The organism is Granulicatella seriolae, from assembly GCF_024543085.1.
GTDB lineage: Bacteria > Bacillota > Bacilli > Lactobacillales > Aerococcaceae > Granulicatella > Granulicatella seriolae.
On record NZ_JANHNZ010000001.1, the window covers coordinates 173,014 to 230,684 of the forward strand.

At 37.6% G+C, this 57,671-nt stretch carries 50 protein-coding genes, 2 pseudogenes and 1 riboswitch; of the genes and pseudogenes, 12 read left to right on the forward strand and 40 right to left on the reverse strand.

The window, feature by feature from the left end; genetic code table 11:
* Positions 1-146: 146 nt before the first annotated feature.
* Positions 147-290, forward strand: coding sequence for a DUF4044 domain-containing protein (locus NPA36_RS00740; protein ID WP_256944205.1), 144 nt, complete (start codon positions 147-149; stop codon positions 288-290).
* Positions 291-364: 74 nt separating this feature from the next.
* Here NPA36_RS00740 and NPA36_RS00745 read toward each other — a convergent pair whose 3' ends face one another.
* From NPA36_RS00745 to rpmG, 5 genes are all read right to left on the reverse strand, one after another.
* Positions 365-763, reverse strand: a complete 399-nt coding sequence (locus NPA36_RS00745; RefSeq protein WP_256944206.1) for a rhodanese-like domain-containing protein — start codon at positions 761-763, stop codon at positions 365-367.
* Between the two features lie 46 nt (positions 764-809).
* Positions 810-1,769 (reverse strand): ROK family glucokinase, encoded by a 960-nt coding sequence (locus NPA36_RS00750; RefSeq protein WP_256944207.1) that lies wholly within the window; start codon positions 1,767-1,769, stop codon positions 810-812.
* A gap of 45 nt (positions 1,770-1,814) precedes the next feature.
* A complete protein-coding gene (locus NPA36_RS00755) occupies positions 1,815-2,507 on the reverse strand; it encodes a rhomboid family intramembrane serine protease (protein ID WP_256944208.1) in 693 nt (230 codons plus the stop codon).
* Positions 2,504-3,106: a 5-formyltetrahydrofolate cyclo-ligase gene (locus NPA36_RS00760; protein ID WP_256944469.1), complete on the reverse strand. Its 603-nt coding sequence runs from the start codon at positions 3,104-3,106 to the stop codon at positions 2,504-2,506. Before NPA36_RS00760 ends, NPA36_RS00755 begins: the two co-directional genes overlap by 4 nt.
* 108 nt (positions 3,107-3,214) lie before the next feature.
* Positions 3,215-3,364: a 50S ribosomal protein L33 gene (gene rpmG / locus NPA36_RS00765; protein ID WP_256944209.1), complete on the reverse strand. Its 150-nt coding sequence runs from the start codon at positions 3,362-3,364 to the stop codon at positions 3,215-3,217.
* Positions 3,365-3,606: 242 nt separating this feature from the next.
* On the opposite strand from rpmG, the gene NPA36_RS00770 reads away from it, so the two are divergent.
* Both NPA36_RS00770 and NPA36_RS00775 read left to right on the forward strand, forming a co-directional pair.
* A complete protein-coding gene (locus NPA36_RS00770) occupies positions 3,607-4,080 on the forward strand; it encodes a helix-turn-helix domain-containing protein (protein ID WP_256944210.1) in 474 nt (157 codons plus the stop codon).
* Positions 4,081-4,109: 29 nt separating this feature from the next.
* On the forward strand, positions 4,110-4,616 hold the full coding sequence (locus tag NPA36_RS00775) for a hypothetical protein (RefSeq protein ID WP_256944211.1): 507 nt from the start codon (positions 4,110-4,112) through the stop codon (positions 4,614-4,616).
* 657 nt (positions 4,617-5,273) lie between these two features.
* Here the strand turns inward: NPA36_RS00775 and NPA36_RS00780 are convergent.
* On the reverse strand, positions 5,274-7,307 hold the full coding sequence (locus NPA36_RS00780; protein ID WP_256944212.1) for a peptidoglycan D,D-transpeptidase FtsI family protein: 2,034 nt from the start codon (positions 7,305-7,307) through the stop codon (positions 5,274-5,276).
* A 273-nt stretch (positions 7,308-7,580) separates the two neighbouring features.
* Here NPA36_RS00780 and NPA36_RS00785 point away from each other — a divergent pair, with 273 nt between their 5' ends.
* Positions 7,581-10,247 carry a YfhO family protein gene (locus NPA36_RS00785; RefSeq protein WP_256944213.1) on the forward strand — a complete coding sequence of 889 codons (2,667 nt, stop codon included), beginning with the start codon at positions 7,581-7,583 and terminating at the stop codon, positions 10,245-10,247.
* A gap of 422 nt (positions 10,248-10,669) precedes the next feature.
* On the opposite strand, the gene NPA36_RS00790 is transcribed toward NPA36_RS00785, so the two are convergent.
* Positions 10,670-11,278, reverse strand: coding sequence for a superoxide dismutase (locus NPA36_RS00790; RefSeq protein WP_256944214.1), 609 nt, complete (start codon positions 11,276-11,278; stop codon positions 10,670-10,672).
* A gap of 60 nt (positions 11,279-11,338) precedes the next feature.
* Between NPA36_RS00790 and NPA36_RS00795 the strand changes: the two genes are divergently transcribed.
* Positions 11,339-11,494, forward strand: coding sequence for a hypothetical protein (locus tag NPA36_RS00795; protein ID WP_256944215.1), 156 nt, complete (start codon positions 11,339-11,341; stop codon positions 11,492-11,494).
* Entirely contained in the window at positions 11,484-12,794 is a 1,311-nt protein-coding gene (locus tag NPA36_RS00800) for a DEAD/DEAH box helicase (protein ID WP_256944216.1), read from the forward strand. Before NPA36_RS00795 ends, NPA36_RS00800 begins: the two co-directional genes overlap by 11 nt.
* Before the next feature lie 102 nt (positions 12,795-12,896).
* Here NPA36_RS00800 and NPA36_RS00805 read toward each other — a convergent pair whose 3' ends face one another.
* The 7 genes and pseudogenes from NPA36_RS00805 to NPA36_RS00835 form a co-directional block, all read right to left on the reverse strand.
* Positions 12,897-13,877 (reverse strand): aldo/keto reductase, encoded by a 981-nt coding sequence (locus tag NPA36_RS00805; protein ID WP_256944217.1) that lies wholly within the window; start codon positions 13,875-13,877, stop codon positions 12,897-12,899.
* A gap of 30 nt (positions 13,878-13,907) precedes the next feature.
* Positions 13,908-14,321: pseudogene (locus NPA36_RS00810) on the reverse strand (cupin domain-containing protein).
* Positions 14,322-14,392: 71 nt separating this feature from the next.
* A complete protein-coding gene (locus NPA36_RS00815; RefSeq protein WP_256944218.1) occupies positions 14,393-14,827 on the reverse strand; it encodes a hypothetical protein in 435 nt (144 codons plus the stop codon).
* Positions 14,828-14,998: 171 nt separating this feature from the next.
* Entirely contained in the window at positions 14,999-15,601 is a 603-nt protein-coding gene (locus NPA36_RS00820; RefSeq protein WP_256944219.1) for an alpha/beta hydrolase, read from the reverse strand.
* Positions 15,601-16,566, reverse strand: coding sequence for a VOC family protein (locus NPA36_RS00825; RefSeq protein WP_256944220.1), 966 nt, complete (start codon positions 16,564-16,566; stop codon positions 15,601-15,603). Before NPA36_RS00825 ends, NPA36_RS00820 begins: the two co-directional genes overlap by 1 nt.
* Before the next feature lie 277 nt (positions 16,567-16,843).
* Positions 16,844-18,241, reverse strand: coding sequence for a YjiH family protein (locus NPA36_RS00830; RefSeq protein WP_256944221.1), 1,398 nt, complete (start codon positions 18,239-18,241; stop codon positions 16,844-16,846).
* A 97-nt stretch (positions 18,242-18,338) separates the two neighbouring features.
* Entirely contained in the window at positions 18,339-19,325 is a 987-nt protein-coding gene (locus tag NPA36_RS00835; RefSeq protein WP_256944222.1) for an NAD(P)-dependent oxidoreductase, read from the reverse strand.
* A 402-nt stretch (positions 19,326-19,727) separates the two neighbouring features.
* On the opposite strand from NPA36_RS00835, the gene NPA36_RS00840 reads away from it, so the two are divergent.
* Both NPA36_RS00840 and NPA36_RS00845 read left to right on the forward strand, forming a co-directional pair.
* Entirely contained in the window at positions 19,728-19,883 is a 156-nt protein-coding gene (locus NPA36_RS00840; protein WP_256944223.1) for a hypothetical protein, read from the forward strand.
* 403 nt (positions 19,884-20,286) lie between these two features.
* Positions 20,287-21,219: a site-specific integrase gene (locus NPA36_RS00845; protein ID WP_256944224.1), complete on the forward strand. Its 933-nt coding sequence runs from the start codon at positions 20,287-20,289 to the stop codon at positions 21,217-21,219.
* Here NPA36_RS00845 and NPA36_RS00850 read toward each other — a convergent pair.
* The 6 genes and pseudogenes from NPA36_RS00850 to NPA36_RS00875 form a co-directional block, all read right to left on the reverse strand.
* A pseudogene (locus NPA36_RS00850) lies at positions 21,191-21,688 on the reverse strand (restriction endonuclease subunit S); the annotation flags it as partial. The gene NPA36_RS00845 and the pseudogene NPA36_RS00850 sit on opposite strands and share 29 nt — an antisense overlap.
* A gap of 697 nt (positions 21,689-22,385) precedes the next feature.
* A complete protein-coding gene (locus NPA36_RS00855; RefSeq protein ID WP_256944225.1) occupies positions 22,386-23,246 on the reverse strand; it encodes a MerR family transcriptional regulator in 861 nt (286 codons plus the stop codon).
* 411 nt (positions 23,247-23,657) lie between these two features.
* A complete protein-coding gene (locus tag NPA36_RS00860) occupies positions 23,658-23,918 on the reverse strand; it encodes a metal-sensitive transcriptional regulator (protein ID WP_256944226.1) in 261 nt (86 codons plus the stop codon).
* Between the two features lie 4 nt (positions 23,919-23,922).
* Positions 23,923-24,219: a rhodanese-like domain-containing protein gene (locus NPA36_RS00865; protein WP_256944227.1), complete on the reverse strand. Its 297-nt coding sequence runs from the start codon at positions 24,217-24,219 to the stop codon at positions 23,923-23,925.
* Positions 24,212-25,867, reverse strand: a complete 1,656-nt coding sequence (locus NPA36_RS00870; RefSeq protein WP_256944228.1) for an FAD-dependent oxidoreductase — start codon at positions 25,865-25,867, stop codon at positions 24,212-24,214. The genes NPA36_RS00865 and NPA36_RS00870 overlap by 8 nt, the downstream gene beginning before the upstream one ends.
* A 2-nt stretch (positions 25,868-25,869) precedes the next feature.
* Positions 25,870-26,184, reverse strand: coding sequence for a rhodanese-like domain-containing protein (locus NPA36_RS00875; protein ID WP_256944229.1), 315 nt, complete (start codon positions 26,182-26,184; stop codon positions 25,870-25,872).
* A 209-nt stretch (positions 26,185-26,393) separates the two neighbouring features.
* Here NPA36_RS00875 and NPA36_RS00880 point away from each other — a divergent pair, with 209 nt between their 5' ends.
* Positions 26,394-28,847, forward strand: a complete 2,454-nt coding sequence (locus tag NPA36_RS00880) for a CoA-disulfide reductase (RefSeq protein ID WP_256944230.1) — start codon at positions 26,394-26,396, stop codon at positions 28,845-28,847.
* Positions 28,848-29,055: 208 nt separating this feature from the next.
* Here NPA36_RS00880 and NPA36_RS00885 read toward each other — a convergent pair whose 3' ends face one another.
* The 7 genes from NPA36_RS00885 to sufC all read right to left on the reverse strand — a co-directional run bounded on the left by NPA36_RS00885 (position 29,056) and on the right by sufC (position 36,593).
* The gene (locus NPA36_RS00885; protein WP_256944231.1) at positions 29,056-30,105 is read right to left on the reverse strand and encodes a baeRF8 domain-containing protein; all 1,050 of its coding nucleotides are present in this window, start codon (positions 30,103-30,105) and stop codon (positions 29,056-29,058) included.
* Between the two features lie 359 nt (positions 30,106-30,464).
* Positions 30,465-30,833, reverse strand: coding sequence for a hypothetical protein (locus NPA36_RS00890; protein WP_256944232.1), 369 nt, complete (start codon positions 30,831-30,833; stop codon positions 30,465-30,467).
* Between the two features lie 630 nt (positions 30,834-31,463).
* Entirely contained in the window at positions 31,464-32,858 is a 1,395-nt protein-coding gene (sufB, locus tag NPA36_RS00895; protein ID WP_256944233.1) for a Fe-S cluster assembly protein SufB, read from the reverse strand.
* Positions 32,859-33,305, reverse strand: a complete 447-nt coding sequence (gene sufU, locus NPA36_RS00900; protein ID WP_256944234.1) for a Fe-S cluster assembly sulfur transfer protein SufU — start codon at positions 33,303-33,305, stop codon at positions 32,859-32,861.
* Positions 33,292-34,524 carry an aminotransferase class V-fold PLP-dependent enzyme gene (locus NPA36_RS00905; RefSeq protein WP_256944235.1) on the reverse strand — a complete coding sequence of 411 codons (1,233 nt, stop codon included), beginning with the start codon at positions 34,522-34,524 and terminating at the stop codon, positions 33,292-33,294. The genes sufU and NPA36_RS00905 overlap by 14 nt, the downstream gene beginning before the upstream one ends.
* Entirely contained in the window at positions 34,521-35,810 is a 1,290-nt protein-coding gene (gene sufD / locus NPA36_RS00910) for a Fe-S cluster assembly protein SufD (protein ID WP_256944236.1), read from the reverse strand. The genes NPA36_RS00905 and sufD overlap by 4 nt, the downstream gene beginning before the upstream one ends.
* 12 nt (positions 35,811-35,822) lie before the next feature.
* Entirely contained in the window at positions 35,823-36,593 is a 771-nt protein-coding gene (gene sufC, locus NPA36_RS00915) for a Fe-S cluster assembly ATPase SufC (RefSeq protein ID WP_256944237.1), read from the reverse strand.
* Positions 36,594-36,877: 284 nt separating this feature from the next.
* Between sufC and NPA36_RS00920 the strand changes: the two genes are divergently transcribed.
* Positions 36,878-37,615, forward strand: a complete 738-nt coding sequence (locus tag NPA36_RS00920) for a gamma-glutamyl-gamma-aminobutyrate hydrolase family protein (RefSeq protein WP_256944238.1) — start codon at positions 36,878-36,880, stop codon at positions 37,613-37,615.
* A 958-nt stretch (positions 37,616-38,573) separates the two neighbouring features.
* Here the strand turns inward: NPA36_RS00920 and NPA36_RS00925 are convergent.
* The 10 genes from NPA36_RS00925 to NPA36_RS00970 all read right to left on the reverse strand — a co-directional run bounded on the left by NPA36_RS00925 (position 38,574) and on the right by NPA36_RS00970 (position 49,037).
* Positions 38,574-38,927: a glycine cleavage system protein H gene (locus NPA36_RS00925; RefSeq protein ID WP_256944239.1), complete on the reverse strand. Its 354-nt coding sequence runs from the start codon at positions 38,925-38,927 to the stop codon at positions 38,574-38,576.
* Between the two features lie 4 nt (positions 38,928-38,931).
* Positions 38,932-39,285, reverse strand: coding sequence for a Spx/MgsR family RNA polymerase-binding regulatory protein (locus NPA36_RS00930; protein WP_256944240.1), 354 nt, complete (start codon positions 39,283-39,285; stop codon positions 38,932-38,934).
* Between the two features lie 21 nt (positions 39,286-39,306).
* The gene (locus tag NPA36_RS00935; RefSeq protein ID WP_256944241.1) at positions 39,307-40,503 is read right to left on the reverse strand and encodes an FtsW/RodA/SpoVE family cell cycle protein; all 1,197 of its coding nucleotides are present in this window, start codon (positions 40,501-40,503) and stop codon (positions 39,307-39,309) included.
* A 10-nt stretch (positions 40,504-40,513) separates the two neighbouring features.
* Positions 40,514-41,521 carry a YihY/virulence factor BrkB family protein gene (locus NPA36_RS00940; protein WP_256944242.1) on the reverse strand — a complete coding sequence of 336 codons (1,008 nt, stop codon included), beginning with the start codon at positions 41,519-41,521 and terminating at the stop codon, positions 40,514-40,516.
* Positions 41,522-41,627: 106 nt separating this feature from the next.
* On the reverse strand, positions 41,628-42,986 hold the full coding sequence (locus NPA36_RS00945) for an FAD-dependent oxidoreductase (RefSeq protein ID WP_256944243.1): 1,359 nt from the start codon (positions 42,984-42,986) through the stop codon (positions 41,628-41,630).
* Positions 42,987-43,477: 491 nt separating this feature from the next.
* Positions 43,478-44,515 carry a M42 family metallopeptidase gene (locus NPA36_RS00950; RefSeq protein WP_256944244.1) on the reverse strand — a complete coding sequence of 346 codons (1,038 nt, stop codon included), beginning with the start codon at positions 44,513-44,515 and terminating at the stop codon, positions 43,478-43,480.
* Between the two features lie 18 nt (positions 44,516-44,533).
* A complete protein-coding gene (gene mgtE / locus NPA36_RS00955; protein ID WP_256944245.1) occupies positions 44,534-45,898 on the reverse strand; it encodes a magnesium transporter in 1,365 nt (454 codons plus the stop codon).
* A 51-nt stretch (positions 45,899-45,949) separates the two neighbouring features.
* The gene (locus tag NPA36_RS00960; protein WP_256944246.1) at positions 45,950-46,864 is read right to left on the reverse strand and encodes an RluA family pseudouridine synthase; all 915 of its coding nucleotides are present in this window, start codon (positions 46,862-46,864) and stop codon (positions 45,950-45,952) included.
* Positions 46,865-46,895: 31 nt separating this feature from the next.
* Entirely contained in the window at positions 46,896-47,711 is an 816-nt protein-coding gene (locus NPA36_RS00965; RefSeq protein WP_256944247.1) for an NAD kinase, read from the reverse strand.
* A 693-nt stretch (positions 47,712-48,404) separates the two neighbouring features.
* The gene (locus NPA36_RS00970; protein ID WP_256944470.1) at positions 48,405-49,037 is read right to left on the reverse strand and encodes a GTP pyrophosphokinase; all 633 of its coding nucleotides are present in this window, start codon (positions 49,035-49,037) and stop codon (positions 48,405-48,407) included.
* A 160-nt stretch (positions 49,038-49,197) separates the two neighbouring features.
* Between NPA36_RS00970 and NPA36_RS00975 the strand changes: the two genes are divergently transcribed.
* The gene (locus NPA36_RS00975; RefSeq protein WP_256944248.1) at positions 49,198-49,782 is read left to right on the forward strand and encodes a CYTH domain-containing protein; all 585 of its coding nucleotides are present in this window, start codon (positions 49,198-49,200) and stop codon (positions 49,780-49,782) included.
* Positions 49,783-49,882: 100 nt separating this feature from the next.
* Positions 49,883-50,569, forward strand: coding sequence for a DsbA family protein (locus NPA36_RS00980; RefSeq protein ID WP_256944249.1), 687 nt, complete (start codon positions 49,883-49,885; stop codon positions 50,567-50,569).
* Between the two features lie 561 nt (positions 50,570-51,130).
* Here NPA36_RS00980 and mgtA read toward each other — a convergent pair.
* From mgtA to NPA36_RS00995, 3 genes are all read right to left on the reverse strand, one after another.
* Positions 51,131-53,749: a magnesium-translocating P-type ATPase gene (gene mgtA, locus NPA36_RS00985; protein ID WP_256944471.1), complete on the reverse strand. Its 2,619-nt coding sequence runs from the start codon at positions 53,747-53,749 to the stop codon at positions 51,131-51,133.
* Positions 53,750-54,041: 292 nt separating this feature from the next.
* Positions 54,042-54,209: riboswitch (M-box (ykoK) riboswitch) on the reverse strand.
* A 440-nt stretch (positions 54,210-54,649) separates the two neighbouring features.
* Positions 54,650-56,452: an oligoendopeptidase F gene (gene pepF, locus NPA36_RS00990; protein ID WP_256944250.1), complete on the reverse strand. Its 1,803-nt coding sequence runs from the start codon at positions 56,450-56,452 to the stop codon at positions 54,650-54,652.
* A 74-nt stretch (positions 56,453-56,526) separates the two neighbouring features.
* Positions 56,527-57,615: a competence protein CoiA gene (locus NPA36_RS00995; RefSeq protein WP_256944251.1), complete on the reverse strand. Its 1,089-nt coding sequence runs from the start codon at positions 57,613-57,615 to the stop codon at positions 56,527-56,529.
* Positions 57,616-57,671: the final 56 nt, after the last annotated feature.

Genomic DNA, 57,671 nt, shown 5'->3' on the forward strand with positions numbered 1-57,671 from the left:
GAAAGCAACACGGACTATTTTATTTGATATTGAAGCTATTGACCCGTATAAGACAAAATATTTGATAAAGTCTCTGATTTAGCTTGAAAAAATAAGAAAATCCGTTAAACTAGTAAAGAAGTATCAGATGAAGGAGCGTATTTATAATGGCTAAAAATAAAGCTGAAAAGAAAAATCTAACCACTATGGAAAAAATCACACGTGTTGTTGTTTGGTTAATGCTTTTCGCTATGGTTGGCACTGCATTTATCACACTTTTCTATGCAATTGCCTCTTACATGGGTTTTTAATAAAAAATAAGCCTACTAGCTTTTCAATGATCTCCGATTGAGGTCACTGATTAGTCAAGTAGGCTTTTTTTATTTTATTTGCGTTTTATTTTGCCGTTCCAAGCATCAAATCCGCCTTTTAAGATAACAATATTATTGTAACCAGCACGTTTCAATCTGAAAGCTGCTCGTCCACTAACATTGACACCCATATCGTAAAGGTATACCGGTTGGTCTTTACGAATTTCGCCCATACGAGCCTTGAATTGAGAATTTGGAATGTTTCTAGCACCTAAGATATGAGCATTATTAAACTCATCACGCTCACGTAGATCAATCAGTTGAACCTTTCTTAAATCTTGACCAAATTCTTGTGCCGTAACAGTTTTTGCTGAATAACGGCGAATAGCATACAAGACACCTAAATAAATGCCGTATACAACGAAAAAGCTAATTAAGGTAATATTTATAATTCGTAATGTATCATTATTCATGTAGTTTACTTACTCCTAGCAATCATTTTTTTATGTTTCTTAAAGCTTACTTTACAACTAAAGAAGCTGCACCGATAACTCCGGCATCATTTCCTAGCTTAGCTAAAGAAATTTTGGTGGATTCTCTAACTTGTTTAAAGGTATATTGGTCGAATTGTTTTTTAACCCCATCCAATAAGAAACTTCCAGCAGCAGATACACCACCACCAATAACAATGGTTGACGGATTCAAAAGGTTTCCGATATGTGCACAAGCTAGACCCAGATAAAAGGAGAAGCGTTCAAAAACAATTAACGCTAAAGGATCATCATCTTTTGCCAAATCAAATACATCCTTAGCCGTCACTTCTTGGCCATCATCGACCATGTTTTTCAAGACTGAATCACCTGCAAATTCTTCAGAATAACGACGAGTTAAGTTGACAATACCTGTAGCACTTGCGACGGTTTCTAAACAGCCAGTTTTCCCACAAGTACAGTCAAAAGGATGGTCAAAGTCTACTGTCAAATGACCAATTTCTCCACCAGCACCGGCACAGCCATGAATCAATTGGTTTTCTGCGATAATACCGCCGCCAACACCAGTTCCAAGTGTAATAAATACTACGTCTGGATCGTTATCACCAGCACCTACCCATTTTTCACCAAGAGCTGCAACGTTAGCATCATTGTCAATATAAAAAGGCAACTCTATTGCACCCTCAATCTTTTCTTTGACAGGTTGCAAAGTTTTCCAGTTAAGATTATAGGCACCAATAACCGTTCCTTTTTCACGATCTACCACACCAGGCGACCCCATTCCGATTCCTAAAATAGATGCTTTATCCAGTTGGTAGGTTTCCAAACGATGCTTAATTGATGCAATAATATCGTCAACAATATGGCTACCCTCGTCTAAAATATTCGTTGGAATAGACCATTTTTGCTGAATTTCACCTTCTAGCGTTAAGATTGCTAACTTAATTGATGTTCCGCCCAAGTCAATACCAATTATTTTCTTTTCCATTTGGTCTCTCTCCATTTCATACAATTCTTTTTCTTTACTAGTATATCAATATCCGCGTCCCATTCCTAGTACAAAAAATGCTCCAGCAATTAAAATATAGGCAACCGCAAAAATTAATCGTTGCAAGCTTGTGGTTCTACGATCTCCTCTGAAACTAATCACTCCTGCGATTAGAAAGCCACCAATCAAACCACCCATATGGCCATAAACATCTATATTGCCACCAAAGAATCCAAAAACAACATTAATAGCAATCAAAAAGCCATAAGTAGCCCCTAATTGTCTGAAGGAATAGATGTAACTATGCTTATAGGACAAGTAAATAATAAGTCCAAACAGCCCAAACAGTGACGTGCTTGCTCCTGCTGATACAGCTGTTGAAAAGGCAAAACTCATCAGGTTACCAAGAATACCACTCAAGAGATACAGTGTTGCAAAGCGCCATCTGCCAATAATATTTTCTAATTGATTTCCAAGGAAATATAGCAAAATACTATTCATAAACAAATGCTCAAAACCTATATGAAGAAAAATGGGTGTAATAAAACGCCAATATTCTCCTAACTGAATGTAGGGATTAAACTTTGCTCCAAAATTGACTAATACTCTTACATCCGTCGAACCACCTGCAAAACTCATTAAAATAAATAGCACAACCTGAATCAATAAGAAAATATTTGCTGCAGAGATATTCTCCTTTATTGTACGAATATATCGGTCTCTTTTCCACGGGTTCATCTACTGTACACTCCTCTGTTTGAGATAATTAGGTCTATACGTTTGTCAGTTTTTTCTGTAGGCCAAATAGTTTTGGGAAAAATTTGACAGGAATAAGCTATGCTGAGAGTCTTTCCATCATAATTAGTCAAGGTTCGATCATAATAGCCGCCACCAAATCCCACCCGATCTCCGTCTTCTGAATAAGCCAGTCCCGGTACAATAATGACATCTAATTGATTTAGCTCAATTGCTTGACTATGCTCCGTTTCAATAGGTTGTTTAACCCCAAAACGAGTCTCCTGCAAGAGAGTATCCTCATCCCATAATACAAAATTTAAGCTTTTATCTGCTTGCATGACGGGTAAAAATAATTGTTTTTTATAATTTCTAGCTTCCTTGACTAGAAGTTCTAAGTTAAATTCAAATTCCATAGGGATAGTTATGGCAATTTTTTTAGCTTCTTGCCAAAGAGTCAACTTGACTAGTGAGTCATAAATCTCTTCTTCTTGGGCAAGTCGTTCTTCTGGTAGTAAACGTTTTAAGTTCCGTATAATTTGCTTGCGCAAAATTTTTTTATCGATTAAGGTATTCTCTATCTTATCCGTCAGACTCTTCACCTCCAAAACTTACTACCTTTAGTGTAATCTACATATGAAAAAAAGGCTAGAACAAAGTGTCCCAGCCTTTCTTTATTCGCTTTGATTCTTCTCGTGCAAAATGTCTTATTACTTAGTTTCGCGGTGTAAAGTTACACGACGTTCGCGTGGACAGTATTTTTTAACTTCCAAACGCTCAGGATTGTTTCTTTTATTTTTCTTTGAAAGATAGTTTCTTTCTTTACATTCTGTACATTCAAGAGTAATGTTTAAGCGCATGATATTCCCTCCATGTCTGTATATATTGAAGACCTATATCTTCTAACCTAAAATATTCTACCACTATTCCCTCGTCATTTCCATAGTTTTTAAACAAATATGTAAAAATTCTTTTCAAATGACTCAAATTTAAAAGAAAAGAAAATGAAATATACTTGTAAGCGTAAATTTATCGGGATTTCTTGCGCTTTCCATAACTTTTCTTTACAATAAGGATATAAAATATTAAATGAGGTGAAAATATGCAAGTATGGATAGTTGTTATTGGGCTATTAGCTTTAGCAGTTATTTTCTTATTCATTTCCTTGTTCCTAAAAGATAACAACAATGATGAGGAAATCGATGAGTTAAGCGAAAGCCTACTAGAATTGAACAGAGAGATTTATTATCTAAAGAAAAAGATTCAAGAATTGGAAGGAACTCCAAAAGTTATTCAAACACCAACGACGTTTGAAGCTGAACCATTGTATGCAGCACCAGCTCCTACACCGCCAGTTTCAACTCCAAGCTTTACAGCTGAGACCACTACCTTTGAAGCACCAATCGTAGAAGAAACACCAACAGACTCTAAACGTCTACACAATATCACAAAGCAACATATCATTACCCTTTACAGTCACGGTTCTACCTTAGAGGAAATTACTGAACAATTAAACGTTCCTCTTACAACTGTACAATTGGTAGTAGATAATTACTTTGAAACAGATCCAAAATAATCCAGTAAAGTTGGAAAGGAGAAAGATTCATGAGAAAAACTAAATTTCGTTCCCTTGGTATTGGATTTCTAATTTCTGCAATACTACTTGTACTTGTTACATTTATCTGGCCATTTGTTCCACAATCATTAAAATCACAGCTAAGTTCTCTTAACTTACCGATTGTTTCTGAAGGAACGGCTAATGCTGAATTGCAATCTTCCTATGATTCATTAGTTGCTGAGAGTAGTTCAGCTGCTGAGTCATACAAAGCTGCCCTGGCTAGTCATTCTTCAGCAGCTACTTCAAACTCGTCTACCGCTAGTTCAAGCACACCAGCAGCAACTGGCCCAGTAGAATTCACCATTTCAGAAGGTGAAACTTCTACTTCTGTTGCTGAACGTCTACACGCAGCTGGGCTTGTCGATGATGCGGCAGCATTTGAAAGCTTCTTAGAAACGAATGGTTATGTACCAAATATTTGGGTGGGAACTTTTGAATTAAGACCAGGCATGACTTATCAAGAAATTGCCGCTATTATTGCACCAAACACGTAAGAAACTCTATTTGAATAGTAGAACGAACCTTCGAGAGCATTTTCTCGAAGGTTTTTTCATTGCTTGCTTGAGAAACCTTATTGATATGAGTTTCCCATCTAATACATAAAGAGCCTCCAGATCCCTTATCAGAAATGAGAACGGTGGCACCGCCATGTTCCTCGTTCTCCTAGTTGAGCTGTCCATGTGGTTGCAAAGGGTCTGGGCAAAAAGTCCATGCTGCTATTTAAACAAAAGAGTTTTGCAAAAAAGGTTATCAGAAATAACGGTGTAAAGCATAGCTGACGTACAGTGGATGTTTCGGCTTTAGCCGATTACAGCCACGTAGACAGCTAAGCCAGTGAGACCTAGGCTCACGGCGGTGCCACCGTCCTTATTTCTGATAACCTTTTTTGAAAAACTCTTTTGTGATTTAAAAAATAGATATTAGTCATTATAGACTTTTTGCCCAGCCCCACAACCATTGTGTGTCAACTATAGTCTACACCGTAATTTTTGACAGAGAATCTGTATGCTCAAGTTTACAGTAATAAATTGAATTGTTCGAAGTAAGGTTCTTATTTCCGATAGGTATAAGTTGGAGACTCGTTTACACAAAACAAAAAGACTAAGTAGCTTTTAACCACTTAGTCTTTCTCTATTCAATATCATTCTAGTTTACGGATAATACAAGTCATAGACCTTCCGTGCGACACCTGCAGCATACTCAGTCGGATTGACTTCAATAAAGTAGGGAGCAACTACAGCTACGACTACCTCAGGATTTTCGTAAGGTGCATAAGAAGCGAAGGTAGAATTAACTACCGGAGCTTGTTTATAGGCTTCAATTGGTCCATCGTAGAAGGCCTCAGTGGAACCAGTTTTCCCAGCAACATCTGGTGAGAAACCGGCAAATGGTGCTGTAGAAGTCCCGTTTGCACCATGCGTTACTAGATACAAGCCTTTTTTAATGTGAGTGATAATATCTGGTGCAACTTGGATGGAATTCATTACTTTAGGAGTAATGACTGTTTGTAGTGCTCCGACCCCACCATCAGCTGAAGTGGAATGGATTTCTTTGACCAAACGGGGCGCAATTCGTGTACCACCATTTGCAATGGTTGACATATACTGAGCTAATTGTAGAGGTGTGTAGAGGTCAAACTGTCCGAAAGAAAAGTCAAGTGCGGAGAAGGAATCAGCTGTCCCCCCATTGTAACCTGTACTTTCGTTCGGCAAATCTATACCAGTACGTACTCCTAAGCCGAATTGTGCATAGTAATAACGTAGTTTGTCAAAGACGGAATCATTAATATTTAATTTGCCACCAGGTACATAATCATATTGTCCACCCATACGCATGGCTAGTTTGATCATGTAAACGTTGGATGAGCGTTCTAGAGCCTCCACATCGTCCATGAGCATTTGTCCGCTTCGGTTGAACCATGAAGACTTAGGATTAGAGGCTGCGAAGACAATTGGTTCATCGAGGATTTGGTTATCGTTAAGGGAAATAACCCCATCCATATAGCCAGCTAAAACGGTCGCAGCTTTGATGGAAGATCCCATACCGTAAGAACCATTGATAGCTCCTAAGGCATCATCTTCAACACCTTTGATATTACCATTCTCATCATAGGCACGTTTCTTACCAGTAATCCCAATAATATCGCCTGAGTTTGGGTTCATTACCACGATATAAATACGGTCAGCTGCTGGATCCGATTGAGCCAGAACAGTATCTGTTGCTAGTTTTTCTAGCTTTAGTTGGAAATCCATATCAGTTGTTAAAATTAAATTATCACCCGGTTTACCTGGATAGACCTCATTAGAATTAACCACTTCTCCTGAACTATTGGTAGTGTTTTTAATAACAGATTTTGAGCCACGTAGTACTTCTTCATATTGAGCTTCCAAATAAGAAACACCCACACGGTCGTTTAGGGAATAGCCTTTTGCTCGTAATGAATTGACTGAATTAGAAGGCAAACCTGTTTTTTCAGAAGTAACTGTTCCTAGAATAGAACGCAAAGTATCTCCCATTGGGTAAACGCGGTCCCAGTCAGACGTAACATCGACTCCCGGCAACTCACTCAAGCGCTCACTAACTTCAGCTACCTCTTTTTCAGTAACATCTTTATTTTTAATGGACACCGTTGACAAAGCATAAGCACTATTCATCTTAGAAAAAATGGCGATAGCTTGTTTTTCAGCATCTGAATAGGCAATGTTTTCCGGAGTAATATGAGCTAGTTGCATTTCATAGGTTTGACTTGTGCTCAAGTTTTCTTGGTTAATTTTATTTTTTTCTTCAGTTGTTAAGAGTTTAGCCGCTTGTTCAGGGTTGGTTACAAACCAGTAGTCCTTCAAATCACGTTCTTTTAATTCAGACGTATCTATCTGAATGTATTGAGTTAGTTTCTTAGCAGTTTCGGCCATGGATGCTGCACTAGCATTCAACTCTCTGGTATAGTTAATGACCAGTTTTGCTTCATTACCAACCACGATTTTTCCTTTGCTATCGTAAATGGAGCCTCTTGGAACGGACCGACTAGTTGTTGTAGTCTCGGTTCGTCTAACCAAAGCAGCAAATTCATCACCTTTTATGACTTGGATATATCCTAGACGTATAATTAAGGCTAGAAATGAGAAAAACACAATTAAAAATAACAAATTCAATCGGAAAGGAATATGAGATTTTTTCTTTTTCATTTGTTTTTTCTTTCTAGGTTTCATATGTTCACTTCACTCTTTTCATTTTCAATTATAAAGCTTAATTCTTATAGTGAGTATATTTGACCAAACATGTTCTAGTAAACCTTGGTCAAGTTTCATTAGGTACTTTTAATAGTATAACAAAAAAATAGACTTTCTCCAAAAGTATTTCTTTAAATTTTTGTAATAGTTTTAAGGGGCATTCTAGTGAAACTTGTATCAATTCATGGTATCCTATAAGGGAATTCTTTTTTGGAGGTCAACAGTCACATGACAATCACGTCACCTAATCAAGAACCAATGTCAAGGAAGAAAACTCTTTTCTTAGCCTTTTTGGTTCCTTTTACTATATTACTATTAATTTATGCGGCTATTGGTACCTATCCGTTTGGGAACGGCTCGCTCCTGACCATTGATTTAGGGCAACAATATGTCGACTTTTTTGTTTATTACCGCCAAACGGTCTTGTCTGACCCTGCTGCCATTTTTTATAGTTTTTCAAAATCCATCGGTGGAGAAATGGTTGGTCTCTGGGCCTATTATTTAACTAGTCCTTTTAATGTCATCTTTTTGCTATTTCCCAGTGATCAAATTGCTAGTGCAGTCACTTTACTCATCCTGCTCAAGCTAAGTCTATCTTCCTTAAGTTTTTCCTATTTTATGAGCAAGAAATTCCATCAAAATGGTTTGATCAATATCATTTTCTCCATTTCTTATGGGTTAATGAGCTATGTAACAGTAAATCAATTCAATATTATGTGGATTGATGGCATCATTTGGTTACCGTTAATTATTTTAGGTTTAGACAGGTTAATTAAAGGAAAGAATCCAATCTATTATGTATTGGCTTTGGCTATTACCGTCTTTAGCAATTACTACATTGCCTATATGATTTGTCTCTTTTTGATTCTCTTCTACCCGTTCCTTTATCTGAGTCAAGATAATCTGGTAGAAAAAAAGAATCTTAAGCATTTTTCGCTAACTACTTTAAAGTTTGCTTTTTATTCTCTCTTAGCAGTTGGTTTAGTTGCCTTTTTGATTGTCCCAACAGCTTATAGCCTTTTAGGTGGAAAAGCATCTTATAGCGAAATGACTTGGAATTTTGCTTACGATTATGACCCTGTTCTCCTCTTTTCAAAACTATACTTTGGTAGTTTTGACTTTGACCAGATGCCAAGTGGTGCACCTAATATTTTTGTGGGTTCCATTGCTACACTATCCTTTTTTGGTTACTTTTTGTGTAACAAAATTGATTGGAAGGAAAAGCTTTATGCCTTTTTCATGACAGTCTTTCTATTAGTTAGTATGAACTTGGATAGTCTCAACAAGATTTGGCATGGGGGGCAATTCCCAATCTGGTACCCTTATCGCTTTTCTTTTGTCTTTTGTTTTATGGTTATTTTTATTGGCTATCGCTGGTTTAAACAAGAGAGTTCCTACAAGCTAAGCTGGGCCCTTATGGTCATAGGTCTTGTAACCTTTAGCAGTATTTTCTTTTTCATCTATCCTGAGTCATATTTACAAGGATGGCAATTGATGATTGGCTTTGTCATCACCGTCTTAGCGCTTCTCTTTCTTATCACAAAAAAAGAGGCTAATAAACGCTGGCACTTTCTCCTATTCATGCTAGTCACACTGGAGATGACCGCAAATAGCGCAGTGAATATCGCTCGCTTGTCTTACGTTAGACAGGATGCCTTTGAGACTTACCAACACATGATGCAAAGCTGGGCTCAAGATATTTTACCCAAAGAAAATCAGTTTTATCGTGTAGAAAAAACCTTCCAACGCTCAAAAGATGATGCTATCCAGGTTGGATTCTATGGTATCAATCACTTTGCCTCTACTTTCGAAAAGGAAATCCCGACTATTTTTGGTGCCTTGGGCGTTTCAGAAGGTTCAGGTTTTGTCTCCTATAGTAACGGAACCTTATTTACTGATTCCCTGTTTGGGATTCGGTATATGATTCAAAATAATAATTTGATCCCTAATTCATTCTCCAAAGATGGAAGTCTCTATGGCTTGCATGAGATTTGGACTCGAAAAGACCTGAATTACTATGAGTTCTTCTCAAGCTTGAATCAAGCAACTATTTTCCAAAATAATCATGCTCTTTCTTTAGCCTTTCCAGTGGATTCTGCCATTAATTCGGCTGAGCTATTGATGAACCAGCCCCTTGTTTTGCAGAACCAACTCTTGTCTTATATGACGGCAAATCCGTCACAATCACCGGCTGCATTTAGTCAAAGAAATTTTGGCATTCAACTGGATAATATTAACCCAGTGGACTTCAGTAATGCTAATCGTCAAAAATATGAAAAAACTGATGCTAGTCAACCAGCTACGGTAACCCTTACTTTTACTCCAAGAAGCGACAATCCTTATTATCTGGTCCTTGATGGTAATATACCAAAGGATGCCATCGCTATGACTTTGAATAGTGAGCCTTATCAATTTTACAAAACCTTTAGACATTCAGCGGTGATGAATATGACTAGTAAGGCTGGTGGCAAGCCACAAACCTTGGTCATTGAGCTTAAAGAAAATTCGATTACCATGAACATGCCTCAGCTGTATGAACTAGATGTTGCTACTATGCAGGAAGCTTTGAAATATACACAAACTCAGGGTCTTCATATTAGCAAGTTTTCACAGACGGCAATTGATGGCAAAGCAAAGATTGACCGAGATGCTACTATGCTGACCACTATCCCTTATTCCAAGGGCTGGACAGTTGAGGTGGATGGGCAAAAAGTTGAGACGTTTAAGGTCTTGGATACACTTCTAGGTTACTCAATTAGTGCTGGTGAGCACACCATTACTTACCGCTACCGCACTCCTTATCTCTGGTTAGGGATTGGGATAAGCCTGGTATCTCTAGGGATACTGTGTGTCCTGCAGTATTATCGAAAAATGAAACAAAAAGCGACTGGATAAATAGTCCTATTTGCTTAAAGATTCGAGGGGCTGGGCAAATAGTCCATAATGATACTATCTATTTTTTACATCACAAAAGAGTTTAGCGAAAAGCTTACCAGAAATGGGAACGGTGGCACCGCCGTGAGCCTTGGTCTCACTGGCTTAGCTGTCTACGTGGCTGTAAATCGGCTGAAGCCGAAACATCCACTGTGCGTCAGCTATGCTTTACACCGTTATTTCTGGTAAGCTTTTCGCCAAACTCTTTTGTTTGAATAGCAGCCTGGACTTTTTGCCCACCCCATCTTTGCTACTTTTATAATTTAAATGATTTGTTGGTTATACATTGAAAACCAACTAATAAAAAAGGCGATTCTCATAAAATTGTGAGAATCGCCTTTTTTATTAGTTGGAGCTAAAATCTTAACTCTGTTTTTATAAAACTATTTTGCTGCTTGGTAAAGTTCTGCTACGTGATCCCAGTTTACAATGTTCCAGAAAGCTGCAACATAGTCTGGACGAAGATTTTGATAGTTTAGGTAGTAAGCATGTTCCCATACATCTAAGCCTAAAATTGGTGTTTTGCCTTCTGATAATGGGCTGTCTTGGTTTGGCGTAGACACAACCTCTAACTTGTCGCCGTCCACTACTAACCATGCCCAGCCTGAACCGAAACGAGTTTTAGCAGCATTGGAAAAAGTTGTTTTAAAACTATCAAAATCACCAAAAGCAGCGTCAATGGCTTCTTTCAGCTCTCCAGTAGGTTCACCACCACCATTTGGAGAAAGGATTGTCCAAAACAGGCTGTGGTTGGCGTGTCCGCCACCGTTATTGCGGACAGCTACTTGTACATCTGCTGGTAATTTGTCTAAGTCAGCTACCAATTCTTCGATAGATTTTTCGAATAATTCTGGGTATTTTTCTAAAGCTGCATTCAAGTTTGTAATATAGGCTTGATGGTGCTTGCCATGGTGAATTTCCATGGTTCTTGTATCTATAGTTGGTTCCAAAGCATCAAATGCGTAAGGTAATTCTGGTAAAGTGTAAGTCATTGTATTTCCTCCCTAAAGATAGTATCTTATTTTCTACGTCTTACATAATAAGGATAACATGTGAAAATGGAACCGCCAACTATTCCGCTCATAGAAATTCTGATTTGTGTCATTTTCACTAGTGTTGTTGTTTGCCTATCTTATGGTATAATAGTTGAGCAAGAAGTTCCCTTAGACACTGTAGATAAAAAGAAAGAGGTAATCCATGTCATTTAAAAACTATTCACTAGCACCTTATCTGATTGAGGCTCTAGACGAAATCAACTTCAAAACACCTACACCAATCCAAGAAAAGATTATTCCATTGATTCTAAAAAAAGAAAGTGTTATCGGTCAATCACAAACTGGTACTGGTAAAAGCCATAGCTTTCTCCTGCCTTTACTAAGCTTTGTAGACCCAAGTAAAAATGAGCTGCAACTTGTAATCACTGCTCCAAGCCGTGAGCTGGCTGAGCAATTGGTGAGTGTCACCAAGCAATTAATTGCTCATAGCCCACAACCTATTCTTTTAGAGAAATGTGTTGGCGGAACAGACAAACAACGTCAAATGAACAAATTACAACAGCAACAGCCTCATATCGTTATCGGGACTCCTGGTAGAATTTTTGACTTGATGAAAGAAAATGTACTCTTCGTCCAAACCGTTACCATGATGGTGGTCGATGAAGCTGATATGACTTTCGACTTAGGCTTCTTAGAAACCGTTGACGAGATTGCGTCCCGTATGTCGCCTGACTTGCAGATGACCGTTTTCTCTGCCACTATACCAGATAAAATTAAGCCATTTTTACGCAAGTATATGGGCAACCCTACTTTTGTACAAATTCAAGAACACGAATTATTGTCGCCTACAATTGAGAATTTGCTTTTAGTAACTAAGGGAGCCAATCCTGACCAACTTTTATATGAAATTTTAACAGCTGGCCATCCTTATTTGATGCTAATTTTTGCCAATACCAAGCAAAGAGTTGATGAAGTTACAGCATTTCTGCGTAATAAAGGTTTGAAAGTAGCTGCTATTCATGGCGATATTCCTGCTAGAGAACGTCGCCGGATTATGAGACAAGTTCAACAAATGGACTTCCAATATGTTGTTGCGACTGATTTGGCCGCACGTGGAATTGATATTACGGGTGTTTCTCATGTCGTTAACCTAGAGATTCCTAAAGAGCTTGAGTTTTTCATCCACCGTGTTGGTCGTACTGGTCGTAATGGCCTGCCTGGTACTGCTATTACCTTTTACACCCCTGACCAAGAAGAAGCTATCCATACCTTGGAAAGTAAAGGAATTACCTTTAAAACCGTGGCCTTCCAAAATGGACAAATTGTTGAAAGTTATGACCGTAAGCGCCGTGAAAAACGAAAAGATACGCAAACCAAAGAAGTGGACCATCACGTACGCGGTATGATTTCTAAGGCTAGAAAAAATGTAAAACCTGGGTATAAGAAGAAATTAGCAACAGAGATCAAATCGCATCAACGAAAGAATCGCAAAAATAATACTAAGAAAAAATAAGAGAAACGCCCCTGACTGTTAGAAAAATCTAATAAGTCAGGAGCGTTTTTGTTTACTGTTTCTGGAAACTCTTTATGGATTACACACGGCTAAATAAAACCTTTATGAAAACCCTACAATCTTATGTGGCACGTATTCCTCTTCTAGATATTGAACTTCTTCAAGAGACAATTTGAAATCTAGTGCCTCTACCGCGGTTTGGACGTGGCTAATTTTTGTGGCACCAATAACTGGTGCAGCTAGGTTTTCTTTTTGTAATAGCCATGCTAAAGCAACAGCTACTTTAGTAACCTGATGCTTTTCAGCAATTTCAGCAACTCTTTGGATAATAACTTGATCTTTTTGAGCTGTTTCATCGTATTTTGCTCTTTGGATAGCATCCGTTTGACTTCTTAGGGATTCTTCTGAAGCCGCTTTGACCAGTCTTCCTGATGCTAATGGACTATATGGTGTTAAAGCAATCCCTTGGTCAATACAATAAGGCACCATTTCACGTTCTTCTTCGCGATAGATGAGGTTCATATGGTTCTGCATGGAAACAAACTTGGTCCAGCCATTCTTTTCGGCTACATTATTGGCTTTTTGGAATTGATAGGCATACATGGCTGACGCCCCGATATAACGAGCTTTCCCAGCTTTGACTACATCATGTAAAGCTTCCATAGTTTCTTCAATTGGGGTATTGTAGTCCCAGCGGTGGATAATATATAAATCTACATAATCGGTTTGCAATCTTTGCAAACTTTGATCTATTTGTGACATAATCGCCTTTCGTGACAATCCTTGACCATTTGGCCCATCAAACATTTTTTGATGAACTTTGGTAGCTAGTACAATCTCATCACGGTTACCGAAGTCCTTTAGAGCTTTGCCTAAGATTTCTTCACTTCTTCCTAGTGAATAAACATTCGCAGTATCGAAGAAATTGATACCCAAATCCAGTGCAGCTTTAATAATCGTACGACTTTCTTCTTCCTCTAGTACCCAGGGGTGAATCCAATTAACAGGGTCACCAAAACTCATTGAGCCTAAACAAATTCTAGAAACATCCAGTCCAGTCTTGCCTAATTTTGTGTATTCCATGTATATCCTCCTTAAAATTGTGCTTAAATTTTAGTGGTATAGTTCTAAGTAAATATCATCCGAAACAGGTTCCAACCAAATTGGTTTGCCTGCCGTAATGGCAATGTGCTCGAACCATGAATCTTTGCTTGCCCCATGCCAATGCTTGACACCATCATGAGTAACAATCACATCTCCTGCGCTTAAAGCTTTCGCTTCTTTGCCCTCTTCTTGATATCAACCTTGTCCACCAGTTACTAGTAAAATTTGATAGCCATTCTCATGGATATGCCAATTATTACGACAAGCTGGTTCAAAGGTGACATTCGCCACACTGACTGGAATTTCTGGATCAGCAACTAACCCCTGCAAGTAGCTTTGTCCGATAAAATATTGGGCATAAGCTTCATTTTTTTCACCTACTGGAAAAATAACCCCATCCTTTACATTTTCAAATTTTGTCATCTTGTTCCCTCCATTTTCTTTGTGCCCTGTATCCTGACTGCTTTCCTTCTACAAAAGAAACTGATAATGTTTCAGTTTCTTCTTTCTCTTCGCAGTTTTCGTAGTAGATTCCCTACCCATAAAGCTAGTAAGGAAATGACAGAAGCACTAACCAGCATACCAAAGTTTGGTAGATTCATCACACGAAACTCAAGCATGTTGGACAAACTAAAGGTAACAAATTTCGCTAACATGTATAGAGCACCAACTGCTAATGCCCAATAGTAAAACCAAGTGTCCCACGAATAAAAAAATCCCAGCAAAAGTGAAGTCATTATGCCACCAAGAGGTAGGATTATCCAAAGATAAAGAATACTAAAACCCATAGCATCTGTTGGGTTGGTATATAGCCAGAAAACAGTAATTGTAATTATCCAACATATCAAAAAAATTCCCATTAAAGCCAACTTTAAGTATTTTTTGAAAGAATTATTTTGAGGCTTGAAATCATTTATGGTCTTGGACATGATATTCCTCCTTTTTAACTGACAACTAGTCTTAGAAAGCGATTTATATATCTATCTATATCATACTAGAGCAAGGCTTGTATGGTCTAGTGAATAGGTTTGAACGAGAAAAAATACAACACACCTTGCCTACGAAAGAGTGTGCTGTATCCTTGTGTAATTATTCAATCTTTAAATCAAACTGGTTAACTGCCCTCCATAAAACTCCTTCAAATACTCAATCTCAATATCCGTAACACCATGCTCTTCATCCAATAATTTCAAGGTGAAGTTTGGGAAAAGTCGTTCAGACATGCGTTTGTGCATTTGTACGATGGAGCCTGGAGCAACCATAGTGTCTGAAACACCAACTGTCGCCAAAATTCGGCTGGTGCTAACTTCATCTTTAAAATCATAATCAAAATCAAATGAGTGCAACAAGTAAATTTCAGGTGCAAAATTAGGGTCAAGTTGCATGATACTCAATAGGAAGTTAGCACCATTTGAAAAACCGATGGCTGTAATTCGTTTGTAGTGGCTAAGATCAAAGGTTGCAAACTGGTCTAAAAATTTCTGTGCGTGTTTTTTTAGTTCATCGGTTGAGATATAGCCATCTTTAAGAATAGGGAAAAAGCGTCGACTAACACCTGTTTCACAGTCTCCCAAGAAACTTAGCACATCAGCTTGTGGATTGATTTCCCCAACGATTGGCAAGAGACTATATAGGTTTCCGCCAGTACCATGAAAGGCGATGAATAATTCATCTGACTTGTTCGAATATAATTGGTAATCCATTAGATAGTCTCCTCCCCACGCTCAAGGCATTCTTCAATACTTTCACGTTTGTACTCCAAGAAATCTGGTAGAAAGAGCGGTTGTTGCTCCCACTCAAGGTCTTGCTCAGGCAACATACCCTCTTCTTTAACAATCGGAGTAGCTACTTCAAACAAGTTGTAGTTAGGCTCTCTGAAATAAACTGACTGCATAAATTCACGATTTTTAATGCCAGAATTGACCATATTGTGCTCATTTAAGGTATCAACCAACTTATACAAATCAGACATTTCTGTCACACCAAAAGCCACATGGTGAATCCCCCCTACACCCAAGCGTTGAATTGGCGAAGTTTTGTCCTCAATGACATGGATTTCCTGCGCAAATTTGTTATTAGGTGCTTTGAAACAAGTTACTGGCAAATGCAGCAAGTTATAAGTTCCACCCTTTTCAAATTGGAAATAGTTCTCTAACAAGTAAGCTGTCGCTTCAGGATAACGTACCCGCAAATGGACTTGGGCAATCCCTTGAATCAGAAACTCTTCAGGAATATCAGGTGCCTTGTAAGGATTTAAGTCAGACAGCTCATGGTCTGGATAAACAAATCCTAAGCGCTGCCCATCAAAATCTTCGAAACGCAACATAGTATCTTTGCCATATTTTTCAATGCCATAGTGTTCTACCTCAAAACTGTCCAAGCGCTCCATCCAATAGTCTAGTGCCTCACGTGACTTGACTAAGAACATCGTTCGTTCAATAGCATTGGTTCCAAACTGGTTCTTAGGCGTTCCCTTCATCTCAAACAGAGTGAATTCAGTTCCCTCACGCCCAGTTTCATCGCCAAAAAACAAGTGATACATATTATTTTCGTCTTGGTTCACAGTTTTCATAACCAATTTTAACCCCAAGATTTTATGATAAAACTCATAAGCCTCCTTGCCATCTCCTCCTATAACTGATACGTGATGAATTCCAGTGTGCCCCATTAAAATCCCTCTCTCTTAGTGTATTTGTCTTTATTACACTATTTTTTCTGGGAAAGGGTTAGGGAAAGGGTTGTGGTGGCAAAGGTAGTAAAAATATAAACAATTGTAGGTTCCAAAGAATTTTCTTAGTAAAATATTAAATAAGCCATCTCCAACATACAAGATGTCAAGATGGCTTATATATTTCAAATGTGATGTACAATCAGTAACTAGTTCAATAAAGTAATCTTCTCTTCCAATAAGGATAGAGCTCCATCTCCTAAAGCCGTCAACCCAATCACCTAAACACCAATAAATTAGCCAACAAGGTCACAATTGGCAACGCCAGCAAGGTTCTTTCTAAGAATATGATAAACAACTGGCCAACATTGGTAGGAATTCTTGATTTCAATATAATGGCCCCTACTTCTGTCATGTATACTATTTGTACCAAAGATACGGCCCCTAAGATAAATCGTGTTTTTAAAATAGGTTCATTGGCTAATAGCAATGGAGGAATATACATGTCTCCAAATCCTACTAACATGGACGGAGAGAGGTGCATGGCATTTTCGATACCTAATAATTGCATGAAATAACCTAGTGGAATTGCTGCAATTTGAAATAGTTGGGTATATTCAACAAATATCAAGATTAGTGTTCCCCATGCCATAACTAGTGGTATCAAATCCAAGAAAAGGCTCAAATAGACATCAAGTCCAATATCAAATACATCCTTCAAAGAAGCTTGTTTAGCTCTTTTACCTGCTAAATTTAAAGCCCATTTCAGTGGATTGACACCTGTTGGAGTTTCTTCATTGATTTGCTTTCCAGCAATTTTATCATAAGTATCTGGCACATTTCGTAAAGGCCAGATACGTGGCATAATCATTGCAATAATCATACCTGTGATACATATGATAATATACCAAATCGTAAAATAACTTTCTACGTTGATTAATTTTGCAATAACGAAGCAAAAAGGGATTGAGACTAAAGAAAAGTTTGTTGATATAACTAGTGCTTCTCTTGCAGAATAAAAACCAGATTCGTACTGTCTTGTTGTCAAAATAACGGCAGCATTGGAGGCACCAAACCAAGATGTCATTAAATCGATAGCAGAACGACCAGGGCAAGTAAAGAAAAATCGTACAAATTTTTGAACCAAAACACCAACAAATTCCATAATACCAAAATCAGTCAATAATGGCATAGCAAAAGCAATAACGACTACCACTGACACTAAAACTGCAGATACGGATAGCATAGATCCACCAGTATCAGCTGACCAAACAAATTCTGGTCCAATTTTAAAAATCGTTAAATAACAAAATATAAGTCCAATAAAGCGACTAATCATATAAAATGGACTAGGAAAAGCAATTGATTTTAATTTTTCATTTTCCATAATAAATTTTGGTTTGAAGAAGTAACCACAAAAAGTTAGTAAACAGGACATTGTAATAAAGATCAAGACAAAAATTTCCGCAAAATCTATGCTTTCCGTTTTTAACAATGATGCAACCCAATCTATTAATACTCCTGCTGGTATGGTAAAGGATCCTTCATTAGGTATTGGAACCAAAAATAAGAATACTCCCAAAACAGAGGCAGTAATAAATTTTCGAATGTCTCTCTTGGTTACAGTTTCATCTAATTGTTTTCCCATCTCTTGGGGTTCTTCCATCTTGTTCATTAGTATCGCCTCATTTTTCTACAGATTACAAAGAGAGCTGTTCCAGAGACCCTTTCTGTCAGGAAAGACAGTTAGACACCTCAGTACAGCTCAGTCTTTAGTTTTTACTTACTAATTTAAATACTTTTTCTTTTTCACCATTGAGATAATGCACAATATTCTCTGTTGAAATGCGTTGCAGTTCATTTAGCGAGGTTTGTGTATAAAATGCAGCATGTGGTGTGATAATGACATTGGGTCTTCCAACTAAAGGATGACTCGATAAATCAGGAGTCTCATCTTGTAAGACATCTAATCCACAACCTTTTAAATAGCCATTATCTAAAGCAGTCATTAAATCATTCTCGACAACACAACCTCCTCTTCCCATATTAATGAAATACGGTTTTTGTTGCATTTTTTGGAAATTTATCAAGTTAAAAAACTCAATATTTGTTTCATTAAGATTCATATTATTGGTTATTACATCCGCTTGAGCAAAAATTTCTTCCGCATCAACTAAATCAATATCGAATTCTCTACCGCTATCTTGCGGTATAAAAGGGTCACAGGCAATCACATTCATTCCTAGTGCCTTAGCCCGTTTACCAACTGCCTTTCCAATTTTCCCAAATCCAAAAATCCCTAAGGTCATGTCACTAATTCGTTTGTTTAATGTTCCAATTTCATAGCGCCACTGATGATTATGATCAACATCTTGTATATACATTTTGATATTTTTTACCAATGTCATCATCATAGTGATTGTGAATTCTGCAACATCCTGAGTACAATATTCCCCAACTGGACAAACACCGATTCCACGTTCATTGGCTGCATCTAAATCCACATTGTCATAGCCTGTAGCATTCATGGATATAATCTTTAAATTTGGTGCGTGATCCATTGCTTCCGCATCAATTTTCGTAAAAGCAGTTAGGATAGCGTCAGCGTCTTTAATGATCTCAAAGAATTCTGGTCGTTTTTCATCAGTATATTCATAGACTACAATTTCACATGAGTCTAACCCATTAATCAATATCTCTTTTTCATAATCATGGGTAGGCATCATGGAGTCCTTGTAGTCGGTAATCACAATTTTCACTGTGAACCTCCTTCAATTAATAAAGCTCTTACATTAATTGTACTAAATATTTGGTGATTTAGCCACGTTGAGCTGAAAATGATATGTAATGATTATAGACTCTTATTAGACTGGTTAGGGGTATGTATTCAGTTTCGAAAAACCATAACTTGAGTAAATGAATTGATAGTATTATGCATATTAGTTTTTCCTCATAAGTTGGCCTCATCATTTTACTAGGAAAATTATAAAGTGTTTCGCAGTAGTTATCAACGATGCTTCAGGTTCTTATGAGTACCGTAATACCCTCACTTATTATTAGCTAATAGTACAACTATTTTCGCAATTCACAAAATAAAGTTTAAATAGTACTATTTCAAATATATTTCCCACTCAGTTTGAAAGTGTAAATTGAGGAAATTTATGCTTGATACTGATTGGGTACAATGTGAACTAGGGAATACATTCATTGGTTTATCAGGAAAAACAAAGAAAGATTTTGGACACGGTGATGCTAAGTTTGTCACCTATGTAAATGCATTTGGCAATCCAATTTCCAACCCCAATGGAACTAAGTAAATTGAGATTGACGAAAACAAAATCAAGCCAAGTTTGGAAACGTATTCTTAATAACATCATCAGAAACGTCTGAAGAAGTTGGAATATCTTCTGTATGGCTTGAAGATATTGAAAATGTTTACCTAATCAGTTTATGTTTCAGCTATCGTCCAACAGCTGAACTCGACTCTTATTATTTAGCTTTTATATTACGTTCCCAGCTATTCGTAAGAAGTTTATGTTTTAGCTCAAGATATTTTAAGATACAACATATCGAAAACAATAGTAATGGAAATGGAGGTTTCTCTACCTAATATATATGAACAAAGGAAAGTTGGAACGTTTTTCAACCAGCTCGACCACCTCATCACCCTTCATCAGCGTGAACCGTGGACTGATAATTAAATAATAGGAGGAAATTATCATGTTTGATGAAAACAATCAAAACGAACTTTTCCATGTTTATTACAAACATTGGATTTCAGTATACAAAGAAGGAGCAATCCGAAAAGTTACCATGAGCAAGTATCAGATGACTTATCAATGGCTTGTGAAGCTCATTCCTACTTTGAAAGTCAATGAATTGACTCGTATTACCTACCAACAACTATTGAACGACTATGCTCAAGAGCATGAACGTCAAACCACAATGGATTTCCATCACCAGCTAAAAGGAGCCGTTCTTGATGCAGTTGATGAAGGGCTTATTCAACGAGATCCAACTCGGAAAGCCATCATCAAAGGAAAAACACCTCGTCTGAAAAAGCCAAAATACCTTAATCAATTTGAACTGCACACCATGCTTACCCAGCTCAATCTTAGTCAAGAAATTAACTGGGATTGGTTCATTCTTCTTGTGGCAAAAACCGGTATGCGATTCTCCGAGGCATTGGCAGTAACGCCAAAGGATTTTGATTTTCCACACCAAATATTGTCCATCAATAAAACTTGGGACTATAAAATGGATGGTGGATTTTCGCCAACAAAAAATCATTCCTCAGTACGCAAGATTCAGCTCGACTGGCAGACCATCATCCAATTCTCGGAATTAGTCAAAGGACTGCCAGAAAACGAGCCAATCTTTGTACGCACCAAGGGAAAGATTTATAACTCAACCGTAAATGGTGTGCTTGAACGTGCTTGCAAACGAGCAAACATTCCAATCATCACCATCCACGGTCTTCGTCATACACATGCTTCGCTCTTATTATTTGTTGGTGTTTCAATTGCTAGTGTTGCACGAAGACTCGGACACGCCAGCATGACTACAACACAAAAAACCTATTTGCACATAATTCAAGAGCTTGAAAACCAAGACATTGACTTAATTATGCGGTCACTTTCAGTCTTAAGCTAACTACAAAATCGGTCCACGGCTTACGCTGATGAAGGGTGATGAGGTGGTCGAGCTCTTTGAAGAAAATGCCTATTCTATTTTGTTCATCAACTGATGGTACCCAAACTTTGAACTCTGAGAATTTAGAAATCCAATGTCGCTCATGACTTTTAGGTACATAATTAATATTTTTCAAAGTGTTATAAACGAAATAAAAATCTTCATCATCCGATTTCAAACTCAGTAATTTCATCGCAGAACTCTTGATTTTAAAAGGAAAATCAACATAATGAGATCCTGTTGTAAAGTCATCAAAAATGATAACTGGCTCTATATCACTAGCAGATTTTATTCCGGCAGTTTCATCAGTATATCCAAGAATGAAACTTTGACCAGCAGTTAAAACAGGCGTTTCAAAACTATCATCATAGTAAGTAGAATTTACAATATACTTGGTTGGTTGCTCATATTTTAGTAACTCTCCTAGTTCCCGTTGTTCCCAAGCGTTAGTATTCCATCAACCTTCGAAAAAACACAAACGCTTGGGTGCAGCGTAAGTATGTTCCATTATACGTTTTTTACATAAGTCTTGAAAGATGATTGGTCGGTTTCTAAAGGACTAAGCTCTATAAATGTGGATGGTTAGTTAGTATTTTGCCTAAGCTAAACGAAAACCCACTGTTAACGAATTTGTTAACAGTGGGTTAATTCTGGGTTGTAATTCATAACCTAATAGTGTAGCTCTTAAATGTTTTGGACGTGGATCATAAGTTTTCCAATCCAAATTAACTACAGCCACACCCCAATTGTCATAGTTTGACTTTTTTAACTGCGGGCTCATTGGACCCCAGTAGAACTTGAATTTATTTCCTTTTCTGTTGATTAAATAGTATTGACCGTTCATCGTAAGAAGAATGCCTCCTTCTTTGTTTGGGCTGGGCAAAAAGTCCGTAATTAAATAAAATCGTTCTAAATCATAAAATAGTTCCCCAGAAATCTATCCGAAATAACGGTGTAAAGCATAGCTGACGCACTGTGGATGTTTCGGCTTCAGCCGATTTACAGCCACGTAGACAGCTAAGCCAGTGAGACCTCGGCTTGCGGCGGTGCCACCGTTCCCATTTCAGATAGATTTCTGGGGAACTATTTTATTTGGATACTATTTGGACTTTTTGCCCAGTACCAACTCATTCACCTCTATAATCTGTCATTTTTAAATATTGTTCATTCGCATCAAGTAACTTTTTATAATACTCATCATAGCTTTTACTGAATTTTCTGATAAGAGGAATTGCTATTTCGTAATATTTGTTCTCCATCATGAAAGTTTGTAGCTTTTCTTGAATTGTTTTCATTGGACTATTTAGATAATCATCACTATTTTTATAGCTCTCATATTGAGTAATGGTATCTTGATTTTCCTTAAGCCAGTCATCAACATTTTCAATTGCATTAATTTTAGCTTTATTCACTTCTTTTAGCGTTTGAATATCAAAAGTTGAACTAATTTTGTCGATATAATCCTGTTCCTCTTTACTAAGCTCAAAAGAAGGAAGGTTATCTAAATAGTCTACATACTTCTGATAAACCTCATCTCCATCCTTACTTAAAGTTTCATTTAAAAATGGTTGATATGCTGAGAAAATCATTTGTCCATAGTATCCAGGAAAAGCTCTTCCCAATCTTTCATAAATTGTTTCTTCTGCTTCAATCAAAGCTATCTTATTATTTATCAGGCTTTGGCTTTCTCCTTTAACTATTAAGTTAAGAATTTCATTTCTTTTTTGTTCGATATCTAATTGATGTTCTTTTCTTCTTAGAATTGAAGGTAGCGAATTTCCCTTTGAAGCTAAACTCTCCTTTATTTCAGATATACTCATTCCAACTTTTCTAAATAAAGAAACTTTAATCAAGATCTTCAAATCTTCTTCACTATAATTTCTATAGCCATTTTCCGATTTCTGAGGTGTAATTAATCCTTTTTCCTCATAGTATTCAATTGCTTTTCTTGTTAAACCAGTTTTATTTTGAATTTCATTTCTTAACATGGTTTAGCACCTCCTTTATTCAAAGGATACCACTGCCCCCAACGGACAGGTCAAGCTGTTTTTTAGTTTATATCACTTGGGCTACATTAAACTTTTTCTACTCCATGACACAAAAAAATCCTTTATATAGATCTCCGATGACTTATCCAAGACCTATATTTTGAATCAGTCTTGATTGGCTTTCTTTTTCTAAGAGAGTGGCAGTCATTCATTCTTAGTATAAGTAGGACAGTTCTTTGCATTCATTGAAGCAATTTATCTGCAATACTCGTAATACTATATCCAAGATTTTGACTCAAATTCTTTTTACATAGCTCACACCAAGAAACTCAACCATCAACAAAATATAAACTTTTTTTGCTTGTATGATCGTAGTTTTCTCTGTTGATTTTTTCGTATGTTTTCCCATCCTTATTTTTTGATAATCATATTTATCGCTTGCTCCATTTTTTGTAATTGCTTATCTGAATCTAATTCTGGATTTTCTAAACATGATTTCAAATTTTCAGCGACAATCATGCCCATAATCCGGTCAACACTTGATCTAACAGCACTTAATTGAGTAATAACATCAACACATTCTTTTTCTTCCTCAATCATTTTTTGAATCCCTCGCATTTGACCCTCTGCACGCTTTAAACGATTCAGAATATTTTTATCACAGGTTCCCATAGGCTTATGCTAACTCTCCCTTCCATGCTGACATGCCACCCATCACATTGACTGTATCATACCCTTTAGTACTTAATAGATTACAAGCCATTGCTGAACGCCCACCAGATTGACAGATAACATAGTATTTTTCATCTTTATTTAACTGATCGATACGTTGCTCTAATTCGCTTAAAGGAAGTGTCCTAGCGGATGGGATATGTTCTCTTTCAAACTCATCTGTTTCTCTAACATCGATAATTGTCAATGATTCTTTTTTGAACTTTTGATAAAATTCATCTACACCAATTGAACTAAACATAGTTTAAATCCTCCGATCTTACTGCTTTATACAATGAAAATGCACCATCTAAGTTTTCTACTTTAAATCCAGCTTGTTTTAAAATTCTCTCGCCGATATAGCTTCTCAAACCACTATGACAACTTATAATATATTCTTTTGTTGGGTCTAATTCTGAAATACGGCAACGTAAATCATTCAGCGGGATATTAATCGCTTCTTTAAAACGTCCATTTGCTAATTCACTTTCTTCTCGAACATCCAATAATACTTTTCCTTTAGAGAGTTCTTCTGTCAATTCATACCATTGAATCGTGTCACTTAGACCTTCAATTTGATTTAAAGCGACGTACCCTATCATATTTACTGGATCTTTCGCAGCGCCAAATGGTGGTGCATAAGTGAATTCTAATTCAGGTAGATCAAAAACCGTAAGCCCACCTTTAATTGCTGTCGCTAGAATATCGATGCGCTTATCAATCCCTTTTTTACCAATTCCTTGGGCGCCATAAATTTCACCTGTTTTGGGATTAAACACTAATTTTAAAACTACTTCTGTCGCTCCAGGATAATAACCTGCATGATCTTTGCCAGAAATATGAACTACTGCCACATCAAGCCCAGCCATCTTTGCAACACGTTCACTTAAACCTGTTGAAGCAGCACTTAAATCAAAGACACGAACAATTGCCGTACCAATGCTGCCTTTATTTTTACGATTTAAGCCTGCAATCACATCCGCTACTTGTCTGCCTTGACGGTTAGCTGGAGAAGCCAAAGAAATTAGGGCACTTTCACCAGTGATTTGTTGTTTGACTAAAATTGCGTCTCCTACTGCATAAATATCTGAAAGATTCGTTTGATAATTATCATCAACTAAAATTCCTCCACGTAAGCCTAATTCGATTCCTGCATCTTTTGCTAGAGTATTTTCAGGCTGAACTCCAACTGATAAAATGGTTAAATCTGATTGTAATTCAGTTCCATCTTCTAAAATAACCGAGTTCCCTTGATTTCTAAATTCTGTAGCTGATTGCGCAGTAATCACTTGTACGCCTTTACCAACTAATTCATTTTTAACAAAAGCAGCCATTTCTTCATCTAAAGGAGGTAAAACATGAGGAGCTTTTTCAATAAGCGTTACTTGCAGGCCACGTTTCTTTAAATTTTCTGCCATTTCTAACCCAATAAATCCGGCACCTATCACAATTGCATTTTTAGGTTTTCTCTGCTCAATATTTTCCATAATTTTATCCAAATCAGGTACATTGCGCAAACTGTAGACATTCGTTGCTTGTGATAATCCAACAATCGGTGGGATAAATGGTTTGGCACCTGGTGATAAAATCAGTTTGTCATAAGACTCTGTCGTCAGTTGGTCATTATGCTTAATTGTAACTGTTTTATCTACTGGATTGATTGCCATCACTTCATGATGTGGTCTAACATCTAAATTGAAACGTGCACGTAAGGCTTCTGGTGTTTGTACTAATAAACTATCTCTAGCTTCAATTTCCCCAGATACAAAGTAAGGTAATCCACAATTGGCAAACGATACAAATGGGCCTTTTTCTAAAACAACAATTTCAGCGTCTTCCATTAAACGACGTAATCTAGTCGCTGCTGACATTCCTCCAGCGACGCCACCTACGATAATAATTTTTGTCATAATTATTTTCCTCCTCTTATTTGACCCGTCCATTGACTCATGCCACCACGAACATTTACTACATTATAGCCCTTTTTTTGTAATATTTTTGCAGCCTTTTTACTTCGCATCCCTGATTGGCAAATCACATAAAGTTCCTCAGTTGAACTCCCTTTATAGCCATCTAGCATATTTAACGGAACATTCTTAGCTTTCGCTATATGCCCCAATCGGTATTCATCTGGTGTGCGTACATCAAGCAAATTGATCTTATCTTTTAGTTTTTCTTGTAGCATATTCACCGAGATACTTGGTACTGTGCTAAAAAATCCAAACATACTTTTCCTCCTCATTAAAGGTTTTTGTATACCCATATAGGTATATATAACTATAATTTTAAATGAATGTCAATAGGTTTGCTTTCAAAACGAATTATAATCATATGCTAAATACTAAGGTTGACAAATATACCCTTTAAGGGTATATTTTATCTTATGTATGATGCTAAAAATAGTCGTCATTAACTATAGAATAGGAGCTATAAAATATGTCTAAAAAAATTATAATTATTGGCGGTGTTGCTGGTGGTGCAACTGCTGCGACTAGACTCAGAAGATTAAACGAAAAAGACGAAATTATCCTTTTTGAAAAAGGAGAATATATATCATTTGCTAATTGTGGTCTGCCTTATCACATAGGAGGCACTATCAAAAATCGTGAAGATCTTTTATTGCAAACTGTAGAAGGTATGAGTGAACAATATAATTTAGATATTCGAAATTTTTCTGAAGTTACAGCGATTGACCCTCAGAAAAAAACTGTTTCTGTTTTAAATCACCATACAAAAGAAACCTATGTAGAAACATTTGACAAACTAATTATTTCAACAGGTGCCAAAGCAATTGTTCCTCCAATCGAAGGACTTGACCAGGCAAAAAACGTCTTTAGTTTACGAAATATTCCTGACATGGATCACATCAAAACCTACATTGAAAATGAAAAGGTAAAGAGTGCAACGATTGTCGGTGGAGGTTTCATCGGATTAGAAATGATGGAAAACCTGGTTGATTTAGGGATTCAAGTAAATCTTGTAGAAATGTCTGCTCAAGTTATGCCAAATATTGATTTTGAGTTAGCTCAGATTCTGCACGCACAAATAAACCTTCATGGCGTCAATTTGATTCTAAACGATGGGTTAAAAGCTTTCTCAAAACAAGGAAATGAACTAATACTAAGCAGTGGGAAAACATTAACAACAGATTTAACGATTCTTTCTATTGGAGTTAACCCTGAAAGTTCTTTAGCAAAAGAATCAGGTATAGATCTCGGTCTTCGTGGTGCTATCAAAGTGAGCAAGAAATTAGAAACGAACTACCCTTTTATTTATGCAATAGGAGATGTTATTGAAGTAACTGATTTTGTTAATCAACAACAGACAATAATACCTTTAGCTTGGCCAGCAAATCGACAAGGAAGACTTGTAGCAGACATCATTAATGGGCTTGATGTAGCGTACCCTGGAACCCAAGGCACTTCTGTCGCCAAAGTATTCGAGCTAACAGCTGCTTCTACTGGAAACTCTGAGAAGACACTGCAAAGATTAGGCATTGATTACAAAGGAATTCATATCCATCCAAACTCACATGCCAGCTATTATCCAGATGCCAGCCCAATTGCTCTAAAACTACTGTTTGCTCCTGATGGGAAAATATTAGGTGCTCAAGCAGTTGGAACGGAGGGGGTCGAAAAGCGAATCGACGTTATCTCGACGGCTATGAAATTTGGTGCAACAGCAGATCAATTAGCTTCTATTGAATTGGCTTACGCTCCCCCATATTCTAGTGCAAAAGATCCAGTTAATATGTTGGGCTACACTGCTGATAATATTTTGAATCAAAAGGTAGAAACATTCGACTGGCAGGAAATACCTGATCTTCTAGAAAAAAACGCATATCTACTAGACGTAAGAGAAGAATTTGAATTAGCAACTGGTGAGCTACCCACAAGTCATGCAATCCCTTTAACGAAACTTCGTTCTAGACTAGATGAGCTCCCTAAAAATCAAATAATTTACGTCTATTGTCAAGTAGGTCTACGTGGGTACAATGCCGCAAGAATTTTAATGCAATATGGCTATTCTGTTAAGAATCTGGACGGTGGTTTTAAAACATACAAACAAGCAACTTATCGCCTAAGTGCACCAACTAGTAACATCGTAAACAATCAAAAAAGTGATGTTACATCAGCCGAATCAAGTAAACTTATCTCTATTGATGCTTGTGGCCTACAATGTCCTGGCCCTATTTTAAAAGTAAAAGAAACCATCGATAAAATGAATGACGGAGAGACACTAGAGATCCAAGCTAGTGATTTTGGATTCATCACAGATATTGAAGCATGGTGTAAAAACACTGGAAATACCCTTGTTGACAATCAATTGAAAGGTTCTAAAGTAGTTGCTAAAATTACCAAAGGAATAGCAACAAATAGTGAAATAACACCTCATTCGCTTCCCACTGAGGGAGTACTTCATGAAACTAAAAATGGTGCGACGATGGTTGTTTTTAGTGGTGACTTAGATAAGGCACTTGCTTCAATGATTATTGCTAGTGGTGCGGCAGCTATGGGAAAAGAAGTTACAATTTTCTTCACTTTCTGGGGTTTAAGTATTTTGAAAAAACAAAAAATAAAGAAACGTGGGATTGCAAAAATGTTTGATATTATGCTCCCAAGCAGAGCTTCAAGTTTACCTATTTCTAAAATGAATATGTTGGGTATGGGCTCTAAAATGATGCAAAGTGTAATGAAACAAAAAAATGTTGATTCCCTTGAAGTAATGATTGAAAAAGCAAATAACCTAGGTGTTAAATTTGTTGCTTGTACAATGAGCATGGACATCATGGGCATTGATTGTTCTGAATTATTCGATTTTGTAGAGTATGGTGGTGTCGCAACTTATCTTGGTGATAGTGAACACTCAAACTTAAATTTGTTTATTTAAAAAGAAGCTGATGCATTTGGGAATGCAACTACTTTTTGCCACAATAAAAAAACATCTAATTGGGTCATCTTTTTCTGGTAATTGACTGGTATAAGATGACCCAATTTTCAAAGTATATAGCAAAAAACCATCCTTAACTAATCCAAAGTCAAGGATGGTTTTTTGGCTCAGAAACTCAGTCTATAATCATACATCTCCTCAAAACTTTTTAATAGAGAATCGCATTAATAGCTGGTTCATCGGTATCACTTCTTAATACAATCGGTTTTATATTAGATTTCAAGCAGTGAATCATTAATTGATTATGCTCTACTGAATAGCCATCATTCTTCTCTAGGAAAATAACTTTTTTGACTAAGCCATTCGTTACATTCTCTTGGACAGCTTCCATATCGTGGACTAACTTTCCTTCTCGACTAGCATTTTCTATTTCTTGGCGTACTTTTCCTATCTTACGGTCGTATTCTTTTTCAAAAATTGCTTCCACACTGGTTTGCAATTCTTTCTTATTTGCTTTAGATAGTGGGAATGCTAGCACATCATAAACATAGGATTTATTATTGGATTCGTCTAAAAATTTAGTAACAACTTCTTGAACACCGCATAATACAATTTTGGTGTCGTCTTTTGTTGATAAATCAACTAATTTTTCATTTAAATATCTATAGTAGGTCTTTTGCTCTTTAGCTTCTTCCTCTTCTTTTGTACGGTGACCATGATATTGTCCGTCTAAACCGCCATAGTTACCTACATTTAAATTTGAATTATTATCAAAGTCTTCAAAGTAATCTGAAAGGTTATAAGCAAAATCTTGCAAGCTTAAAGGTTCATAATCCTGAATAGACCAACTAAAGAAACGATCTTTTCCAATCTCTATTAAGTACTTTGGTCGTTCAGAAGTTTCTTCCATAGTCAGCAAATCTTTTAGTAAAAACTGGTTTCCTACATAAACATATGGAGAAATGTCATGCGAGACTTCAATCTTTTCATTAGTATCTGCATCTACAAATAATAGAACGCCATGTCCAGATCCTCTAAAGAAGTTGACATCTTGCTCATGTTCTTTTAGTTTCGCTAATAGTTTCTCCCATTCTCTCTTAGGAAAACGGCTCAATAACTTCTCTTGAAGCTCTTTTAATAAATTACTATACACAATTCGACTGGCCTCAACATCCATAATAGTGCTAGCTGTTGAAAAAGCCAAGGTTATCTTAGGCATTGTTTCCGATGTACTCTGATTTAACAAGTTCTCATTCATAATTTTCCTCCTTATTGTCAAAGCGCCATAGCAAGTGTCTAGAATCCCCATCACAGTGTCTGTTACTAATTTAATGATAACATATTGGCATGCATCCTTGAAATATTATGGGTTGGGATGGATAGTAATAGTTGAAGACGCTCACATAGGAATGTTGGTATAGCAGTACAAAATGACTTTTGCTTTGAACGTCTTTGAGTATTATTCAATGAAACAAGCAATAGAAAATAAGGAGTGATAATATCCCCAATCGATATAATCACTCCTCATTCTTCTCTAACAGTGAGCTAATTCGCCCTTCTAACATTTTACATCTGAATAAACTGTTCAATCTATAATCGGACTTTTCAAATAACTATTCATCTTGTTTTAACTCTCATATCATATACATTTTTAGCTTTAACAAGATCATAATTTGTATATTCCCTAATCCGTTTAATCACTTTCACTTCATCCATACCATCAACAATCATAGCCGCTACTTCTTTTTCTTCCTCATCAGTCATCTCTCTAGTTTGATGTTCTTCTTTAATTTCATTAAAAAGAATTAAATAAACAAAATAACCTACAAGCGCAGCAACTAAAATTCCCACGCCCCTACCAAACCAAATATTTACAGGGAATTTATTAACAACTCCTTGAGCAAATTCTCCTGCTCGCATAGAAAATTGCAATAATAACCAAGCTTTTACAGTAATTACAATATTTCGATTTCTAGTGATTTTCATTGTATCTCTCCAGTCTTTTCATCAAATTTATTTTGTCGTCTATAACCAGCAGCGTTATCAGTTACAATATCATTTGCATCACTAATACGACTCAGACTGCATTACCATAAATGCTTTTCCTTGTTTAGAGATATGCACCCTTCAATACTGCACAGCCCATTCATACCTGAAAATAGCATACAATGAATTTTTCATACATCTTCCTTTGAATGTACCATGATTAGCGAAAGGTAAAGATTTAAATAATTAGTTCTCACCATCTGATACTCTCTATTCAATAATTCTTCAAATTCTCTAATATTACATTTGTTACTTAATACAGATGAGTTTAGATAGGTATGCTCATTATTAAAAGTATCATAATAGTAGCCTTTATACAAATCAATTTTATTCTTTTATCGTTTCTTCGTTTTTTTGGTTTAATATTGCTTCACTTCTTCAACATCCTGTTTTTAGGCTCCCAACCTTCAATAATATTCGTATTCAAAGCATACCAAACACCCATAAATTCTTTTTGAGTGTCAAATTGAATTATGTATACAGCAAGAAATACGACAAAAGTATTATAGAAAATAAAAATAACCCTTTACAAACATTGATTTATCAACGTTTGTAAAGGATTTTTAAACATCAACCTACACTCCCCTCCATCTCATAAGCAATCAACCGATTCAACTCAACAGCATACTCCATCGGTAGCTCTTTGGTAAATGGTTCGACAAAGCCCATTACAATCATTTCAGTCGCTTCTGATTCACTAATCCCTCTGCTCATTAGATAAAAGAGTTGTTCTTCTGATATTTTTGAGACTTTGGCTTCGTGTTCTAGGGCTACTTTTCCGTTATGGATTTCGTTGAAAGGGATGGTATCTGATTTGGATTTATCATCCATTATGATGGTGTCACACTCGATATGTGAGATGGAATAGTCTGATTTTTTACTGAAGGTCACTTGTCCTCTATAGTTGACTTCTCCGCCATCTTTGGCGATGGACTTGGACACGATGGAACTGGAGGTGTGTGGCGCATTGTGGATCATCTTTGCTCCGGTATCTTGATTTTGTCCTTCTCCGGCAAAGGCAATGGACAGCATGGTTCCTTTGGCATATGGACCTTCTAAATATACAGATGGGTATTTCATAGTCGTCTTAGCTCCTAGGTTTCCGTCAATCCACTCTACGGTACCGTGGGCAGCCGCTCGTGCACGTTTGGTGACTAGGTTATAGACGTTATCCGACCAGTTTTGAATGGTGGTATAGCGGCAGTAGCCCCCTTCTTCGACGAATATCTCTACGATAGCTGCATGCAGACTATTGGTCGAATAGGTCGGCGCTGTACATCCCTCTACATAATGAACACTAGCTCCCTCATCCACGATAATCAAAGTCCGTTCAAATTGCCCCATATTTTGGTCGTTGATTCTAAAATAGGTTTGTAATGGGACATCACAACGAACTCCTTTAGGCACATAGATAAAGGTGCCTCCTGACCAAACAGCTGAGTTTAAGGCAGCCAACTTGTTATCTGTTGGTGGAACAAGTTTTGAGAAATATTTTTTAAAGAGTTCTGGGTACTCTTTGAGTGCCGAATCGGTATCGGTAAAGACGATACCTAATTTGTCAAACTCTTCTTTCATATTATGATAGACCACTTCTGACTCAAATTGAGCAGAAGCCCCTGCTAGGTAGGCACGTTCTGCTTCTGGTATACCGATACGCTCAAAGGTTTCCTTAATCTTATCTGGCACATCATCCCATGAACGGGCCGGCTTATCACTAGCACGTTTGAAATAGGTTAAAGCATCAAAATCAATGTCAGACAAATCTGGCCCCCATGTTTGCATAGGCATCTTTTCAAATGCAGCTAGGGACTTCAAACGGAAGTCTAACATCCATTCTGGTTCGTCTTTAACACGTGAGATTTCACGCACAACGGCTTCACTAAGCCCTTTTTCAGTTTCAAATACGGGTGTGACATCTTCGTGAAATCCATATTTGTAGTCTTCTAATTCTGGTACTCCACTCATCTACTCACTCCTTTTCGTGTTTTCTTTGCTTTTTTCTAAAGCTTTCCAAGCTAAGGTAGCGCATTTTATTCTGGCTGGAAATTTTGCAACTCCTGCTAGTAAGGCAGCATCCCCTAGTGGTTCGGTATCAACTTCTTGTCCTTGCACCATTTTGGAGAAGTCTTGGGATAGTGTCATGGCTTCTTGCATGGTTTTGCCGATAATCACTTCTGACATCATGCTGGCACTTGCCATACTGATGCTACACCCGTGTCCGTCAAATTTTACTGTCTTAATCTTTTGGTCATTGTCTAAAACGACTTGTAGTTGGATGACGTCGCCACAGGTTGGGTTGTTCATTTCTATGATTTGGCTGCTTGATTCTGCTAGCAGTCCTTTGTTGCGTGGGTGCTGAGAGTGGTCCAGTATGACTTGTCGATAGAGGTTTTCTAATCTAGATAGTGCCATTGTGGAAGAACTCCTTTACTTTTTCTATGGTTGCCAGCAGGAAATCCGCTTCTTCTAACGTGTTGTAGATATAGAAAGATACTCTTGCGGTTGCCGACACGTCTAGCCATCTCATCAGTGGTTGGGCACAGTGATGCCCTGCTCGAATAGCAATCCCTTCCATATCCATAGCTGTCGCTATATCATGCGGATGAATCCCATCGATAGTGAATGAGATTACGGCACTATGGTTTTTGGTTTCAGCCGGCCCATAAATATGAACACCCGGTATAGCTGTTAACTTAGGTAAAAGGTAATCAACTATTTCTTGTTCATGAGCTTGGATAGTTTCCATGCCGATTGCTTGCAAATAATCAATTGCCTTGCCTAATCCAATGGCACCAGCAATATTAGGGGTACCTGCTTCAAATTTCCAAGGCAATTCTTTCCAAGTACTGCTTTGTTCATAAACAAAATCAATCATTTCCCCACCTGTTTCTTGAGGTTCCATGACTTCTAATAACTTTTCTTTTCCATAGAGTACGCCAATACCTGTTGGCCCTAACATCTTGTGGCCACTAAAGGCATAAAAATCGCAATCTAAGTCGCAAACATCAATTGGCATATGAGGAGCAGCTTGTGCACCATCAACAACCATGTAGCCACCGGTTTCATGCATCCACTGACCCAACTGCTTGATGGGATTGGTGACCCCTAAGACGTTTGAAATATGTGTAATCGCCATGATCTTTGTTTTTTCTGACATCATATTTTTGATGGCCGGCATATCTAGACTTCCATCAGCCAATAAAGGCATATATACAAGCTGTGCCCCTGTTTTGCGAACCACTTCTTGCCACGGTACTAGGTTAGAGTGGTGCTCCATCGGTGAGATGAAAATCTGGTCGCCTGCTTGTAGGATATTTTGTGCAAACCCCTTGGCTACCCAATTGAGGCCTGTCGTAGTTCCTCTAGTAAAGAGAACTTCCTTGGTCGACTTGGCCTTGATAAAGTTTCTGACCTTGTCTCTAGCCTCTTCATAGGCTTCTGTAGCTTCTTGCGCTAAAGTATGAACCCCACGGTGGATATTGGCATTGTGTTGGAAATAATAATCTTCTAAAGCTTGAATGACTTGTTTCGGTTTTTGTGTTGTAGCTGCATTATCCAGATAAACTAAGGGCTCATCATTTACTGAGCGTTTTAAGATTGGGAAATCATCACGAATCGCTTTAGCAATCATGTGCTTTTCACCAACTTATGTTCAATCATTTGAACCAATTCTTCTTGGATAGATTTAATAGGAATGGCGGTAATAACTGCACCTAAGAAGCCTCGAATAACTAAGCGTTTGGCTTCTGCTTGACTAATGCCTCGGCTGGTTAGATAGAATAATTGTTCCTCATCCACTTGGCCAACACTAGCTGCGTGGCCAGCCGTTACTTCGTTTTCATCAATTAAAAGAATTGGATTGGCATCTCCACGTGCGGAGTCAGACAGCATGAGGACACGACTTTCTTGTTGTGCATCAGCATTTTTAGCACCCTTTAAAATGTGTCCGATACCGTTAAAGGTCAGTGTTGAGCGATCCATAATTACCCCGTGTTGTAGGATGTGCCCAACTGAGTTTCTACCAGTATTGGTCACGCGAGTATCAATTCCTTGAACTTGATTGCCACTTGAGATAGCTACAATAGCTACTTTGGATTGTGACCCATTTCCGATTAATTCTGAATCAAAATCTGCTACTAGATTGCCATCATTCATAATACCCATAGCCCAATCAATGCTGGCATCTTTTTCAAGATAGCCACGTCGGTTCATGTAAGTATCGGTATTTTTTCCGAGTGTGTCCACAGCTGAATAATGGATTTTTGCTCCCTCTTTGGCAATAACTTCCACCATGATATTAGCGGTATTTTCTTTTTGTCCAACCGTTTCAAATCGTTCAACATAGGTAAAGGAGCTATTTACATCTGCTACGATAAGCACGTGTTTTACAAAGGCTTCATCAATCCTAGCATTTTGTACAAAATGTGCTTCTATCGGCCCTTTGACCACAACATTTTTTGGAATATAAATGAAAATTCCTGAATTAAGCATGGCAGCATGATAAGCGGTTAAAGCATCTTCCTCCATATGGACAGCCTTAGTCATGAAATGGTCTTTCACCAAGTCCGGATAGTCTTGTAAGGCACTGAAAAAATCAGTCACGATAACTCCTTGATCAATCAGTTCTTGAGCCATTTCTTCCCAATAGGTTACGGCACCAATCTGAACGATTTTTGCACCACCTTCTTGGGAAGAGTCAATATCATGTTCCAAATCTGTGGTTAGCGAATCGCCTTCTCCGATAGCAAAACTTTTAAGATTCCAGCGATTGAACTTAACTCGTTCAATCAGTGGTAATGGTAAGGCTTCCGCCAGATTCAAGGCAGCTATGCGATTTTCAAGAAACCAATTTGGCTCTTCTTTGATAGATGAAAAAAGTTGGATAGCTTCTTTCTTGTTTAACCCTTCATTGCTCACAACTGTTTCCTCCTATTCGTTAATCTCTAACTTGATGCCCAATTCCTCACTGATACCTTTGTAACCTTCTGCTTCTAGACGTTTTGCTAAGCTAGCATCTCCAGTTTTGACGATTCGTCCGTCCATCATTACATGAACAATATCTGGTGTAATGTAGTTTAATAGTCGTTGATAGTGGGTGATGATTAAAGAACCGAATTTATCACCACGCATAGCATTGACACCTTTAGAAACGACTTTTAGGGCATCAATATCTAGACCTGAGTCAATCTCATCAAGGATAGCAAATGTTGGTTCGATCATCATCAATTGCAGAATTTCATTCTGTTTTTTCTCGCCACCAGAAAAACCTTCATTTAGGTAACGCTCCGCCATTTCTTCAGGCATATCTAAGAGCTCCATCTTTTCATCTAACTTTTTAATGAATTCTCTGACAGACATTTTATGGTCATCGTCTCTACGGGCGTTGATGGCTGACCGTATGAATTCTGCATTGGTCACACCAGCAATTTCACTTGGGTATTGCATGGCCAAAAATAAGCCAGCTCTAGCTCGCTCGTCAACTTCCATTTCCAAGACATTCTCACCGTCTAATAGGATTTCTCCTTGGGTTACTTCATAGCTTGGGTGCCCCATAATGGCAGCGGATAGGGTTGATTTTCCTGTTCCGTTTGGTCCCATAACGGCATGAATTTCCCCTGTATTTATGACTAAGTCGACCCCTTTTAGAATCTCTTTATCTTCTATAGAAACGTGTAGATTTTTTACTTCCAATCTAGACATAATCTCACTCCTTTTTGCATTTTCATCTGGCCCTCATAAGCTTTTTTGCTTAGCCGATTCATCTTCCATTTTAGCTTACTTAGGGCTCTTTCGCAATGAATGGACTCTTTCAAGCTGATAGTCCTTTCTTCAAAATGACTGTCTTTTGAAAAAATGTCCTTTTTTCTTTAATTTTCATTCACAATGATGTATTATAGAGAATAACATTTTAGAGGACCGTGACCAGTTGATTTCACAAGAATTTCTAGTTATGACTCCCCTACTGAGTACAAAGGAGGATCTGTATGTTTCCAATTATTGGGATTGCTGGTAACCATCGCTTTAACGAGCTGGATACTGAAAATCTAATTTTGACCTATACACCAGATGGATTTGTTAAAGGTCTACAAAAATCAAACTCTATTCCTGTTGTCATCCCAGTTAGCGAACCTGAACTGGCGCATCACTATATTAGTCGTGTAGACGGCTTACTTTTAGCAGGCGGGCAAGATGTATCACCACTCCTTTTTGGAGAAGAACCCAACCTTAAACTAGGCAGAACCTATCCTTTAAGAGATGTTTTTGAGTTGGCTCTTATTGAAGAGGCTTATAAACAAAAGAAACCCATTTTGGCTATTTGTCGTGGGTTACAAATTTTAAATATTGCCTTTGGGGGAACCCTTTTTCAAGATATTGAAAGTCAGTACGAAAAAAATACAGTACTCCATACCCAAAAGACCATGCCAAGTTACCCTACACATAGCATTCAGATTGCTAACGGTAGTGAATTGTCCAAGATTCTAGGAACTCAAGCATCGGTAAACTCCTACCACCACCAAGCAGTTAGAACTCTTTCCCCTAAATTTACGCCTGTTGCTTGGAGCAGTGATGGAATTATTGAAGCCTTTGAGTCTCACGAGGACGGTCAAAGTATGCTAGCCGTACAATGGCACCCAGAAACCATGATCAATCAATCTGAAAAGATGCAAGGAATCTTTTCAAACTTTATTGACCGAGTTTGTCACTCTTTGGAGAAAAAATAATGTTTTACCATTCAGGTTTCCTAGTATATTAGTTAGAAATCAAGGCAATAACACTGTCCAGATTCTTACTCTCATAACTTACCTGTCCGCATGACTGTAAGGAACTAGGCATAAAGTCTGTCAAGTATAAAATCAAGTTCTAAATCATAAAAGAGTTTCCGAGAAAAGTACCAGAAATCGAAACGGTGGCACCACCGTGAGCCAAGGTCTCACCGGCTTAGCTGTCTACGTGGCTGTAAATCGGCTGAAGCCGAAACATCCACTGTGTGTCAGCTATGCTTTACACCGTTATTTCTGGTACTTTTCTCGGAAACTCTTTTATCTTATAATAATACGGACTTTTTTGCCCAATTCCATTGTAAGTAAAACTTTCTAATCTAAAGGATATAAAAGTTAGGACATTCAGAATAAATATGGTTCTACTTGGTAACCAATCGCTTTTCCAATTCCATCTACATTCTTTCTAATATATCGGATATTATAAGAACAAAAAATACTCCTGAAATCCTCGCTTACATAGGATTTTAGGAGTATCTATTTATACTAGCTACTAAACGTGTTGAATAAATAACTATTAGCACTAACTAAAAAATTAGTTTGCTAGGCACAAAGAGTCTCCAGATTGTCTCTCGTAATGGAGCTAGGCAAAAGGTCCCTGCAGCTATTTAAACAAAAGAGTTTTGCGAAAATCTTATCAGAAATAACGGTGTAAAGCATAGTTGGCGTACAGTGGATGTCTCGGCTTCAGCCGATTACAGCCACGTAGACAGCTAAGCCAGTGAGACCTTGGCTCACGGCGGTGCCACCGTTCTCATTTCTGATAAGATTTTCGCAAAACTCTTTTGTGATTTAAATATAAACATTACTCATTATGGGCTTTTTTGCCTGCCCTTTTACTTCCGACCGATAACCTTGGGACTCGATTTCGTTCAAAAAACTAACTTTAATCTTTCATTATTTAATCAACAAAAGGAAAGTCTTGCTCAGACAAAGCCAAATATTCCTCTTCATTGACAGCACTCACCTTAACAACCCAATTGCTATCAGCAAATTCTCTGTTAAGCAAGTCCGGATTGTCTTCAATATCTTTATGCCATTCAACTACTTGTGCATTTAAAGGAGGTAGTAAATCAGTGACAGCTTTTGCAGCCTCAACACTAAGAAACGGTTCTGATCTATCCAACACATCATCGGCCGAAATTTCAACAAAAGAAACTGTTCCTAAGTCATCTTGCCCCTTTGGTGATAGACCAATTCTGTAAACATCATCCGTTCTCTCAACCCAAAAGCCATTTTCACTGTATCTTATCATCTTATCACCCCCATAGTTTAGAATATGTTTCTTCCTTAAAACCAAAAGTCGTCTTGGTACCTTCAACAAGCAAAGGTCGTCTTATCAACATTCCGTCGCTTAACAGTATTTCCAAAGCTTGATCATCCGTCAAATCATCAAGCTTGTCCTTTAAGTCCATCTCTTTATAAAGTTCGCCGCTCGTATTAAACATGTTCTTAACTGTCAAATGGTTAGCTTCTTTAATGGCACGCATGGTTTCCAAATCAGGTCTCACTTCACGAATATCTTCTACTTTGTAGGGAATACCTTCTTGATCAAGCCATTTTTTTGCTTTGAGGCAGGTGGAACATTTTGGATGGACATAGATTGTTTTCACTGATAAAAAGTCCCCTTTCTTTTATAAAGCTCGTTCTTCCTTGTCTTCAAAAATATAACTCTTGTAGTGGTAACGCATGGACATGATTAAACCAATCCCCATCATATTCCCTAAGAGTGAAGACCCCCCTTGCGAAATGAAAGGCAATGGAATCCCGGTTAAAGGAAGCAGTCCTATGGTCATACCAATATTTTCAACCACGTGGAATAGTATCATCATGATTACCCCGGTAGCTATATAGGTATAGAACTCGTTTTTAGTATCAAAACAAACCCGAATCATTTGGTAAATAAGGATAAAGTAAACCAAAATCAGAATACAGCCACCGATAAATCCAAAGTTCTCACCGATTGTCGCAAAAATCAAATCGGATTCTCGAACAGGTACGTATACTTCAGAAACACCAAATCCTTTACCGGTTATCTGCCCAGATCCAATAGCTTTCAAACTTTGGAAGAGCTGGAATCCATCTCCAGCTTGGTCACGATAAGGATCCAACCAAGAATCAATCCGTCCAAATTGATAGTTCTTAAAGCCTAAACTTAACAGTATTTGTCGGTTGTAAACTACCAAATAGATTAAGAGTGCCCCAACTGCAGCCACAGTCAGTATGAGTGGTAGTAAGATTTTCCAAGTGATCCCCGACATAATTAAGATGCCACCAAGAATGGAAATAAATACCAAAGTAGTCCCTAAGTCATTTTGTAGGATAACTAGGGCTAGTGGTGGTAGTGCCCAAAGGATTAACTTGCACAGTAACATAAAATCTGTCCGTGTTGTTTTTCTCTTGGTAGCGACATTGTGTTGAGTGACAACTTTTGCCAGCATCAGAATATAGGATATCTTAACAATCTCGGATGGCTGAAAGGAAATACTTCCTACACTAAACCAACTTCGTGCTCCAGTTAAAATGGCCGTTTCCCTATCGTATAAAAAGAGCACGGCTACTAAGAGTCCCAAACCTATAAAATAGGCCCAGGTGGTTAGTTTCCATAATTGTTCCGAATCAAATTGCATAATCACCACAACAGCGATAGTACCTACCACATACCAAGCCACTTGTAACAATGCTGGTCTAAGACTTCCTTGACTAACTTGAAAATAAGTCGTTGCTAATAAAGTGGCAATACTAATCAGGGCCAGTACTAAAACAGGGAAAATAACCCCGTAATCTATCCGTGAATCTTTTTCATCATAAGTTTGTATATTTCTTTTCATGCTTACTCCTCTATTGGTTAACTTCGGCTTTAACATCTACTTCAACGCTTTTAGCTTGAAGCTCCTCTTCATTATTTCCATGAATTCTAGCTTTTTTTAGCTGAATCTTTTTAATCTGTTCAGAATTAATTGTGTGTTTCTTTTCTTCTATTTTTTCTGGACTAGCTGTTTCTGGATGGCGATAGCGATAGATGATGACATTAATCACGCCACCTACCAAAAGAACCATACAGGTCAAGTACATCCACATCATATAAACAATAAATACCCCAAACGTATTGTTACCCGTTAATCTCCTGCCGGCAAATGACACATATAAAGTAAATAACTGGGAAATAGCTACATAACCAACAGTGGTAAAAATACCACCTGGGATAGCATACCTTAAAGGCCATTTAACGTTTGGTACAAAATAATAGGTCAAAATGACTAACAAGAGAACCGTTCCAATTAAGACTATCCACCGAAACAATTCGAAACTAATCATAACATTTTTCAGATCAATACTAAACATGTTTTCGATAAATAGAATGATTTGTCCCCCAAAAACGAAAGCAAAGGAAACAAGTCCCACTATAGCTGCACCACCTAAAGCAATGGCAAAGCTAAAGATACGAGAAATAATAAAATTTCGCCCTACTGTCGCTCCATAAACTTGATTAAGGGCATTCTGCAATCCTGTTAAGGCTTGGGATGCTGGCCACATCAAGAACAATAGACCCAAGGAGATGATATTTCCATCAACTTGCTTTAGGTAATCAATAATAACACCACCGACCAGGTTATAAATATCTGGTGGTAAAAATGCCTCCATGTAGCTTAAGACCTCATTGACCGGTATCGGCATCAATGGAATCAAATTGGCAATGACAATCAGTATAGGTACCGTTGACAGAATTAAAAAGTAAGTCATAGCTGCAGCTTCAGTACCAATGTTGAATCGAGTAAAATTTTCAATAACAACTAAGAAAAATTCCTTGATGGAAACCTTTAAACTTGCCTGTTTAGATGTTTGCATCTGCTTCCACCTTCCTAATACATTTCAGTACCTCCATTTTACCACATAGACGAAAAAAAAACTTGAACAAACAAATGTGTTTGTTCAAGTTAAGCTAAGTTTAATATTATTTTTCTAAAGCAAGTACACGTTCTTGTTCTAAAGCTGCTTGGGCAAGTAAGTTTAGGTAGTTCCAAGGACGATCAAAGACTGGTTGGAAGAAGAAGTCAACATAAGCTAAGTCTTCAATTGTCATTTTGTTTTGGATTGCTAGAGATAAGGTATTAGCAGATTGTGTGATGTCATATTTAGACATTACTTGTCCACCAACAATGCGTCCTGTTGGTACTTCATATACAAGTTTCATGTATAGTTTTTCGTAGTCTGGCATGAATTCTGGACGGTGGTTATCGACAAAGTAAACAGAACGTGTTTCTAAGCCGAACGCTTTAGCGCCGCCATCGTTAACACCAGTTGAACCAATATTCCATCCGAATAGATGTAAACCAGAAGTAGATTGTGTTCCACGGTATTTCACTTTATGACCATCGATATTTTTACCAACTAAGCTACCCATACGAACAGCATTTGTTGCTAATGGAATATAAGCATGTCCACCGTTAGGGTTGTAATTTACAGCACAGCTATCACCTGCTGCATAGACATCAGGGACACTTGTTTCCATATAATCGTTAACGATTATAGCACCATTTGGCATGGTTTCTAATTGGTCTTTAACTAGGTCAGTATTTGGACGGAAGCCAACACATAGGATAACCATGTCTGCTTCGTATTCGCCACCAGAAGTCACCACTTTGTTGACAACTCCGTCTGTTCCTTCAAAAGATTTAACCATTTCGTTTAAGCGAACTTTAACGCCACGTTCACGTAATTCGTCTTCTAAGATGTTAGTGAACTCTGGGTCAAGGTATTTGTTCAAGATACGGTCTAATCCATCGACTAGTGTTACTTCTTTGCCTTCTAAAGCGAAAGCTTCTACTAATTCGATACCGATGTAGCCACCACCAACGACAACAATCTTCTTAGCATCGCCTTTTTTAGCAAAAATTTCTTTTGCTTGGTTGTAGTTTTTACATAATTGAACATTTTCCAATTCACGTCCTGGAATTGGAGGGATGATTGGCCATGAACCTGTTGTAAGGACTAATTTGTCATAACTTTCAGTTTGTTCTTCGCCTGTTTTAAGATCTTTAACAGTTAGAGTCTTGTTGGCAGTGTCAATACTAGTCACATCATGCTCCATGTGGACATCTGCACCTAAACTAGCTAGTTCTTCTGGGTTTGAATAAAATAAACCTTGAGGATCTTTCACAACTCCTCCAACATATAATGCAATCCCACATGATAAGAATGAGATATTATCGTTACGTTCGTAGACGGTTACTTGTGCTTGTGGATTCTCATTTAAAATAGTTTTTACTGCTGCCGTACCGGCATGGGTACATCCTACAACTACTACTTTCATCTGTATTCCTCCTGAATCGTTTTTATGGCAAACTCATGTCATTTGCATCTCTATGATAACACCTTGAAGGTCTAATGTACAACAGTTTCCATCGTTTTCTAAAAAACTATTGTTTAAAGATTGATTGCTATCATGTCAATTATATTGCAAAGTTTTAATATAAGTGAAAACGATTTATAAAACACTAAATTAGTACAGATATGTTTTAAAATAGAAACAGATTATTCCCTATTAAATAATGTTGGGTAGAATCTCCATAATAAATAAGATTAATTTCTAAATCATATAAGAGTCTCCAGCTAAAGAGTCAGAAATGACGGTGTAAAGCATAGCTGACGCACAGTGGATGTTTCGGCTTCAGCCGATTACAGCCACGTAGACAGCTAAGGTGTGAGACCTTGGCTCACTCCGGTGCCACCGTTTTGATTTCTGACTCTTTAGCTGGAGACTCTTATATAAGTAAGTAGGAAAAGGTGCTTTATAACTAGTCCTTATTTAACCAATGGACTTTTCAAATAGGCATCCAATAGATTTTGGGTTGCTTTGACAGAATCCTCATGCGTTCTTTCGTAGGAATGACTAGATTCAATGCCGGCACCCATTAAGCCATGCTTAACCTCTGCTCCAGCTTTCATCGCTGCTGAAGCATCACTGCCATAATAAGGATAGATATCTAATTTATAAGGAATATTATGTTCATTTGCTAGAGCTGCTAGATGTTGACGGAAATCGTAATGATAAGGACCAGAGGCATCTTTGACACAGATAGAAACAGTATACTCATCCGTTTGTTGGTCATCTCCCATAGCTCCCATGTCCACAGCCAAAAACTCAACTGTTTCTTCTGGAATACTACTATTTGCCCCCATACCCACTTCTTCAAATGGGCTCCAATAGAAATGGGTCGTCACAGGTAGCTGCGTGCCATCTTTTTTATAGGTTTCTAATAAGTCTAATAAAATAGCTGCACTAACCTTATCATCAAGAAAACGACTCTTTATAAAGCCCGTTTCTGTTACCAAGGTCCGAGGATCAAATGAAATAAAGTCACCTACTTCGATTCCTAAAGCTCTAACGTCTTCCTCATTAGAAACCTTTTCATCTAGACGAATTTCCATATTGTCCTGTGTTCTTTCAATCGTTCCTGCATTTCGATAGACGTGGACACTAGTTTGATGCACCAAGATGGTTCCGGAAACAGTTTTCCCATTGCTGGCCACATGGATGGTACAATTTTCTCCTTCAATGGCATTCCAAGTAAAACCTCCAACTAAGGACATTTTTAGACGACCATCAGGCTTAATAGCTCGCACCATGGCACCAAGTGTATCCACATGTGCCGTAACCACACGGTGTTTGCTGTCGTCCAAGCCCGGAACAGTCACCATAACGGCTCCCTTTGGTGTTTTTTTGGCTTTATAACCAAAACTTTCTACTTGCTTTATAACATAATCCATTACTTCTTTAGTATAACCAGTCGGAGAAGGAATAGCCGTTAATTCTTTTACATAATCAATTGTCTTTGTCATAAAATTCTCCTAATTCACTTATTTTAAGAAGGCATCCAAAAAATTCTTTGCAATAGAAAAATAAATCAAAACTGAAGTCAAATCACTCAAGGTTGAAATAAATGGTCCGCTGGCAACAGCAGGGTCTACGCCTATTCGATCCATTAGAACTGGAATGAAACTTCCTGCCAAAGTTGCAACTGTGATAGCACAAAACATAGCTAAACCAATAACTGCGCCTAAAATCCAGTTTTGTTGCCATAAGCCCACGACTATTGTAATCGTAAGACCTGTTACTAAACCACTGATTAAGCCTGTCGAAATCTCATGGATTAAGAGTTTAAAGAAAGATATTTCATCTTCATGAGCACTTAATTTACGAACAGCAACCGCTAAGGATTGTGTTCCCGCATTTCCGGCAGTCCCAGTAATTAGCGTAACAAAAATAGACAAGACACTTGCTTGTTCGATAACATTTTCATATCGACTAAGAAGACTCGATGTTCCCATCCCTAAAAATAGTAGGGTTATCAGCCAAGGAAGTCGTTTTGAAGCTGCTATAAAGGGGTTAGTATTTTGTGTATCAACATTTACCCCCGCCAAACCAGAGTAGTCGCTGGTTGCTTCTTCATCCATAACATCAATAGCATCATCGACGGTAACAATTCCTAACAATTCGTTCTCTTCATCAATAACCGGAATAGCTAGAAAATCGTAATCCCGAATCATTTGAGCCACTTCATTTTTATCATCTTGCACATTTACTGTAACGATACGGTCTTTCATAATATCTTTTATTAGGGCATGATCTGGCTGTAAAATGAGGTCCCGTAAGGTAATAACGCCTTGTAGATGATTAGCATCATCCACTACATAAACATAGTATACCGTTTCAGCTTCAGCCGCCATTTGCTTGACATAGGTCATGGCTTGTCCAACGGTTTGCTTTTCTCTCAGAGCGATGTACTCAGTCGTCATCATCGCTCCGGCAGTATGGTCTTCGTAATTCAATAATTCTCTAATCTCAATGGCAGCTTTGTGGGGCATGAGACGTAGATAGGCAATAACATCTTCTTCTTTGACTTGTTGTAGGACGTCCACGGCATTATCAGCATACATATTGGCTAACATCTTAGCCGCATACTTGATGTCCATTTCCTTCAAATAATCTTCGACATCTTCAACATCTTCCTCAATAATCTCAAAAAGATCGGCCATCTCAGCTGGTGTTAAGAATTCATAAACGGATTGCCTCTCCTCTGGCTCCAAGTTTAGATAAATCTGCGCTTGATCATAGGTATGGTTATTGAGGAAAATCTCCCGAAATTGTTCCTTATCGTCAGTAGCGATGGTGTGTCTTATTTGTTGTAAAATTTCATCAAATTCATATACGATTTCTGGCATGGGTTCACATCCTTTTGTAGTTGGGGCTATATGTTTAATCTTGTTATGATACTATACTTCTTCTTTAGGAGTGGTGCTTAGTTTCTGATTAATCCATTGTTGCATATCATTCGGCATGGGTGCCACAATGCTTAGAGTTTGGTTGGTCATAGGGTGGACAAATTCAAGTTCCTTACAATGCAAGGCTTGTCGAAAGAGTGGGTCTTGTATTGGGCCACCATAAAGGTCATCACCGATTAAGGGAGCTCCAATGTGTGAAAAATGCACTCGAATCTGGTGTGTTCTACCAGTATGAAGTAGGATTTTTACCACTTGGTCTTGCTCAAAAGATTGTTGCACCCAATATTCCGTAAGTGATGGTTTGCCATCTTCTGTGACTGTCCTTGTAATAATGGAATCCCCATCTCTGCCAATAGGATAGTCAATCATACCGTGTTCTTCTAGCGGACTTAGCGCTTGAATAATGGCAGTATAGTATTTTTTTATTTGTTTCTTGCGTAACTGCTGGTCCATCCAAGCATGTGATAGGCGGTGTTTGGCAAATAGCATAATACCACTTGTATCCCTGTCCAACCTTGTGACAACATGAGGAATACGATTGGCATAGCCTTGCCTTGCATAATAGCCTTTGACTCGGTTGGCCATGGACAAGTCTGGATGTAATTTTGATGGGATTGAAGCAGTGCCACTAGGTTTGTTAACCACTAGGAAAAATTCATCTTCAAAGAGAACCTCTATTGGAATATGACTTTCTTTAGTTGTTTCATGCTCCCCTTCATCTGGGATAACAACATCAATCTGGTCACCATTTTGTAGGTAGACTAGGACAATCTGCTCAATTCCGTTAACTTTTATGGTTCCAGCTTGTTTGATTTGAGCTAATAAACGTTTAGAAATTCCTTTTTCTCGTAAAAAAGTTTTTACCATGACAGGAATGTCCTTATCATAGACCCAGTGTAATTTCATAGTGGTATTGAACTCCTAATTCTGTATACTTTTATTGGCATGGTTTTGAGACAACTCTTGCTCCGATAAAGGCCTCTTCAACTCTGTCCCAAAAGTGATTGTGGCGGTAGCGAACAAACGAAACCCGTTTTTGACTAACCTTCAACTGAACCGTCTCAAAGCTATCTGCCTCATAATTCAAATGGTCGATAGAAACCATCATGCCATCATGACTGTGTGGCTTCAAGAGAAGAACATCTTTTTTAGCCAAAATCATTGGAGAACTTAGAGTACGATAGACCCGATTATTAATTGAAGCCATCTCAGTCAACTGAATAACCTCAGAAAATGGGTGCACAATAGCACCACCTAGGGACTTATTTAAGCCTGTGGAACCAGTTGGTGTTGAAATACATAACCCATCACCACGGAAGTTTTCAAACAGCTCATTATTTATGATAACTTCACAGAACAAGGTACCATTTACTTTACGGATGGTTGCCTCATTTAGAGCAAAATAATTACAGACTTGTCCATCATTTTTTGTAATGGTGACATCTAATAAAGGATAGCTAACACTCTCTGACTGGTCTTTTTTCAAACTTTCAATCAATTCAGCAGCTTCATAATCGCGCCAATCGGTATAAAAACCTAAGTGCCCAGTATGAATTCCGGCAAACCGTACCTTATCTAACTGGTCACCGTACTTGTGGACAGCTCCTAAAAGTGTGCCATCACCACCGATAGTAACTACAACTTCAGGATTCTTATCATCACGGATAAATTGTCCATCTTGACATAGCTTGAGAAATTCCTGTACCACTTCAAGACTTTTGTCTGAATGGTTGTATACTAGTGCTACTCTCATGTTGTTCTCCAATCTTTTAAGTTATTTGGTGAGGATTTTGTGGTGGTAGGCTTTGTGAATTTCCTAAATTTCTACAGCCTTAAGCGCTACTCCTCACGCTCTTCTTTAAACGCGATCGGAGTAGCAGGGCTTATGAAATTAGATGAATTCTCTACAGCCTTTATAAGGCTTTCGTAGAATTCCCTAAATTTCTACAGCCCTAAGCGCTACTCCTCACGCTCTTCTTTAAACGCGATTGGGGTAGCAGGGCTTATGAAATTAGATGAATTCTCTACAGTCTTTTCAAGACTTCCGTAGAATTCCCTAAATTTCTACAGCCCTAAGCGCTACTCCTCACGCTCTTCTTTAAACGCGATCGGGGTAGCAGGGCTTATGAAATTAGATGAATTCTCTACAGTCTTTTCAAGACTTTCGTAGAATTCCCTAAATTTCTACAGCCCTAAGCGCTACTCCTCACGCTCTTCTTTAAACGCGATCGCTTGGGCATGCCCTCGAGATTTAGATAAATCTCAGTCGGCATTTTCATGCCTTGGTGAGATTTCCTAAAATCTTGTCGGACATAAACGCCCAAGCTCACGCTCTTCTTTAAACGCGCTCGGGTTGGCAGAGGCTAGGAAATTAGATAAATTCCCTACAGCCTCTTCAAGGCTTCCGTGGAATTTCCTAAATTTCTACGCCCCTAAACGCCGCCCCTCACGCTCTTCTATTTTCTTTATTTGTTGTAAAGATTAGTTGGGCTTCTTGGATTTCTTCTCTGATTTGGGACATTTCTTCGTCTAGTTGGAAGGCTGCTTCTGCTGCTCTTTCTAGGCGTTGGTGGATGGTTTCTGGGTACTCACCTTTGTATTTATAATTCAAGGAATGTTCGATAGTTGCCCAAAAATTCATGGCTAGGGTTCTGATTTGTACTTCGATTAGAAGTTTTTCTTCTCCCTCAATTCTCTGAACTGGGTATTCTAAAACGATATGATAAGAACGATAACCACTTTCCTTTTTATTGGTAATGTAATCTCGTTCGATAATAATCTTGAAGTCATTTCTCTGGCGCATTAGTCGCACTACTTCGTGAATATCTTCAACGAATTGGCACATAATCCGAATACCTGCGATGTCTTGAACGTCTTGAAGCATTCTATCTGCTGGGATTTTTCTGACATCCATCTTTTCCAATATGCTTTCTGGTGTTTTAACACGGCCAGTAATAAACTCTATAGGCGCATGTCTTCCTTCTTCGCGGTATTGACGTCGAATTCCTTTTAATTTTATTTTTAATTCACCAATTGCCTGATAATAGGGTGCTAAAAACGCATCCCAGTTTTGTATGATTGTTTCTAATGGTTCTTGTTCCAATTCACACACCTCGCACTCTGATTGGTATTTTCTACTTGGGGAAACTTCCCCACTCACACTATAATATCATACCATAACTGTGTTCTTTCTTATATTTTTTTGGTATAGTTAGTGAAAATATTTTGGAGGTTTTCGTGTGAGAGAGATTGAGATAGAATTCAAAAATTTACTGACTTTAGAAGAATTTACTGCCTTACAAGAAGCTTATGCTTCCAAGCTATCACTGCCTATTGAACAAACAAATTGGTACTTTGATTCCCAAAGTCATTTGCGTGATGCTAAGTGTGCTCTAAGAATACGGCTTGTGGAAGGCGAAGACCTTGGTCAAGTCACCTTAAAAGTGCCTCAGTCAAAAGTGGAAATTTTCGAATACACGGAATTGCTGCCACGAGAAGAACTACTACAACAGATTGAAGTTGGACAAATTTCTTTGCCTCTTAGTCTTCAAGTTGCATTACAATCAATTGACATATTTGATACTGAATTAGACCTAATTGCAAAACTGAATACTAATCGCCAAGAATATAAAACAGAAAACTACACCCTAGTTCTCGACCAGAGTAGCTATGCAGGAGTTCGTGATTACGAAGTCGAGATGGAAGTAAATGATGTAACAGAAGGAAAAAAAATATTTGAGCAACTTTTAAGCGATTTCAACATTCCCAAGCGTAAAACCGTCAATAAAATTATGCGAGCCATCCAAGCATTTGAGGTCAAGTAAACGCTCCCTTTGTGAAATCAAATCATATCATTCTGCTTTTTCTTTCATTTCTGCTACAATAGAAACGTAGAAAGAAGAAAAAGAATAGAGGGTGAATATCATGCGTGGTGGTAGCTATTTGCAACTAAAGGGTAGCAAGCAACCAGATAGAATCTTCGAACTATATCTTTTTATTAATCCAATCGGGTTCAACTGCTATCGTTGTGAAGAAGAGTTGTTGAAATTTATTGCCAACACAACCTATAAAGTCCATTTTAACTTTATAACCTTCCACAACTTCCAGACCGTAACCCAATATATGAAGCGTATCGGTTTAAATGACCGTGATTTGCAGCTTCGGAACGAAACATACTCCTCAATTTATGACGCCTCCTTGGCTTACAAAGCTGCTTTGCTTCAAGGGAAAAAAATGGGACGAAACTTTTTAATTACTTTACAACGGTATATTAATGTTGATCAAATTCCCTATAGCCAATCTTTATTGGATACCGTCGTTGATGAAATTGGATTAGATAAAGACATGTTTTATGAGGACAAGGCTTCTCAAATAGTTCGTATGGATTATGAAAAAGATCAACAGATTGCTCAAGAAATGAATATTACAAAAAATCCATCTTTGGTTATTTTTGATAGTCTTAATCAATCATTTGGTATTAAGATAGACTCCTTGATTACCGAAGATACCATTCGAAGTGTCTGCTTTGATTACGAGAATATGAAAACTCAGTCATCTAGACCATTGAACTATGGCAATACCTATCCGATAGAATTTTTACACATGTTGTAAAGGTAAATATATTCAAATGATAGAGGTCCTAAATGGGCCTCTTTTTTGTATGTAGAAATAGTCTCCAACCACTTATTAGTCACAAATAATAATAGTGTCCCCGTCGAAAAACCTTGATTCACGGCGGGGACACAGCTCTCATTTCCGAAGGGGCTGGGCAAAAAGTCCATAATGAATAATATCTATTTTTAAATCACAAAAGAGTTTTGCGAAAAGCTTACCAGAAATGAGAACGGTGGCACCGCCGTGAGCCTAGGTCTCACTGGCTTAGCTGTCTACGTGGCTGTAATCGGCTGAAGCCGAAACATCTACTGTGCGTCAGCTATGCTTTACACCGTTATTTCTGGTAAGCTTTTCGCAAAACTCTTTTGTTTAAATAGCAGCAGGGACTTTTTGCCCAGCCCTTTGTGGGTTAGTAAATATAATTTAGTTTAAGAATTTACAACTTCAATTCATTCGTTTTTCCTACTGTCCATAAATCTTTAGTAGGTAAGAAGCTACTCATTCGAGCTAATGGATTCCCATTCACCCTGGAATCATCTATTTTTTCTACAGTATTTTTTATAACCATTCATGATATTTTTTTATATAAAGACGTTTCACTAACTGTGTCACAATCACATAAGAAATAACGATTGCTACCGCCCATTCCCAATAGTTTCCTGGTAATGAAACTAAATCTATCCATTCACCTAAAAGACTACTTGGAATCAAAACAGCTGCTAGAATCGCAAGACCAGTTGTGATTAAAACCGGAATACTCGCAACGCTTTGAATGAATGGAATTTTTTCTGTCCGAATCACATGGACAACTAACGTTTGTGTGATTAAGCCAATCACAAACCAACCGGAATGGAACAATGCTGCTTGTTCAGGTGTATTCGCACCAAAGACAAACCACATGAGCAAGAAGGTTAAAATATCAAAGATTGAACTAATTGGCCCAATAGTTACCATAAAACGTGTCATACTACTTGCATTCCACTTTCTAGGTTGAGCTAAATTTTCTTCATCCATTTTATCCCAAGGAATGGCAAGTTGTGCAACATCATAAACAAGATTTTGTACAAGCAATTGGATAGAAAGCATTGGTAAGAACGGTAAAAATGCACTAGCTACTAAAATACTAAAGACATTCCCAAAGTTTGAACTAATCGTCATTTTTAAATATTTTTGAATATTACCAAAAACAGTACGTCCTTCAATCATCCCATCTTCAAGGACATCTAAACTTTTTTCAAGTAAAATAATAGAACTGGCTTCTTTAGTAATATCAGCCGCTGTATCAACAGAGATCCCAACATCAGCCGTCCTAAGTGCTGCTGCATCATTAATGCCATCCCCCATAAATCCAACAGTGTGATCTTTCTTTTGTAATAAGCTGATAATACGTGCTTTTTGATTTGGGTTCAATTTGGCAAACACATTGATTCCTTCAACAACTTCAGATAATGCTTCATCACTCATCCTTTCGATATCGGATCCTAATAGAATGTCATCTACTTCAATTCCCACGTCATAACAAACTTTTCTTGAAACAATATCGTTATCCCCTGTTAAAACTTTTACGTTTACGCCATATTCATGTAACGATTTAATTGCAGAAATAGCTGATTTTTTTGCAGGATCTAGGAAACCCATAAATCCAGATAAAATCATCTCATTTTCATCGTTCACCGTATACATTGGGCTGCTGTGTACATCATTTTTATAGGCAAGCCCAATAACTCGCATGCCACTTTTATTCATATCTACACTAATTTTAGTCATATCAGCTTTTAGCCTATCTGTTAATGGAACAATGTCACCATTCATTTCTACATACTTACAGATGCGAATCATTTCTTCAACGGCACCTTTTGTAATCATTTGATGGTGCCCATTGTGTTCTACAATAACTGTTAGCCGTCTTCTAGAAAAATCAAATGGAATTTCATCAATTTTTTCAACTCTTAAACGTGCTTTAAAGTTACTTTCTTCAAAGTAGTTAATCACTGCATGGTCCATTAAGTTTTTCCAACCCGTTTGATACCGTGAATTAATATAAGCCATTTCAAGTACGCTGTTTGATTGATTTCCAAAGGGATCCACGTGTTTAACTAAAACAACTTTATCTTCAGTGATGGTACCTGTTTTATCTGTGCAGAGAATATCCATGGCACCTAGATTTTGAATGGCACTTAATTCCTTTACAATGACTTTTTTCTTAGACATTGCAATGGCTCCTTTAGCTAAGTTACTCGTAACAATCATTGGCAACATTTCAGGTGTTAGTCCAACTGCTACAGCAATGGAGAAGAAGAAGGCTTCTAACCAATCCCCTTTTGTAATGCCATTAATCAAGAAAACAACTGGTACCATTAGCATCATAAAACGAATTAATAATCTACTAACATTTTTTACGCCAACATCAAAGCTAGTATCGCCTCTACCTTTAGAAACATTTGTTGCGATATCACCGAAGAAGGTATCACCACCAGTTTTCAAAACAACCGCGCGACCTTGTCCACTTAAGACATCCGTACCCATAAAGGTTAAATTTTGCATTTCTAAAGCACTTTTTTGAATAAATGATCTTTTATCAAGTACTTCTACTTCATGGAATTTTTCAACAGGTAGTGATTCACCAGTTAATGAAGACTGGTTAATAAATAAGTCTTTTGTCCATAAAATGCGCATATCAGCTGGAATCATATCTCCAGTAGATAAGACAACAATATCTCCTGGAACAATTTCATTCATCGGAATTTCTTCTTGTTTGCCATTTCGGATTACTGCAGCTGTATTTTCAATCATTTCTTTTAAAGCTAAGCTTGCTTTTTGTGAACGATACTCTTGAACAAAACGGATCCCTGCACTGAATAAGACCATTAAAATCATTACTGTTGCAGCTTCATAATCTTTCGTAAATAAAGAAACTACAAATAATAAGAGCAATACATAGGTAAACGGATCTTCAAAAGATTGAAGCAATAATTTAGGCCATCTTGTTGGTTTTTGCGAAGCAACTTCATTTGTTCCATATTTTCCTAGTCTTTCTTCTGCTTCAGTACTGGTTAAACCCTCATTCGTAATACCTAGCATGTTAAATAATTTTTTTTCATCCAAAACAGCCATTTTCTTTAATTGGATTTCTTTTGATTTTCTTTCTTCTTTTTTCATGCTTACTTTATTCATCATCATGTTTCTCATCCTCTCTTTTCCAAGCAAGAAAAGAAAGTTCTTAGCAGACCATAACTAGATAGATGGAGAATCAGCATGTCTGCTCAGTATTAACTTTTCTTGCTTGCTCTGACTACTATGATCTGAGTTATCATTTTCAATCATTAAACTTCGCATCCACGTTCATCTCCTTACTTAAGTTGATTTATTGACAACAAAAAATGCCCACACTCGAATTAGAGTATGGGCATGACATTACAGTTCATCCACAAATAAAATTGAAGTCTGCTCAAATAAAAGCAGTGCATTCAAATTTTCCCCCTCATCGAGCTTTAGCACTATATGGCGTAGATTATTTCAAATCAGCTACGTTAAAAATGGCCTTAATCCGACCAAACTTGTTAACCCATTGGCATCTCTCGATATTTTTGGGCAGCAGCATTTTTCCATATAGGAGCCTCACCTAACAGAAGCACTATTTTGTTGTTTACATGTACACTGTAACGCAGATTTTTTAGTTCGTCAAGCTTCGATGCTTTATTCAAACGTCTGTATATTTTATTTAAGAGATGATTATAAATGATAATATAAAGATGAGTTTAACTGATGTTAATTCAATAGGTCTTTATATAATGTTTAAATGTCACTTTTTAGTCCTCTTTCTTCTGGTTGAGTATCTGTTAACAAGTTTTTTTAAGTAAGAATTCTTCATCAAATGATAGAACTGGCCAAATCCCATTTTATAACAGCATTTTTCAACTATCTTATGTTCAAACTTTATGTCTGTATACTGTTTATAAGATTTGCGATATAGGTTGTTTGTGAATTAAAAACAAGTTATATTACCTTCCCTAATCAAAACACAAAACCGTCCACAAACCAACTATTTATTGGCTTATGGACGGGTTTTTATTAGCTTTATTTCATTAAATCTTCCAATTGTTGTAAACGAGCTTCAAATACTTTCATAGAATCATTTAGGTAGTCAGCTTTCGTCATGTCTACTCCGGCTTTCTTCATGATTTCAATCGGCTTGTCGCTTCTTCCAGCACTCAAATAAGCCAGATAAGCATCTAGGGCTGGTTTACCTTCTGTCAATATCTTTTGTGATAAGGCAATTGCGGCAGCCATACCAGTAGAATATTGGTACACATAGTAGTTCATGTAGAAATGTGGGATTCGTGCCCATTCATAGGCAATCTCTGGGTCTTGCACAACTGGTTTGTAGTAACGTTCGTTGAGTTCAGCATAGGTTTTTGCTAAGAAGTCTTGTGTTAAAGGTGTTCCCTCTTGAGCTGCCGTATGCATTAGATGTTCAAATTCTGCAAATTGAGTTTGACGGAAAATAGTTGATTTGACACGGTTTAAATAGCTATTCAAAATATATTTTTGACTTTCTTCATCCGTATATTTGTTTAAGAGGTACTCCGTTAAAAGATTTTCATTAGTAGTTGAAGCAATTTCTGCTAAGAAAATAGAGTAGTTTCCATAAACAAATGGTTGGTTCTTGCGAGTCAAGTAGGAGTGAACGCTATGCCCTAATTCATGGACAAGTGTAAAGAAATTGCTCAAGTCATCTTGCCAGTTTAGCAGAATATACGGTGAGGTTGCATATCCACCAGAAGAATAACCACCACTTCGTTTGCCTTCGTTTTCCAAAACATCAATCCAACGATTATCAAAGCATTCTTGAAGAATCGCCAGATAATCTTCCCCTAATGGCGCCAAAGCCTTAAAGGTTTCTTGGACAGCTTCCTCATAAGTAATGTTAAATGGTGCTTTCCCAGTGATAGGTGTATGCAAGTCATACATATGCATTTCTTCAAGACCTAAAGCCTTTTGTTGCAGTGCCAAATAGCGGTGTAACAGAGGTAAGTTTTCATTTACCACGCCAACCAAGGTATCATACACTTCTTCAGGAATTTGGTTTTTAGACATAGCTGCGTTCCGTGCTGAAGGGTATTTATGAGCTTTGGCATTAAAATTATCCACCTTAATATTGTTTCCAAGTGTACTTGCAAAGGTATTTTTCAATTCCATGTAGCGCTTATAGATGGTTTCAAAAGCAGCTTTACGTACTTGTGGATTGCTTGATTCAATAAAGGTAGAATAGTTTCCATGTGTCAATTCTACTTCTTGACCATCTTCTGTGGTAATTTTTCCGAATTTCAGATCCGCATTGTTTAGCAATGCAAACGTCTGACCGCTTCCTCTAAGAACGTCACCTGCTTCAGCTAGTAATGCTTCTTGTGCGCCATCCAAGACATGCCCTTTTTGTACACGAAGAGCATCTAAATAAGTTTTATAAACCTTTAATTCTGGTTGTTCAACATAGAAAGCCTCTAGATGAGCATCCTCAATCTCTAATAATTCTGGCTCAAACCATGCCATAGCAGCTTCTAACTCTGTGTAAACAGCCAGTGCCTTTTGATTCATAACTTGATATTTATCCTCGCCAGTATCTTGGTCATTTTTTAGATGAGAATAGACATAAGCTGTTTCAATCAATAATTCTGCTTCTAAAGACTTTTCTATATAGTCCAATAAGTCTTTGCTAGATTGATGAACTTTCCCTTGGTAAGCAGCAAGCTCAGGAATAGCATCTTTCACCGCTTGAAGGTCACGGTCAAATTCTTGGTCATCAGCATAGATTGTCGTCAAATCCCAAGTTAATTCTTCAGGTACTTCACTTCTCTTTAGTAATTTATGGTCATTTGTCATTTGCTAACCCCTTTTCTGGATGATTATCACTAGTTTATCATTAATTTCTAAGACTATGCAATAAAAAGGCTATATCAAAGTCGGATCCATTGATTTGTAGAAATTAATCTAAGGAATCTTGTTTCTTGTACCAAATGGTTGAAAAATTCTAATAACTCCTGTTCCATGGTCAACTCCCACTGATTAATGGCGCTTTTTCTTAATCGACCACACTCAATCTCCTTCTCTATCCACCTCATAGCTTGAGCCAAACTAATTATTTTTCCTTTTTTCACTTTTAACAGACGGATATAGATTAGACCGCGCCAAATGTAGGCTGGCGTTTTTAAGGCATAGCTGTACTTTGGTAAGCGCCAGCAGTCTTTGGGCAAGTCCGTCAAATTCACTTGTGACATATATAGTTGTTCCAAGAAAACTCGGTTCTCTCTTTGGGTACTCAAGCGAAGCTGTTCCATGGATTCTTGACTCCAGTAGTTAGCTGTTTCAGCTTGATTCAGTTCTTTATAGACTAACTTTTTTGACTTTAAGAGCAGTTCTAATAATAGTTTGGCAGAACTGGTTTTTAGTGGTACCTGTAAGCTTTGATAGCTGTACTTTCTAGATTTCTCTTCAATAGTGATATGATGTCGCAATTCAATTTGTTCATCATTAAAAAACAACAAAAAGTTTCCTAGTGATTCAACATAGAGTAGATTATACTCCAAAATTTCATTCAGACGGTCAACTTGCATATATTGTGGGCCAAAGAACCAAAACACACTTGTATCCGTATTTTCATACCCAAGATTACGCTTTTTCATCGTTTCCAGTGAGATTGGACTACACTGGTATTCCACCGCCACCATTTGCTGGGCTACTGTCACGAGGATATCAGGGCGCTGCTGTTCTTCCTTGATATAGAATTCCATCTGAGAGTTTGTAAAGTAGGAATGAAACCATTTGTAGAGAGCGAGCTTGCCTTCCTTATGCAAATGGCTCTCCCCTTGATGCTTATCTTCTGTTTGCTTCTTTGACGAATGAACAAAATACTGTCTCCCATCTCTACGAGTCCGCAAAAAAACCTCTTGCTGACAAGTTGGACAAAAATAGACTTGATCCTTAGATAGCAGCGTCTCCAAATGACAATAATGCAAGTTTCCATCCCTAGTTCGAGCTACTTTCATAAACCTCAACCTTTCTCAATCACGTTAGACTCCTACTTATAGATACGCAAAAATGA

Excerpts from the sequence above, each read along its gene's own strand:
- NPA36_RS00920 (WP_256944238.1), top strand. The coding sequence starts at position 36,878 with ATGTTTCCAATTATTGGGATTGCTGGTAACCATCGCTTTAACGAGCTG.
- NPA36_RS00960 (WP_256944246.1), bottom strand. The coding sequence starts at position 46,864 with ATGAAATTACACTGGGTCTATGATAAGGACATTCCTGTCATGGTAAAA.
- NPA36_RS00740 (WP_256944205.1), top strand. The coding sequence starts at position 147 with ATGGCTAAAAATAAAGCTGAAAAGAAAAATCTAACCACTATGGAAAAA.
- NPA36_RS00950 (WP_256944244.1), bottom strand. The coding sequence starts at position 44,515 with ATGACAAAGACAATTGATTATGTAAAAGAATTAACGGCTATTCCTTCT.
- NPA36_RS00770 (WP_256944210.1), top strand. The coding sequence starts at position 3,607 with ATGCAAGTATGGATAGTTGTTATTGGGCTATTAGCTTTAGCAGTTATT.
- NPA36_RS00830 (WP_256944221.1), bottom strand. The coding sequence starts at position 18,241 with ATGAACAAGATGGAAGAACCCCAAGAGATGGGAAAACAATTAGATGAA.
- rpmG (WP_256944209.1), bottom strand. The coding sequence starts at position 3,364 with ATGCGCTTAAACATTACTCTTGAATGTACAGAATGTAAAGAAAGAAAC.
- NPA36_RS00790 (WP_256944214.1), bottom strand. The coding sequence starts at position 11,278 with ATGACTTACACTTTACCAGAATTACCTTACGCATTTGATGCTTTGGAA.
- NPA36_RS00855 (WP_256944225.1), bottom strand. The coding sequence starts at position 23,246 with ATGTTAAGAAATGAAATTCAAAATAAAACTGGTTTAACAAGAAAAGCA.
- NPA36_RS00935 (WP_256944241.1), bottom strand. The coding sequence starts at position 40,503 with ATGAAAAGAAATATACAAACTTATGATGAAAAAGATTCACGGATAGAT.
- NPA36_RS00755 (WP_256944208.1), bottom strand. The coding sequence starts at position 2,507 with ATGAACCCGTGGAAAAGAGACCGATATATTCGTACAATAAAGGAGAAT.
- NPA36_RS00905 (WP_256944235.1), bottom strand. The coding sequence starts at position 34,524 with ATGATTGCTAAAGCGATTCGTGATGATTTCCCAATCTTAAAACGCTCA.
- mgtE (WP_256944245.1), bottom strand. The coding sequence starts at position 45,898 with ATGCCAGAAATCGTATATGAATTTGATGAAATTTTACAACAAATAAGA.
- NPA36_RS00745 (WP_256944206.1), bottom strand. The coding sequence starts at position 763 with ATGAATAATGATACATTACGAATTATAAATATTACCTTAATTAGCTTT.
- NPA36_RS00815 (WP_256944218.1), bottom strand. The coding sequence starts at position 14,827 with ATGTCCAAGACCATAAATGATTTCAAGCCTCAAAATAATTCTTTCAAA.
- mgtA (WP_256944471.1), bottom strand. The coding sequence starts at position 53,749 with ATGATGAATAAAGTAAGCATGAAAAAAGAAGAAAGAAAATCAAAAGAA.
- NPA36_RS00840 (WP_256944223.1), top strand. The coding sequence starts at position 19,728 with ATGCTTGATACTGATTGGGTACAATGTGAACTAGGGAATACATTCATT.
- NPA36_RS00995 (WP_256944251.1), bottom strand. The coding sequence starts at position 57,615 with ATGAAAGTAGCTCGAACTAGGGATGGAAACTTGCATTATTGTCATTTG.
- NPA36_RS00870 (WP_256944228.1), bottom strand. The coding sequence starts at position 25,867 with ATGACAAAAATTATTATCGTAGGTGGCGTCGCTGGAGGAATGTCAGCA.
- NPA36_RS00805 (WP_256944217.1), bottom strand. The coding sequence starts at position 13,877 with ATGGAATACACAAAATTAGGCAAGACTGGACTGGATGTTTCTAGAATT.
- NPA36_RS00845 (WP_256944224.1), top strand. The coding sequence starts at position 20,287 with ATGTTTGATGAAAACAATCAAAACGAACTTTTCCATGTTTATTACAAA.
- NPA36_RS00965 (WP_256944247.1), bottom strand. The coding sequence starts at position 47,711 with ATGAGAGTAGCACTAGTATACAACCATTCAGACAAAAGTCTTGAAGTG.
- NPA36_RS00865 (WP_256944227.1), bottom strand. The coding sequence starts at position 24,219 with ATGTTTAGTTCAATTGGTGTAGATGAATTTTATCAAAAGTTCAAAAAA.
- NPA36_RS00945 (WP_256944243.1), bottom strand. The coding sequence starts at position 42,986 with ATGAAAGTAGTAGTTGTAGGATGTACCCATGCCGGTACGGCAGCAGTA.
- NPA36_RS00925 (WP_256944239.1), bottom strand. The coding sequence starts at position 38,927 with ATGATAAGATACAGTGAAAATGGCTTTTGGGTTGAGAGAACGGATGAT.
- NPA36_RS00820 (WP_256944219.1), bottom strand. The coding sequence starts at position 15,601 with ATGGATTACCAATTATATTCGAACAAGTCAGATGAATTATTCATCGCC.
- NPA36_RS00825 (WP_256944220.1), bottom strand. The coding sequence starts at position 16,566 with ATGGGGCACACTGGAATTCATCACGTATCAGTTATAGGAGGAGATGGC.
- NPA36_RS00880 (WP_256944230.1), top strand. The coding sequence starts at position 26,394 with ATGTCTAAAAAAATTATAATTATTGGCGGTGTTGCTGGTGGTGCAACT.
- NPA36_RS00890 (WP_256944232.1), bottom strand. The coding sequence starts at position 30,833 with ATGAAAATCACTAGAAATCGAAATATTGTAATTACTGTAAAAGCTTGG.
- NPA36_RS00750 (WP_256944207.1), bottom strand. The coding sequence starts at position 1,769 with ATGGAAAAGAAAATAATTGGTATTGACTTGGGCGGAACATCAATTAAG.
- NPA36_RS00940 (WP_256944242.1), bottom strand. The coding sequence starts at position 41,521 with ATGCAAACATCTAAACAGGCAAGTTTAAAGGTTTCCATCAAGGAATTT.
- NPA36_RS00800 (WP_256944216.1), top strand. The coding sequence starts at position 11,484 with ATGTCATTTAAAAACTATTCACTAGCACCTTATCTGATTGAGGCTCTA.
- sufB (WP_256944233.1), bottom strand. The coding sequence starts at position 32,858 with ATGAGTGGAGTACCAGAATTAGAAGACTACAAATATGGATTTCACGAA.
- NPA36_RS00875 (WP_256944229.1), bottom strand. The coding sequence starts at position 26,184 with ATGTTTGGATTTTTTAGCACAGTACCAAGTATCTCGGTGAATATGCTA.
- NPA36_RS00785 (WP_256944213.1), top strand. The coding sequence starts at position 7,581 with ATGACAATCACGTCACCTAATCAAGAACCAATGTCAAGGAAGAAAACT.
- NPA36_RS00885 (WP_256944231.1), bottom strand. The coding sequence starts at position 30,105 with ATGAATGAGAACTTGTTAAATCAGAGTACATCGGAAACAATGCCTAAG.
- pepF (WP_256944250.1), bottom strand. The coding sequence starts at position 56,452 with ATGACAAATGACCATAAATTACTAAAGAGAAGTGAAGTACCTGAAGAA.
- NPA36_RS00860 (WP_256944226.1), bottom strand. The coding sequence starts at position 23,918 with ATGGGAACCTGTGATAAAAATATTCTGAATCGTTTAAAGCGTGCAGAG.
- NPA36_RS00780 (WP_256944212.1), bottom strand. The coding sequence starts at position 7,307 with ATGAAAAAGAAAAAATCTCATATTCCTTTCCGATTGAATTTGTTATTT.
- NPA36_RS00980 (WP_256944249.1), top strand. The coding sequence starts at position 49,883 with ATGCGTGGTGGTAGCTATTTGCAACTAAAGGGTAGCAAGCAACCAGAT.
- sufC (WP_256944237.1), bottom strand. The coding sequence starts at position 36,593 with ATGTCTAGATTGGAAGTAAAAAATCTACACGTTTCTATAGAAGATAAA.
- sufU (WP_256944234.1), bottom strand. The coding sequence starts at position 33,305 with ATGGCACTATCTAGATTAGAAAACCTCTATCGACAAGTCATACTGGAC.
- NPA36_RS00775 (WP_256944211.1), top strand. The coding sequence starts at position 4,110 with ATGAGAAAAACTAAATTTCGTTCCCTTGGTATTGGATTTCTAATTTCT.